Here is a 57671-nt window from a genome sequence, read left to right as displayed (position 1 = left end):
TCCCTGCTAGTAACGCAGGCACAATGTGACCGTTAGGTAGGTGACCAGGGAAATTATAAGGCCCAAAGACAGCCATGACACCAAGAGGCCTGTGACGGAGGACGATTTGGTTGCCATCGGCTTCGCGTTGGGTCTCGCCGGTACGCTGATGATAAGCACGAATAGAAATCGCAATTTTGCCAGCCATCGCTCCCGCTTCAGTGCGCGTTTCCCATAACGGTTTACCCGTTTCTTTGGCGATGGCTATGGCAATATCTTCACTACGTTCTTTCACTTTCTCTGCGAAAGACAAAACGATGGCTTCACGCTCTTCAAATGGACGCTTCTTCCACTCGATAAATGCCTGACGAGCAGCAGAGACGGCGCTTTCAACCTGTTGAGCAGTGGCTGACTGACCTTCCCAAATAGTTTGATTGTTGTATGGGGATAGTGACTGAAAAGTGTCACCTTGGCCTGCAACCCAGTTACCTGCGATCCATTGAGTCATAGTGAAGTTCCTTAAATTGAATGAGCTAAGAGCAAGCAGAACTTCCGCTTCTCTTAAACCGTGGTGGTAATCGACCACCATCTTATTATTTGACTGTTATTGAGCCAGCATACGCACCATATCGCCCTCGGCGACATTCAGTGCTTGTGCTGCTTCTGCTGTGAGCAATACCTTGCCACTTTCTGGGTCGTATGCCGCTTTGGCCGCGACCGCTCGGAAGTTCTCAAACGAGGTATTTGCCACCAAATAATCTTGAGAGCTCGAATGCTCTGCAATCGCTACTTGAGCTCGGAAAGAGTCACGAACCGCTTGAATATTGCGAAGGTCACATTCAACCGTTGGGCCTGCATCGAAAATGTCGACATAGTTACGGCAAGTAAAGCCTTCGTTTTCAAGCAGCTTCAAAGCCGGACGCGTATTCTCATGCACCTGCCCAATCACCTCTTGCGCTTCTTTGCTGAGCAAGTTGATATAGATAGGAAGCTTTGGCATTAGATCTGCGATAAAGCCTTTTTTACCAATTCCGGTCAGATAATCTGCCAAGGTAAAATCGATAGAAAAGAAATGCTCTTGTAACCACTTCCAAAATGGAGAATTGCCTTCCGCATCGGACACACCACGCATTTCAGCAAAAATCGTTTTAGAGAAACGCTCTGGGTGCTCTGCCATCATCAAAAAGCGGCATTTAGACATCAATCGACCATTCAATCCGCCACGGAATTCAGGGCGTAAGAACAAGGTACAAATCTCACTGCATCCAGTGTAATTATTCCCAAAGGTCAGAAGCTTAACGACATTGTTGACGTTGAGTTTTGGCGACGAGTGCACCACCGTACTAATGTGATAAGAATAGAAAGGGACATCCCAGCCAATCGCACCTTCTATACCTGTGGTACCCGCCACTTCACCAGTTTCTGTATCAACACCCACCATCAAATAACCTTCATCGGTCGGCGTCGTCACGTCTTGCTTGGCAAAACTGTATTCAGAATGGGTAATTCGGTTAGTAAGAAGCTCTTCATTCACAGGAAGAGAAGTAAAACCGTGTCCTGATTCTACCGCGCAAGTATGCAGCGCGTCGTAATCAGACATAGAGATAGGACGAACAACAAGCATCAATAATCCCTCCTGACGCAAACTCTCCCGGCACATCCAAACATCCGAGAGAGTATTTAATTGCTAACTAAGTTTACGACGCCACTAAGGTGCTGATCGCTTTATCTAGTTTAGCTAATCCTTCTTCAACTTCTTGCTTGGTAATCACCAATGATGGGGTAAAACGAACCACATTTGCACCCGCAACCAAGACCATTAGGCCTTGTTGGCCTGCTGCTACTAGAACATCACGAGCACGACCTTGCCACTCTTCATTCAGCGCTGCACCAAGAAGTAGGCCTTTTCCACGAATTTCGCTGAAAATACCGTATTTTGCGTTTATTTTTTGTAGGCCATCGCGGAACCACGCTTCACGCTCAGCGACACCAGCCAGAACATCTGGGCTCGACACCACATCCACAACCGCTTCTGCTACCGCACACGCTAACGGGTTACCGCCATAAGTAGAACCGTGCGTCCCCACTTTCATGTGTGCAGCAAGTTTCTCAGTCGTTAGCATAGCGCCAATGGGGAAACCACCACCAAGAGATTTCGCCGTGCTCAAAATATCGGGCGTTACACCTAGACCTTGGTAGGCATAAAAGTGACCAGTACGGCCATTACCCGTTTGCACTTCATCAAAAATAAGCAGAGCATTATATTTATCACATAGCTCACGAACCGCTTGAACAAACTCAGGCTGAGGAGAAACAATACCACCCTCACCTTGTAGCGGCTCCATCATCACTGCACAGGTTTTCTCTGACATCTGAGCTTCAAGCGCAGCGATATCATTATAAGGAATATGTGATACGTCGCCCGGCTTAGGACCAAAACCGTCAGAATAAGCAGCTTGACCACCAACAGTGACCGTAAAGAAAGTACGACCGTGGAAACCTTGGTTAAAAGCAATAATTTCTGACTTTTCAGTACCATGAACATCTGCCGCCCAGCGGCGTGCTAGTTTCAGCGCCGCCTCATTGGCTTCTGCACCTGAGTTAGCGAAGAAAACTCGTTCAGCAAAGCTAACTTCCGTCAGTTTTTTCGCCAAGCGTAGTGCTGGCTCGTTGGTCATGACATTACTCAGATGCCAAATCTTGTTAGCTTGTTCAGTAACTGCATTGACCATCGCCGGATGGCAGTGGCCTAAACAACTCACGGCAATACCACCCGCGAAGTCGATATATTCATTCCCCTGCTGGTCCCAAACGCGAGCACCCTCGCCTTTTACTGGAATCATTTCCATTGGGTTGTAGCAAGGTACCATTACCTCATCAAACCACTCGCGAGTTACCGCTTTTTCCGTTGTCATAACACATTCCTTCTCATTACAGCATGTTGGAGAAAGGCGCTTCACTCTTCCGATTTTTGGTTAAGGACCAAGAGCGATCCCTCGAACTCATAAAGGAAGAAAAGATTTTCTATCGCTTTTCCACAGATGCAGCATTGTATTTACAATTATTTAACCATAGCAATAGTGAAAAATACTTTTTAAGTAGTCAAAGAACAAAATTCACCGCCGCCTCATGAGTATTTATGCATCAAAAGCGAATGGGAATGAAGCGTTTTTTCCTGCATTGACTAAGAAAGTCAGCAAATAAGGTTTTGCTCACTTTGATATCAGTAAAGACGAATAAACTTTCAATTTAATAAGTAAAACTTATGATGGATAAGAAAACAGAAAAGAGTGATCAAGATCGACTATTTTTGAGACAGGAAATTGTTAAGAAGTTCGTGACCTTGTTCCGTTTTGATAGATTCTGGGTGGAATTGAACCGCATGTAGACAAAGCAACTTGTGCTGATAACCCATAATTTCGTCGAAATCGCCATTCTCTAACTCAGTCCAAGCCGTTACTTCAAAGCAATCTGGAAGCGACTCTTTTTCGACGATTAATGAGTGATAACGGGTAACAGTTAATGGGTTATTGAGGCCAGCAAACACACTTTTGTTGTTATGACGAATTGGTGAGGTTTTACCATGCATCACTTCACGAGCACGGATCACCTTACCACCAAAGACCTGAGCAATCGCCTGGTGACCTAAACAAACACCGAGTAGTGGCAATTTACCTGCAAAGTGCTTGATCACCTCTAAGGAGATTCCTGCCTCATTAGGTGTACAAGGTCCTGGAGAGATAACCAAATGAGAGGGGTTTAACGCTTCAATACCAGCAATATCAATTTCATCATTGCGCACCACTTTTACTTCAGCACCCAGTTCAGAAAAATACTGAAACAGGTTAAAAGTAAAGGAGTCGTAATTATCAATGATGAGTAGCATAGCGCTCGCTGTGGTATTGAGTTTGCGAAAAATAAGGCGGTATTTTGCAACAAGATGGCAGAAAGGCAAGTAAAAATGGGGAGAAAAAAAGCAGCAAGGCTGTAAACACCTTGCTGCAGAGGATAATTATCCTTGTTTACGTCGACGTAGACCTAACAGCAGCATCGCTGATAAACCCACTAAGCCAACCGAACCACCACGCATATTCAGATCAATTACCGCTGGATCATGGTCAGAAGATCGGTAATGGTCTTGATACTTAGGCAAATCACCTTTGTACTCATCGTTATAGTCAAACAGCGTCGACTCCGCCGCATTGATGTGCCACTCAGTGGCATCAACGACACGCTTCGACAAGCTTGGGCTAATAAGGATATGGTCGAGCGCGCCGACTTCATCATTGTATGAGTAACTCCAACCTTGTGGATGCATCTCTCCCAGCACGTTGACGTAACCATAGCTGTGGTCAATGACCGCACCATCATCACCAAATTGCTCTTGTTCACCAATAAAGGTATTGCGAGCAGCACGAATGGTTTTGCCATACTTCTCTTGACTGTAGTCAGTCAGAATTAGCAGTGGATCTTCTTTTCCATACGCATTGAAGTCACCCAAGACAATTTTATGTCCTTTAATCGCTTCCAACGCATCACCTAACGCAACAGCCGCTGCAACACGGAAGTTTTCACATGACCCTTGCTGATCTGTATCTTTTCCTGCTTGACCACCTTCAGCAACAGGAGCTGCATCTTCCCAACATTTAGAGCCTTTTGATTTGAAGTGATTGACCGCTACCGTCAGCTTCTCCTTCGCCCCTTTCACCTTAAAGGTTGGTGCCAGAGTATTACGTTGATAGTTCTTACCGTCTTCAATTACTTTACCATCGTCATCCAGCACTTCAGGCGCAACCTGACGAGGCATTTCCAGTACATTAACTTGTTTTAGTTTCACTTGCTTAGGACGATAAATAACGCCAGTTGTAATGGCATCGGTACCCACTGCATCAAGCTTATCGATGACACCATCTTGATTGCTGTCTAGCGAAACAAAGTCGTAGTGTAATTTCTTGTTATCTATACGAGCGTTAAGCTCTCTGACTAACTGAGCAATGGCTCCATTGTCACCAAAACCGTTGTTCTCAATTTCCATCAAACCAACAATGTCGGCATCAAGCTTGATAAGCGCATTGAGTATTTTCTCTTGCTGGACTTCAAACTCAGCAAAGTTGCTAGCACCTCGATTGCTGCCGAAGCGGTTTTCATCACCACCGAATGGCGAGGTAAAGTAGTTAAGAACGTTAAAGGTCGCAACACGTAGGTCTTTCTTGTTCCATGGCTGCTCAGCAAGCTCAGGAACTTCAGTGCGCGGTGTATTACGAACGAAGTTATCAGCAGAAATAGTATTCGTCACAAACAGGCGGTAATCACCGTAGCTGTACCCAATGACCCCTTCAATATCGAACAAGGTATCGTTGATACGAATGTAATCTTCCGTGCTGCCATCTTGGTCCACATCGGTACGACCAAATTCTGGGTAGTACGGCACTTTGCCATTTGGTGCTGCCGTTGGTGACTCAACAAATAGTCGACGTAAGCCGTTATCTTCGCTTTGCGCTTTGGCTTCATCAGAACCTGCGGCAAACTGCTGATTTGGATGTAGATTCACGCGTTCATGCGCCAACACCATATTGTTGCGACGTGCGCCATAGTCATAGCCAAAGGTGCGACTAATACGCATATCAAGCGCTTTTGGTAGGCGTACTAGCATGCCTTCGTAACGCTCTAATGTCTGCTCAAAGTTCTCATCGGACTCAAGCACTTCAATTGCTGTCGCTTGTGGGGCGGCTTGTTCTCCTTGCTTAAACCAATCTTGTTCATTGAGCTTAAGCTGAGTCTGTCCATAGAACTCTTGGATTTGACCACGAACACAAACCACATCGCCAGCTGCTAGGCTTGGATTTGCTTGAGTGTAAACATACAAACCATTAGACGTTAACGGGTTATGATCATCCTGCAATGCCTCTAAATAGAAGCCTTGATTAATGCCCGTGCTTACCGCCGAGACCACGCCTTGAACAAAATACTGTTCACTAGTGATGTATGGGTAGCCATTGATATAAGGAGAACTGCTGCCTTCACCCTGAATCGCTTGAATGTCAGTAAAGGTTGGCGAAGAACCGTTGTCGAGACATTGGAAAGGTGCTGGTGGTGTTAGGTCCTCCAACTGACCTAAACCGGTAACATCGTTCTTACTCAGTGTTGCCCATTGATCTGGTTGGTAAGTCACTGATGGTTGATGATAAGGCGTGTAGCGTACTAAGGTTTTATCTGCACCAAAGTTGTCGCCCATAGTGCCAATCATATCGATGATTTGGCCATTGCTATCCATCAACGCAATCGGGTCGTCACCATTAAAATTCAATACTTGATCAGAGGTTGAAAGCGTTGCGACACCCAGAATGGCATCGTCTGCGCGAGAGTTTGCGAACACAAGTACTGACTTAGCTGGAATGACATAACTAGAGAGATCTAGTGTGCTCCAACTGCCGTTCCCATTTGGCGATTTAGCCAGTTGGTAACCCACCAACTGAACTTCTGAGTCACCAGAGTTGGCTATCTCAACTGCCTTGTTATAACCGCTTCCCTCCACATATTGCGAAAGAAAGACCTCAGCGTTGGCACCTCCGGCTAATGCGGACGCTATCGCTAACGCTAACCACTGCTTTTTATTTGTGCGTGTCATCATTCACCTCGAATTAACTGGCAATGTTATCCCTTGCCTTTATTGCACTTTGTTGAATATAAAAATGATTATTTTCGAGACGAGTGTTGTCATTTAGAGTGCAAATGAACAATGAATATTCAGTTAACTGAGATACAGCTCTCATTCAAAGTTTGAACAATTTAGCCTGTGCCAAAAATTCAACAGGAAACGTTAGTAAGAGAATGCAGTGCGATAACACAAAAAAAAGCCCTTTGGCGAACCAAAGGGCTTTTCAATATCTGGAGTATAACTTGTGCTATGGGCGAGTCACAAAACCTACCGCTTTGTAGGCTTCAGCCAGTGTCACTGCTGCACGAGCAGAGGCCTTTTCAGCGCCTTGGCGCATGACTTCATCCATATAAGCACGGTCGGCACGAATACGGTGGTATTCCGCTTGAATTGGCTCAAGCATAGCAACCAGCGCTTCACCTACATCTTTCTTAAACGGACCGTACATCTCCACACCAGCATATTGCGCTTCAATTTCTTCAAACGTTTTGCCCGTTGCTGCAGAGTAAAGGCCCATTAGGTTAGAGATGCCCGCTTTGTTTTCCCAATCGTTGGCAATGCGTGGCGGTGTCTCGGCATCGGTTTGCGCTTTATTGATCTTCTTGATGATCGACTTAGGCTCCTCGAGCAGAGTAATCACGTTCTTACGGTTATCATCCGACTTAGACATCTTCTTAGTCGCATCTTGTAAGCTCATAACACGAGCGTTCACCGTTGGGATATAAGGCTCGGGAATAGTGAAAATCGGTGCTTCAGGGCTGTAGATATTGTTGAAACGAGTCGCGATATCACGCGCTAACTCTAAGTGCTGCTTCTGGTCACTACCCACTGGTACTTGGTGTGCACCGTAAAGCAGAATATCTGCAGCCATTAGCACTGGATAATCATAAAGACCAACGTTAACGTCATTAGCGTAACGCTGTGATTTGTCTTTAAACTGAGTCATGCGATTCAGTTCACCCATCTGGGTATAACAGTTAAGAAGCCAACCAAGTTGAGCATGCTCAGGTACGTGTGACTGTACAAATAACGTGCTCTTCTTCGGATCAACACCAACTGCAAGGCAGATTGCGAGAGCGTCTAGTGTCGCTTCATGCAGTGCTTTCGGATCTTGACGAACCGTAATCGCATGAAGGTCAACAACGCAGTACTGGCAATCGTAATCATCTTGCATCTGTTGCCATTGACGTAGAGCACCCAAGTAGTTTCCGATACTTAGTTCACCTGACGGCTGAACACCACTCAATACGATGGGTTTGCTCATGATAATGATTCCTTCGACTTCTTAACGAGATAATTAGGATAATGAAAAACCGCGTAATTCCTTACGCGGTTCTAGCAGTGTACTCATTGGCGAGTATATTTCTAGTACTTTACTTGGCTTTTCACTCAGCAATGCACTTTTTGTCGCGATTTAGCCGTCAATTCCTACGGCTTCAAGCACGTTCGACACGATATCAGCAACAAAGTCAGGGTTCGCATTGGCAATAGGTTCACCGTGGTTGTAACCATAAGTGAGTCCGAACGCTTGGCAACCTGCGTTACGCGCCGCCAAGATATCGTTTTTAGAATCCCCGACCATCAACACTTGTTCGGCAGATAACTGCTCTTGCTCCATCAACCAATGTAATGCAATTGGATCCGGTTTGCGTTTCGGGAACGCATCGCCACCCAGTACATGCTTAAAGTACTTATCAAGCTTGTGTTGCTCTAGCAATTCTGGAACAAACTTCGATGGTTTGTTGGTGAGCAGAGCTAAAGTAAAGCCATTCGCCACCAAGGTATCCAAGGTTTGATGTACAGCTGGATACAAGTGACTTAGCTTATGCCCACTGGCCTTATAAAAGTCATCAAACAAAGTACGAGCCTTCGCAAGCAACTCCGGCGACAACTCAGGGTCAACAGTGATACTTTGGCTTAATGAGCGACCAATTAAAATATCGGCACCGTTACCTACATAGTCACGAACTTGTTCTTCGGTGACACTCGGATAACCTAACTCTTGAACCGCCTGATCAGCCGCTAATGCCAAATCAGGTACGCTGTCGAGTAACGTCCCATCTAAATCAAAAACAACGAGTTTAATTGCGCTCATGTCTACTAATTCCAAATCTATTTGCTGTTTACTTTTGCCAGTTCAGCACGCATCTCGTCGATAACTTCTTTGTAGTCTGGACGATTAAAGATAGCGCTACCGGCAACAAACATGTCTGCGCCCGCTTCGGCAATTTCTCGAATATTATCGACTTTCACGCCACCATCAATTTCTAAGCGAATGTTACGACCAGAAGCATCAATGCGTTTACGAACTTCACGTAACTTGTCTAGCGTCGACGGAATGAAAGATTGACCACCAAAGCCTGGGTTCACTGACATCAGTAGAATCAAGTCCACTTTGTCCATGATGTAATCAAGGCAAGAAAGAGGGGTTGCTGGGTTGAGTACTACACCTGCCTGACAGCCGTGTTCTTTGATAAGTTGCAGTGTACGATCTACGTGCTCAGACGCTTCAACGTGGAAAGTAATCATACTCGCACCGGCTTTAGCAAAATCAGGAACAATGCTATCGACAGGTTTAACCATTAAGTGAACATCGATTGGAGCGGTAATGCCGTAGTCGCGTAGTGCTTTACAGATTGGTGCACCAAACGTCAGGTTAGGAACATAGTGATTGTCCATCACATCAAAGTGAACCACGTCAGCACCCGCAGCGAGTACTTTTTCAACGTCCTCACCTAGGCGAGCAAAATCTGCAGAGAGAATGGATGGAGCAATTAAAAAGTCTTTCATACCTAACCTCAGTTGAATTCAAAGCAAGCGAGTATCGCCAAGTTCGCGCAATTCTACCGAAGCGGTTGATTAAATCCTAGCCCTTACCAAGCAGTTATTGATCTTGCGGCTCAAATAACGCCAATAATTCGTCAACCTTATTACGACCTGCACCATTACGGCTGATGGTTCGCTTAACCTTGACCACATTCAGTTGCGCACCGTGATATAGACGACGTGTCAAAGTGGTGTCGTGGTTAGAAATCAGCACCGGAATACCACGATCAAACGCAGCGTGCTCAGCAACGTCAGCAAGTGCAGCTTGGTCATCAAGACTAAACCCATTACCCGCATAAGAGGTAAAGTTGGCCGTGTTCGATAGTGGTGCGTATGGCGGGTCGCAATATATAACGCTGCCTTTGCGCGCTCGTTTAAAAGTGTCGTGATATCCCTCGCAAACAAACGTGGCTTTCTTCGCTTTCTCAGCAAAGAAAATCAGCTCATTTTCTGGGAAATACGGTTTTTTATAAGAGCCGAAGGGCACGTTAAAGCCACCTTTTTTGTTGTAACGGCACAAGCCGTTAAAACCAAAACGGTTCATATAAAGAAAGGCGACGGAGCGAAACAAGACGTCGTCAGTCTGATTAAACTGGGCGCGAATATCCAAATACACTTCTTTGCGATTGTGTTCAGCAGTGAATAGGCGCTTTGCTTCAGCGACGTAGGTCTCGGGATCTGTTTTTAACAGATTATAGAGGTTAATTAAATCGGGATTGATATCGGCAAGTAAATACTGATCGTAGTCCGTATTTAGGAAGATAGACCCTGCACCAACGAAAGGCTCTACCAGCTTTCTTGCGTCTGGCAAATGCTTTTGAATGTCTTCAACCAAGCCATATTTTCCACCAGCCCACTTAAGAAAGGCGCGTTGCTTTTTCATTACTTGCTCTATCTACTGCCACCCCAAAAATTAAGGCTGGGGAATATATCATAATTCAATTTGTTATGTTGACCTTTCTAGCAGAAAGGTCAGCGAAAATCACCCACAGTGTTCACTGGAAGGTTACTCTTTCCAACGAGTAATTTCTCGCTGTACTTGGCTAAGAGATTTTGGCCAAGGTCCAAGAGACTGGATTTCTTCCGGTAACGCTTCCGCTGCATCACGTGCCGTTTGAATACTTGGATACACATCGTAAGTCACGATGTACCACTTCTCATCTCCACGCAACGTTGGATAAACACGGACTGGTTTGTCAAACGAGTGTTGGTTCAAGAACAGCTGAACGTCTTTTAGCTCAGTCATCGCGGCGATTTGTAACGTGTAGTTGTTTGCAGGTAGGGCATTGAGTTCTTCACGAGCGAAGGAAAACGTAATTGGAGTCTGCAGTTTCTGCGCACTATCCACATCAACTACTTCCACTTTTGGTGTGACCACATTTTGAACCTCAGCCGCTTTTGCCACTGCGACAGCAGTATTGTCATCTAATAAGGCATCTACAACGTCCGAGGTAATTACTACGCGCTCACCAGATTCTGCTACACCGACACTCGCGGTTTCTGATGTTACCGAAGGCGGTAGCGAAGCGGTATCATCCGTAGGCTCTAACTGGGACGGCATTTCTTTGTTAGCCCCTTCCGCTTGTTCTTCAGTAGCGGCATCGACTGGCCCATCTAAGGTAGGAATCACCGTTTGCTCAATCGGTACTTCGCTAGGCTCTGTGCTCTGCGGCGTTGGCGATTTTAGTAGCCAGCTGTAACCTAAAAATAGCAGCAAAACGATAACTGCCACTGTTGCTGCAATCTTGGCAGGTGAACCAACCAATGAACGAATAATCACCTTCTTTTCCATTTTTTGCTCTCCTAACGCCAAAATTTCACCCGGAAGCGGTTTAATGCTAGTAAACGCGCTTTTGACTCTTTTTTCAACGCTTTCATCAATATAGCGCAGCACAAGAGTATCAAAAAAACGCTCAGCCTCCGCGTCGGTCAGTTCATCAGCATCCAGCTCTACCGGTTTACTATCAAGGCCATGACTCAATCGCGCTAGTCGAGAACTGAGCGAATCGCTAGCACTGAATAATACGATACTGATGTTCTGTTTAGTGACATGCAAAGAGGCGGTATACAACAGCCATAGCTCGGAGAGTAAGGCTTGTGAGATGTACTGAGCATCATCGACAACAATCACAATATTGCTCGCCTCACCCTCCAGAATACGCTCAACACTGTCATGCAGTGAGTCGGTAGCGCTGTACATTGAATGAGGAAAGAGTTGACGAAGAATATTACTGCGGTTCACTTCATCATCTTGATTCGCGAAACAGGTAATCAGTGATTGGTTTTTGCCATGTGCCCAGGCTTCGAGATAGCGGTGTGCAAGCCAAGTTTTTCCGGCGCCAGACTCACCTTTGATAACGACAAAACTCGACGCAAATTGAGTCAGTAGCTGCACACGCTCTAGTAGTTGGGTCTGCGAATCTAATTCCAATACTCGCAGCTCATACGACAAACTCATTCTGATCCTATCTACCTAGTCATTAAACCTAAAAAAGGCCCCATTACGGAGCCTCACATCTAACTTACCTTCAATAGCATCGACAATATCGAACTACTGTCGGCACAAGTCGATAGCTTGTTTGATGATGTCACTCGGAACGTCAGAAACCACCTGAGCAGTACCAACAGACGTTGGTAGCACAAGGCGTAACTTACCCGATAAGACTTTTTTATCACGCATCATATGCTTGATAAAGTCTTCAAAACTCATTGATTCTGGAGTGTGTACAGGCAATTTAGCGCGCTCTAGCAAAGTGATAATACGGGTCACTTGCTCTGCGGTTATATCACCAAGCAAATGCGCGGTATGGGCGGCCATAGCTGTACCGGAAGAGACTGCCTCTCCATGTAACCATTTACCATACCCTAGTTCTGCTTCAATCGCATGACCAAATGTATGACCTAGATTCAATAACGCGCGAATACCCGACTCTTTCTCATCTTGAGCCACAACCTCAGCTTTAATCTGACAGCAGCGAGCAATAGCATAAGTCAGAGCTTGTTGATCCAATGCATAAAGCTTATCGAGGTTTTGCTCTAGCCATTCAAAGAAGGCTTCATCATAGATGATGCCGTACTTAATCACCTCAGCAACACCCGCGGCGAATTCACGCGCAGGTAAGGTCTTAAGACAGTTGGTATCAATGATGACAGATTGAGGCTGATAGAAAGCACCAATCATATTTTTGCCAAGCTCGTGGTTAACGGCGGTTTTGCCGCCCACAGATGAGTCGACTTGGGATAATAGCGTGGTTGGGATTTGAACAAAATCCACGCCACGTTGATAGCAAGCGGCAGAAAAACCGACAAGATCGCCAATCACACCACCACCAAGGGCAACAACTACTACATCACGACCATAGTTACCTGACAGTAAATGAGTCATGACTGTATTGAAAGTGTCTAGTGTCTTGTATTGCTCACCATCAGGCAGTTCGAGTAATGAGGTTTTGCAACCTTTGTTATCAAGCTGCTTTAGAATAGCATCAGCGTAGAGGGGGGAAACGGTGGTGTTAGTGATAACAACCACTGATTTTCCATCTGGAATTTGGGCAAATTGAGCCGAGTCATTAAATAACCCGGCACCAATTGAAATTGGGTAGCTACGCTCACCAAGTTCGACCGTAATCCGTTCCATGGGTTGCTCTCCTATTGAAGAAAGAAAGTTAGACTTGACCTTCTTCTAGCATTTTTACGATCTGGTTGGCTACCACTTTTGCACTTTGATCATCAGTACGAACCACATAGTCCGCCACATCTTTGTAAAGATCATTGCGCTCGTCCGCTAAAGACTCAAGTACTTCGCGCGGGTTGTCCGTTTGAAGCAGCGGGCGTTTTTTGTCGCGATTTGTGCGAGCAAGCTGTTTTTCGATGGTTGTTTCAAGATAGACAACAATACCACGCGCAGAAAGGCGATTACGGTTGTCTTTACTTTTAACTGAACCACCACCTGTAGCAAGTACAATACCTTGCTGTTCGGTTAGATCGTTAATAACGGTTTCTTCGCGTTTGCGGAAACCTTCTTCACCTTCAACGTCAAACACCCATGCGATGTCTGCGCCTGTACGCTCTTCAATTACTGTATCAGAGTCAACAAACTCCATGTGTAGTTGTTGAGCTAGGTGTCTACCGATTGTACTTTTGCCGGCACCCATAGGGCCAACAAGAAAAATATTACGTTTCTCAGCCATGTTTAGCATTAATTTACAACGTTAATTCAATGACATCGCCACAAGAAAAGACCGAAAAGGAGCCTCGGAAAAAGGGCTTGTGGCACCAATTCCTCACAGATAAGTCGTGATAAGACCCGAAATTATCAAGGTAAGGTGCCTTGAATGCAACTTTATTTTTAGTCCTTTTGAATTATTTGATACTTTACAGATAGTTACTGAGTAATAATCTTAGGAGTTACGAAGATCAGTAACTCATTCTTACCGATGTTTTCATAGGTTCGTCTAAATAATGCCCCCAACCCCGGAATATCACCAAGAAGTGGCACTTTATCTACCTTGCTGGTCATGGCATGTTGAAAAATACCGCCTAACACTACAGTTTCACCATCGTTAACCAGAACTTGAGTTCCTATCCTTTGAGTATCAATCGCCACTGTTTCACCCTCTAAAGTTTTCAACACTTCTCCAACCCTGTCTTGAGTCACATCTAAGTCGAGAATAAGGCGATTGTCGGGTGTGATCTGCGGAGTCACCGTCAAAGAAAGCACCGCTTTTTTAAACTCAACCGCTGTCGCTCCACTCGATGTCGATTTCAAATAAGGAATCTCTGTTCCCTGCTCTATATAAGCAGACTTTTTATTGGTAGTGATAAGACGTGGACTGGATATGATTTCGGCTTTCGATTCACTTTGTAATGCGGACAACTCTAGATCAAGTAATGTATTTGACCCGAGGCTTGCTACTTGAAATGCGATACTGGCGGCATTGTCAGACAGCGCCCCCAAGTTAACATTAAGGAAGTCCTCAATGTCCACCTCTCCTCCACCGATGCCAGACGAAGCAAGGTTACCTTCTATCGTACTGCCGATCGTGGTGTCACCATTTATCGATGTATAACCCCATCGTATCCCCAACTCTTCAATATTACCCTCTTTGATAGTGACCACTCGCGCTTCAATTTGTACCTGTTTCACGGGTATATCGAGTGAGGCAATAATCTCTTTAATCACGCGAAGATTTTCAGGCAGTTCTCGCACCAATAAGGCGTTGGTGCGCTCATCGATAGCAACCGAACCTCGTTCAGATAACATACTGACATCACTATCTCCACCAATCATGGCCGCTACATCCGCCGCTTTAGCATAGTTAATGTTAATGATTTCCGATTTAAGTTGACCAATTTGCTCGGCCAAGCGACTCTTTTCTAACGCTTGCTTCTCTTGCAAATCCAGCTCTGCTTTAGGAGCCACTAAGATGATGTTGCCCTTTACCCGTTTATCTAACCCTTTTACTCGCAGGATAATGTCGAGGACTTCCGTCCATGGCACACCATCTAAACGTAGGGTTAAGTTGCCTTGGACACTATCGGATGCCACTAAATTAAAGTGGTTATAGTCAGCCAGAAGCTGCAATACACTGCGCACAGGAATGTCTTGGAAATTGATTGAAGTAAGCTTGCCACTATGACTACCAAACAGTTTTTGTTCATCACTTTGTTGCTGAGGCAGAGGTAAAATTGTCACTTTCAGTTGTTTACCATGCATCGTATATTGATATTGAACTGCCGTGGCCGCCTCGACAAAGATCCGAACATCGGGGCTGTCATCAAATAGTTCTATCTGATTCACTGCGGTAGAAAAATCCGTTACATCCAAAATCGCTAGCTTGTCTGACGCGATTTGGGTTTGCTTTACCACAATATTTATTCCTTGCGACTCGGCGCTAATATCCACAACACTGCCAGCATGAGAAAGCTCAATAACGACTACTGCACGCTTCTGTTTATCCAGTTCAAATGAGACATCAACAAGTTGATTAGTTTGGGGAATGGCAATCAAATCAGTACTGATGAACAACGCCCACAAATAGAATGCCCACCTCCAAATGGACAACATTTTTCTCGTCACTATTTGTATCTCCATTACTTCAGTACCAATGTGATTTGCCGTTGACGCCAACACCCTAATCCATCGGGAAGCGTCTCATGAATAATTAGCTTATCTGCTGTTATCTGTTTAATTAGGCCGCTGTTTTCACCTATGTATTGTCCCGCGCTCACTGTCACTATTCGTTTTATAGGTAAAGCCACAACTCCTCTGCGCTGCTCCCCTTTCCCCATCACTCCTTTCAATTGCATATCATTAAGCGAGTAACGCTCTAAAGGCACTTTGCTACGGCTCTTAGGCTGCCAGCAAGATAAGTTGGCCACAGATTGAGAGTGATTCTGAATCATTGCAGGCAAGTCAAAAGGCGAGTTCCGATTTGTGGGCGTAAACTTAATGACCTCGATAGTAGAGAAAAGCGGCATATCTGCTTGTGTTGTTTTCGCCTCTCGCAACACCTGAGTGACGAACTCGTTCAATGGGTCCTGTTTTGCTCGACAACCCATTAACACTGAGGTGCTGATAAGCATCAAACTAATTCTTACCAGCATCACCTTTCTCCCCAAAATCCTCATGCAGTTGATAGGTTGCAGCTTGAACTCGGAAATGTAATACACTGCTTTCCTGACTCACTCGCTGCCACTCAGCATCTTCGATAAGCACCATTCGAGACAACTCGGCAATGGCCTGACTAAAGTGACCAATGTCGTTGTAATTCCCGGTGAGTTCTATATTTATTGGCAGCTTATAGAGAAAGTGCTCCGAAGCGCGCTTGCCCCAGTCAATTCGAGTGAAAGTGAGTTGGTTGTGCAGCCCTTCTTGGTTGACACCGGCAAGTAGTGTCGCGAGTTCTTGTTGAACTGGTAGTAAATGAAGTAACCGTTGATAGCGACTTCTCACCAGCTCAAGTTGCTGCTTTTTATTAGGTAGGTTCGCCGTTTGCGCAACTACTGTTTTTAGCTCTAGTTTTAACCGTTGTTCCAACTGCACAGCTCGTTCTAACTCATCAGAATTAGACTTTGTTGAAAACCAAAACCATGCATAACTCGATGACATGAAAACCAATAGGCCGATAATAAGCTGGTAGTTAAATGGCCAATCTTTTATGTCATCCAGTTCAAAGTCCAACACTTGTCGTTACCCCACTTCTTTCGACTGAAATATCTTTAGTGCTGGCGGCAACAAAGTACTCAGAGATACTTGAAACGAAAGTTCAAATGCTTGGTAGCTTTTATCAAACCGCTGACGCCCATGAACAATAGAGTGAATTTCGACATAACTAACGGTGGGTTCCTGTTCAAATCGTTCCAACATTTCGGCCAGCAGCGCTGTATTTTCACTGATTCCAAACAATTTAAAGCGCTGTCCTCGCATACGAATCTTATCGATGTACACACCTTGAGGAATCAGGGCTGGAATCAGATTCATTACTGCTGTTGTTTTTCCCCGCTCCGCTTGCAGTGTTTGCACCAACTCTAGACGCTGCAGAAGATTTTCGTATTGAGTGGTTACATCCGATAGCTGATTCATCCGCAGCCTTTGCTCAGTGATAGCCTTTTGAAGATAGACAACACGCTGATTCTGAATCGCCACCTCCGACTCGAAATGGTGCAGCGCCAATGTAGAAATAAAGTAGCCACCTAATACAGCAGTGATGATCAATATTACAAAGCGCTGTCGGTGATGACGACGCTGCTGCTCACGCCAAGGCAGTAAATTAATCACTGACATTTAGTGCTCCTGAGTCCAGTGAATCGCGTTAAGCGCGATGCCCAACGCCGTAGCATAAGCACAGCCTAATTTATATTGGTTATCACTCAGCGAGGTGAGATAGTCACTGATGCACTCAACGCTCATATTGGTGCGGGTGGTAATCAAGTCCACCACATCGCTGTCTTGAATATGACCTCCGGTAAGGATCAGCCCTCCAACTTGATGTTCTTCAAGCATGGAACGGAATAATTGTAATTGCGCACTCACTTTATGCAGTACGGACCCAAACTGCGTTGAAATAGCGGAGTTATAAGGCGCTTGAATAGTGAGATGAGCATCTTGATCGCACGTTATGCTCCAAGCTTTGTGCAGCTCTAAAGGCAGTTGAAGCGGCGGCAGTAATGACACATTGGTCTGTCCTACATCTAGTAACACCCAATTACTGAACTGTGGGTAGGTCGTCAACACTAGCTTCTGAACACTGCGCAACGCATGAATATTAGTGCTAATCAGTTGTGGTTTAAAACCAAGTGCTTTGACTACTTGAGTCCAATTATCAATGATATTGTGACGCGCTACATGAACTTGATAGGCTGCTGTCTCTTGATTGGGATGTGGCTCGTTTTGGGGTGGCACAGCGACATAGTCAATCGCTAAAGCCTCTGAATCATACGGCGTTTGATAGCTCATTGCTTGGTGAACGGCGTACTCAAGTTCATCATTAACAAGTCTAGCGTCCAAGTTAATCACTTTACTCACCACAGTACTTTCTGGAATCGCTATGGCTGCCTGTTTACGGAAAATGGGCACGATCTTTCGGAGAATTTTAAGTTTCTTAACAGTTTCTTGATGTTTGAGCGTATAGGGATCAGCGAAAATGGCGGCGCAACCATTAAGCTCTAGTTGGTTTACAATTTTGATGTCAGAACCTTCATACGTCAGCACGACTGCTTTCGTACTGTGATGACCGATATCGATACCTGTAATCCATTTTCTTGCCATTTAAATAACCTCAACGAATGCATTAACAACGTGAAAAGGTTGAGATCGACGCTCAAATAAGCGTTAATTAACCCTAATAGGTAAATTTTTGGTCTAGAGTACAAGTAATTGCCTACCCATAACCTTAATTAATCAGGGAATCTCCGGTGAAGTTCATAAAGAGACTGTTGGTTTTTGCATTGATTTGCATGCTGCTTGGAGTCGGTACCATCTTCGGGTTTTACTACTACGTAAAACCTGAGTTACCCGACGTTGCAACGTTAAAAGATGTACAGCTACAAACTCCAATGCAGGTGTTTAGCCAAGATGGGAAGTTGATCGCACAGTTTGGCGAAAAGCGTCGTATTCCAATATCTTACGATGAGATCCCTCAAGAGCTTATCGATGCGCTGATTGCGACGGAAGACAGTCGCTACTACGACCACTATGGTTTTGACCCAATTGGTATTACACGTGCTGCAGTAGCCGTCATTGCTTCTGGTAGCGCGTCTCAAGGTGCGAGTACCATTACCCAACAGTTAGCTCGTAACTTCTTCTTATCTAACGAGAAGAAGGTCATGCGTAAAATTAAAGAAATCTTTATTGCGGTACACATTGAGCAATTGCTAAGCAAGCAAGAGATCATGGAGTTGTACGTCAATAAAATCTTCCTAGGTTATCGCTCATACGGCTTTGGTGCAGCAGCACAAGCTTATTTTGGACGCGACCTTAAAGATCTAACGCTAAGTGAAATTGCCGTGCTGGCTGGTTTGCCTAAAGCGCCATCAACAATGAACCCGATCTATTCGGTCGAGCGTGCAACGCAGCGCCGCAACGTGGTGCTCTCTCGTATGTTGTCAGAGAAGTACATCACTCAAGCGCAATTTGATGAAGCTCGTGCCGAACCTATTATTTCTCAATATCATGGTGCAGAGATCGAACTCAGCGCACCTTATGTAGCAGAAATCGCTCGCGCTTGGATGGTAAGTCGCTATGGTGAAGCCGCGTATGAATCTGGTATGCGCATCACCACAACCGTTGACTCTAAGCTGCAAAAAGCGGCTCATATTGCTGCCATCAAAAACTTACTTAGCTACGATGAACGTCACGGCTATCGCGGTGCTGAAAAAGTACTTTGGAAACCAGACCAAACAGCGATGAGCCAAGAAGAGATCGCCAAACATCTTCGCAGCCAGCCAACATATGGCGAGCTACGCCCAGCCGTTGTTGAGAAGGTCGAAGGTAAAACAGCTACGGTATACGTTAAGAGCTACGGCGAGCAAACCATTGATTGGGACAACATGAAATGGGCACGTAAGTTTAGAACCGATGACCGTCAAGGCGATGCACCTAAAACAGCGTCAGATATCGTAGCGGTTGGTCAGCAAATTTGGGTACGCGCTGCCGATTTAGACGGTACACCAGATGTGGCTCCTGAAGATAAAGAAGTACAAACCGAGGAAGGCGAGATACCAGAACCCGTAGCGATTACGTGGCGTTTAAGCCAGGTTCCGAATGCAAATACTGCTTTCGTCGCTATCAACCCTGAAAATGGTGCTGTGCTTTCTCTAGTTGGTGGTTTTAACTTTGTTCACAGCAAGTTTAACCGCGCTACTCAGTCAGTAAGACAAGTAGGTTCTAGTATCAAACCATTTATCTATGCCGCTGCATTGGATAAAGGGATGACACTGGCAAGCCTAGTCAATGATGCCCCAATCAACAAATGGGACAAGAGTGCAGGTACCGCATGGCGCCCGAAAAACTCACCACCGACCTATACTGGCCCTACTCGTCTAAGAATTGGTCTAGCACAATCTAAGAACGTCATGGCTGTACGAGTGCTACGTGAAGTTGGTTTAGATGAAACTCGTGATTACCTGACTCGTTTTGGCTTTGATAAATCGAAGCTACCACGTTCAGAAACGATTGCTTTAGGTGCAGGTAGTTTGACACCTGTCCAGATGGCACAAGGTTTCTCAGTATTTGCCAATGGTGGTTACTATGTAGAGCCTTATTACATCAGTAAGGTTGAGGACCCATTTGGTAAGGTAGAGTTCGAAGCGAATCCAAAAGTAGTGTGCCACCAAGACTGTCCACAAATGCAAGCACCTGAAATGAACAGTGCAAGCAATGATGACAGTGCAGCACCAAGCATTGAAGAAGCGACAAACGCGACAGAGCTTACACCAGTCGACATTGCTCAGTTCAATGAGGAGGACATGAACTCGGACGAACCACGCTATGCGCCAAAAGTTCTGTCAGAACAAACTGCGTTCTTAACTCGAGAAATGCTCTACAGCAACGTCTGGGGTGGCGGTAACTGGCGAGAAGGCACTGGCTGGAACGGCACTGGTTGGCGAGCTCAGAAACTCAAGCGTCGTGATATCGGTGGTAAAACCGGTACGACTAATGACTCGAAAGATGCATGGTACAACGGTTATGGTCCAGGTATTGTTGCCACTGCGTGGGTTGGCTTTGATGACCACCAGCGTAAGCTAGGTCGCACCACAGCAAACCCGAACTTAGGTAAAAACCAAATTACTGGCGCAGAAGCTGGTGCTAAGACTGCGCAACCAGCTTGGGTTGATTTTATGCATGTTGCTTTAGAAGGTCACCCTCAACAAGCGAAGCAAATCCCGAATGACATTACTCGTGTTCGTATTGATCGTGATTCAGGAATGCTAACCAATAAGACCGATGGTTCTACCATGTTTGAATACTTCAAAATTGGTACCGAACCAAAAGAGTATGTCCAAGACAGCCTCACTGACACCTTATATTCAAGCGATGAATCGGGTGGCGATAGTCTGTTCTAAGTTTGAACGATGAATAAGAAAAAAGGGGCGTTTACGCCCCTTTATAATATCTGAGAGTTGCCATTTTTAGCAGTATCAACACAGCTAGCCTGATCGTTAGCTTAAATACTCGGTAATCGCCTTAGCCAACTTTTCAAACCTTGCGCGAAGCGGCGAACCTGGTCGATAAGCAAGGACAATACTTCGAGAAGGCGTTGGATTAATGGCAGTCACATAACAAACACCATCTTTCACTTTTTCTGTCGGTAAGGAGAGCTCTGGCAATAAAGTAATACCTGCGCCCGCTGCCACCATATTTCGTAGAGTCTCAAGGCTCGTCGCCTTAAAACGCTCGTCATCCCGAGCGCCGGCAGCAAAACAGAAGCCTAATGCCTGGTCGCGTAAACAGTGTCCATCGCCTAATGAGAGTACGGTCTGGCCATTCAACTCTGCCATTTCGATCTGGTCCTTGTTGGCCCATTCGTGATCACAAGGTACAGCCACACTCATTGGCTCGTTATACACTTCAATTTCTTTAAAAGGTGCTGTTTCTGGTACCGAAGCCAGAACTAAACAATCCAATTTACCTTCTTCCAACTGTCTTACTAACTGATGAGTTTGCGCTTCATGCAAATAAAGCTCTAGCTCCGGAAATGCATCTTTCAGCTTAGGGATGATTTTAGGAAGTAAATAAGGTCCAACTGTGGGAATGAAACCAATGTGCATAGGCCCAGTCATTTCACCGCTCTGCCCTGCCGCCATCTCACGAAACGTTTTCACTTCTTTTAACACACGCTTAGCCTGCTCCACCAACTGCAGACCTGCATCAGTGAATAACACTCTTCGACTGCTGCGTTCGAGCAGTGAGGTGCCAATTTCATCTTCGAGTTTACGAATTTGACCACTTAAGGTCGGCTGACTGACAAAACATGCCTCAGCAGCCTTACGAAAATGCTTGTGTTCCGCTAGAGCGACGAGGTACTCAAAATCGCGAATGTTCATTGCTGACTCCGATAGAATATAGCTATCGATACCATAACAATAAACGATTAGAACTATCAATCCATTTTTTTGATAATGGTCTCAACGAAGCACAGCAGTAAGCGCTAAGCTCACAGAGATTTTCAAGTTAATCGAATTTAAGATTCCATAAGGACAAGATTATGTTTGCATCTAAAGAAGGCCAAGCCGTTCCTCAAGTGACATTTCCAACTCGTCAAGGTGACGCATGGGTTAATGTAACCACTGATGAACTTTTTAAAGGTAAAACGGTTATCGTATTCAGCTTGCCGGGTGCTTTCACACCAACCTGTTCTTCTAGCCACTTGCCACGTTACAATGAACTGTTCCCAGTCTTCAAAGAACATGGCGTAGATGAAATTCTTTGTGTGTCTGTAAATGATACATTTGTAATGAACGCTTGGAAGAACGACCAAGAAGCTGAGAACATCACCTTCATCCCAGATGGCAATGGTGACTTCACTGAAGGCATGGGTATGCTGGTTGAGAAAAACGATCTTGGCTTTGGTAAGCGCTCATGGCGCTACAGCATGTTGGTGAAAGATGGCATCGTAGAAAAAATGTTTATCGAACCAAACGAGCCAGGTGACCCGTTCAAAGTCTCTGATGCAGATACTATGTTGGGCTACATTGCTCCTGATTACCGAACTCAAGAATCAATCACAGTATTCAGTAAACCTGGTTGTCCGTTCTGCATGAAAGCAAAACAGAACCTGATTGACCACGGCTTGCAATATGAAGAGGTCATTCTGGGTAAGGATGCAACAACGGTAACACTGCGCGCTATCTCTGGCCGTACTACAGTTCCACAAGTCTTTATCGGTGGTAAACACATTGGTGGTAGCGAAGAACTAGAAGCTTATCTAGGCTAAAGTTTCTTATACTCAAATAGACACTAAAAAAGCGAGTCCCATATGGGCTCGCTTTTTGGTTTCATCTTAGGGTAGCTTTTGGCTTACTTTGTCTCAATTTCAGCGGCAATAACAGAAATCTCCACCAACAACGCTTCACGCGCCATATCACCAGTCACACAAGCACGAGCTGGAGCAAAACCAGCGGGGACCCAAGCATCCCATACCGCGTTCATTGCTTGGAAATCTTGCATGTCTTTTAGGTAGATAGTTGCCGACAGCATGTGTTCTTTGTCACTACCTGCTTCCAAGAGCAACGCTTCAACCTTATCGAGCATGGTTTGTGTCTGCTCTGTAATATCTTTCGTCGCGTCTGCACAAACTTGACCACATAGGTAAATAGTACCGTTGTGCTTAACAATGCGGCTCATGCGCTCTTTCGTATGGATGCGTTCAATCATTCTTATCTTCTTAGTCTCAGAGGACGGCTTATAGTGAAACAGGAAAGCGTATTCTAACGGATTCGATAGAAGTTCAACACGGCTACACTGTGACATGCTTGGCGATAACAGAATTCAATCAAAGATTTGCCGAACGGCAGAAAGAAAAAAGCCCCGTAGTCAACCTTGACTCGGGGCCTTCTTAGATTCTTCTAAGAAAAAGCAGTGGTACTTTAATAGACCGCGCCTTTTCTTAATTGTTCCCAGAAAAATGATCTTTTTTTAAAGTTTTTTCGATCTTTTTCTTACTCACTTATTTTTCAATGAGTTAGGCAACATTCATCTTAGTAATTATTTGCTCTACTAAGTTAACTTCCAACGCTACCTCATCGCAAGCATGCTGTCTTGGACACTGATCACAGTCTTTCAGAACTTTCTCAGGCAATAGCGTCTTCGACGTTGGAATGAAATCATGCTTCATAAAGAACTCTGGCGTACGGGTCAGTACAAAGACCTTCTTAATCGCCATCTTACGCGCTTTCTCAACCAGGTGTTGCACAATAGCAGTACCTTGCCCTTGACCTTGCCAACCTGCTTCGACACCTAGTGAGCGAATTTCAGCCAGTCCTGAGTCATACACATACAAGGATGCACAACCTGTTACTTCCCCATGATGCTCTGCTACCGCAAATGAACCAATGTCACGCACTAGTTCATTACGACTGCGCGGTAAGTTCTCTCCAAGGTTAGCCCAATAAGCCACCATGCTTTCCAACGCATCGATATCAGTGAGTCTTGCAGAACGGACTTTCACTGCCGAGTTATCACGAGCACTTAGACGCTTCTCGGCCTGGTCAACTGCATAAGCCACTTGCTGAGGCGCAACACCACCTAAGGCACTACGTTTCTCAAGACAGCTTTCAATAGTAAGAATATCATACACGTCTTGTTCAATGACTGGAGAGAACTCTTGCAGCTCAGCAATAGATAATTCTTCTAGAGCACAGCCCTTAGCAATTGCACTCACCACCGCAACGCCAACAATATGGTGCGCCTCACGGAACGGAATACCTTTAGCAACCAGGTAATCAGCAAGCTCGGTCGAGTTTGCGTAACCTTGCTTCGCCGCTTCAAGAGTACGTTCACCATTTACCTTGATACCATCAAAACACAGTGCTGCCATTTCCATGCAGTCGTTCCAGGTATCTAGTGCATCGAATAGACCTTCTTTGTCTTCCTGCATATCTTTGTTGTAAGCAAGTGGCAACGCCTTTACTGTCATCATCATGCCAGCCAATGAACCATAGACACGGCCCGTTTTACCACGAATTAACTCAAGCGCATCCGGGTTCTTTTTCTGTGGCATTAGAGAAGAGCCAGACGTCACTGTATCTGCGAGCTCAATGAAATTAGATTCACCAGAGTTGTAGAAGATCATGTCTTCAGCGAGACGAGATAGATGCAACATCGAGATAGATGCGATAGACATCAGCTCCATAACATGGTCACGGTCTGATACGGAATCCAGACTATTACGTGTTGCTCTTCTGAAACCAAGGTTATGAGCTAGCTGCTCACGATCCATCGGATAAGCCGTCCCAGCAAGTGCTCCTGAGCCTAATGGGCATGTATCCAGACGCTTGATAGCATCTTCCAAACGCGAATAATCACGCTCAAACATCTCTACGTAAGCCAAACACCAATGGGCAAATGTCACCGGTTGAGCACGCTGCAAGTGAGTGTAGCCAGGAAGCACAGTATCTTGATGGACTCTCGCCACCTCAACCATTTGCGATTGCAGTCTATCTAAACCGAGTAATAGCTGTTGACCTTGCTGACGACACCATAACTTTAGATCGGTCGCTACTTGGTCATTACGAGAACGTCCAGTATGCAGTTTTTTTCCGAGGTCGCCGACTTTGCTAATAAGCTGTTGTTCAACCCAGCTATGAATATCTTCCGCATCAGAGCGTAAGATTTGCTTAGGGTTTTCCATGACCTCAAGCTTAAGTTCGTTTAATGCCAACTCAAGCTTTTGCTGTTCTTCCTCAGTTAATACATCCACCGATACCAGCGCTTTTGACCAAGCAATTGAGCCAACAATGTCTTGCTCAGCAAGTCGGTAATCAAAGCGCAATGAATCATTAAAGTCTTTGAATCTCGTATCTGCTGCTTGGGTAAATCTTCCGCCCCATAATGCCATCGTGTCTCTCCTAACTGCTCAATCTTCACTGCTTTGTTCGGCTTGAATCTGATGCAACTCAGTTTCTTTATTGTTAGGGTTCAACTTACGGCAAATTGAATTAAAAATAAAGTAAAAATTCATTTATTTCACATAAATATTCAAAATAAATCAATTTAGTGACTGACGTTGCGGCAAAAAACAAGAAACCCATTTGATATCAAATGGGTTTCGTTATTTCAATCAGTATAGCGAAGCATGCGATCTCATGCAGGGTGATATGAGATTACTTTCTCTTCACTTCGTTAAGAGCACGGATACGGCTTGAAAGTGAGTACAGGCGGATAAAGCCTTCTGCATGACTTTGGTCATACACTTCATCTTCACCAAACGTAGCAAACTCTTCGCAGTACAGGCTGTTCACACTGCGTTTTTGCGTCACAATAGCTTGACCTTTGTATAGTTTAATAACGACTTCACCGTTAACGTCTTGAGCAAGCTCTTCTGACGCCGCAAGAATTGACTTACATAATGGCGTAAACCAACGACCGTCATAAACAAGGTGCGACGCTTTAATACCTAGCTCTTCACGGAACTCAAACGACGTTTTATCCAAAACAAGTTGCTCAACCGCACGCAGCGCTTCCATCATAATAGTGCCCCCCGGAGTTTCATAACAACCACGAGACTTCATACCAACCAAACGGTTTTCAACGATATCAATACGACCAACACCGTGCTTCGCGCCTTTCTCATTTAGGTACACTAGCGCATTGTATGGCGTCATTTGCTCGCCATCGACAGCAACGACTTCACCTTGTTTTACTTCTAAAGTCACATACTCCGCTTCGTTTGGCGCTTGCTCTGGGTCAACAGTCCATACCCAGCAATCTTCATTTGGTGCATTCCAAGTATCTTCTAGAACACCACCTTCTGTAGAGATATGCCATGCGTTCGCATCACGTGAGTAAATCTTGGTCAGAGAAGCAGTACATGGAATATTACGCTCAGCCAGATAGTCTAAGCACTCCTCACGACTAACGAGATCCCATTCACGCCAAGGTGCTATCACTTTTAGGTCAGGAGCAAGCGCTGCAAATGCACCTTCAAAACGAACTTGGTCATTACCCTTACCTGTACAGCCATGACACAGCGCGTCCGCGCCTACTTTACGTGCCACTTCAACCTGAGCCTTCGCAATGATAGGACGTGCCATTGACGTGCCTAGTAGATATTTGCCTTCGTAATACGCACCCGTTTTTAACGTAGGGAAGATATAATCTGCGACCATTTCTTCTTTAAGGTCAGCGATGTAACACTCTGATGCACCCGATGCTTTGGCTTTTTCTTCAATGCCGATAAGCTCTTCTTCGCCCTGACCAACATCCGCCACGAATGCTACAACTTCACAGTCATAGTTTTCTTTTAGCCATGGAATGATTACAGACGTATCCAGACCGCCGGAATAGGCTACAACAACTTTTTTTACAGATGGTTTGCTCATGTTTCTCTCCTTGTCCGAGCCTGATTTTGGCGGTCAGTGCCTCGGGTTACTCAACTATTCAGATAACTGTTTTAACAAAAATTAATTGGGTACGAACTGGGTGCCGATGCTTTTACCAGCAAACAATTCGACTAACTTATTCGGATAACGCCACGTGGCGACTTCAATTGGACGGCCAAGATCGTTCGCCGCTTCCAGAGCAGCTTTAACTTTAACGATCATGCCGTCGGTAATCACTTTGCCTTCAATTAAGGCATCCGCCTCTTGCTGAGTTAAGCTCGGCAACAAATGACCTTTGCCATCTAGTACTCCACTCACATCAGAGAGCAGGACTAATTCCGCATCTAATGCACCTGCTACAGCAACAGCCGCTTGGTCCGCATTAATATTCATTAGCTGACCTTGATTATCAAGACCGATGGAGCTAATGATAGGCAGAGCACCGGTTTTGAGGACAGCTTGTAATACCGCAGGGTTACCTGGTTTCGCACTACCAACAGCACCCAGTTCAGGATCCAACTCGCTCACTTTACACAAGCCGCCATCAGCAAGGCTCAAACCCACCGCATTAATACCCGCTTTGATGGCATCACCTTGAAGCAACTTGTTGGCCGTACCAGCCAGTGCACCAGCAATCAATGGAATTTGGTCATAAGGAGTAACACGTAGCCCTTGCTTTTTTACTGTTGGAAGATTCAATTGCTTCATTAAATCATCCACCAGGTAGCCACCACCATGAACAATCACAATCTCGCGTTGAGCTTGTTTCTGATAGTCGGAGATTGCTGCAAACAGTTGCCCCAGTGTCTTTGAACAAGACAGCGCAGCACCACCTAATTTGATAACTAATGGTGTATTTTGATTACTCATTCCGCGTTCCTCGCTCTAGATAAGTGCCGTTAACTGGGCAAACTGGTTTTTAATGTTTAGGCACTGCATTGCTTGGCTCGATGCCCCTTTTAGCAAGTTATCAATGGCTGAAACAACAATGATATGTTGACCCTGTAGCTTCCAACCTAAGTCGCAGAAAGGGGTGTTCTCAACATCTTGAATTCTTGGAATCACATTCCCTTTAACGCGTACACCAGGCTGTCCTTGATACGCTGACGCGAATGCAGCTTCCACTTGTTCCTCAGTCACACCCTCATTGAGCTTCATGGTAATCGTTGCAAGGATGCCACGTTTAAAGTTGCCTAAATGAGGCGTAAAGATCACATCACAACCTAAGTGCGTAGCAATCTCTGGCTGATGTCTGTGATTGAACAACCCGTATGGTTGCAGGCTCACTTCACAAAAACTATTGGTCATGGTCGCTTTGCGGCCCGCACCTGTCACTCCACTAGTGGCGTTAATCACTGGCCACATTTGGGTATCGATAATGCCAGCTTCCAGCAAAGGCTTAATCGCCAGTTGCGAAGCGGTTGGATAACATCCCGGAACAGCAACTAATTGAGCCTGCTCGATATCTTGTGCATTCCATTCAGCTAAGCCATACGCCGCCTTGTCCAACCAGCTTTCATTTTGATGCTCAAAGCCGTAGAACGTGGTATAAAAATCGTCGGCTTTAACCCTATAAGCACCTGATAAGTCAAACACTTGGCAACCATGTTCTAAAAATTCTGGTGCCAAGTCATGACTGACTTCATGCGCTGTGGCAAGAAAAACAATATCGCATTCACTTGCCGCCTTTTTGACGTCGTTTAATGGTTGAACCGACATATCGACTAAGCCTGCAAGTTTGCCATGCAGTTGTGAAATCGGCTTACCTGCATCCACACTATTGGCGGACACGTATAAACCTGATAGCGTGAGTTCAGGGTGTTTTGTGACCATAAGAGCGAGCTCCGCTCCTGTGTATCCTGTTGCGCCAATAATGGTGGTTTTCAGCATTTCTCTACATCCGTTAATGAGTCTGTTGAACTAGGCTTGTTATATCGGTCTATGAACATGGCAATTAATGACTATAAATATAAAAAAAAGCTCTTTAATTGATTTTTTATTCATTAATTTTGATTTAATATGTGTTTTACCGTCTTAAGATTAATCTGTCAACAGTAGAAGCGAAGATAATATGCAATTACCCAGTTTTTTAGAGGTCTACAAAGGCCTAATTAGCACTCCTTCGATCAGCTCCACCGATCCGAGTTGGGACCATGGCAATGCAAAAGTCATCGAAAAGCTGGCGACTTGGATGAAGGATCTTGGCTTTGACGTTGAAGTTATCGAGGTAGAGCCAAACAAATTCAATATGATTGCGAAGAAGGGCCAAGGTGAAGGTGGCTTACTCTTAGCTGGCCATAGCGATACCGTACCTTTTGATGAAGGCCGTTGGAGCTTTAACCCTCATGACCTTACCGAAGCCAACGATCGTTTCTATGGTCTAGGAACGGCAGATATGAAGGGCTTCTTCGCCTTCATTTACGAGGCAGTGAAGAAAATTGATTGGAGCAAACAGACCAAACCTCTTTATGTCTTGGCCACGTGCGATGAAGAAACCACAATGCTTGGCGCACGACACTTTACGGATAATGCACCTTTCAAACCTGATTATTGCATTATTGGCGAACCAACCAGCTTGGTGCCTATCCGCGGTCATAAGGGGCATGTGGCTAACGCCATTCGTGTAACAGGAAAGTCCGGTCACTCGTCAGATCCTGCGCTTGGTGTCAATGCGATTGAGATTATGCACGAAGTGTTGTTTGCCATGATGAAGCTGCGTGATCGCTTAATCAAAGAATACCATCACCCTGGATTTGCAATACCTAGCCCAACCTTGAACCTTGGACATATTCACGGTGGTGACAGTGCCAATCGCATTTGTGGCTGCTGTGAGCTGCATTATGACGTCAGACCGCTACCGGGAATTAGCTTAGATGGACTGGATAATTTGTTACGAGATGCATTAAAAGAAGTCGAAGCTAAATGGCCAGGCAGGTTATCCATCACTGCGTTGCATGAACCTATTCCCGGATACGAGTGCGATCACCATCATCCGTTTGTTGGTGGCATGGAGGCACTATGCGAAATTCCGTCAGAAACGGTTAACTACTGTACTGAAGCACCATTCTTACAGCAATTGTGCCCTACTTTGGTGCTTGGACCAGGCTCTATTGACCAAGCACACCAACCTGATGAGTTCTTGAGTTTCGATTTTATCGATCCAACCATCAATATTTTGGCTAAATCTATACGCCAATATTGTTTCGAGTAACTTACAAGCTGTAATAAAATTTCAACAATTCAATGAATAAAGTTCACTAAGTGTGCGGATTTCGTGCCAACACGATAAACGCAAACTTGGTTTACTTTATTTGACTCGCACTAGCATTTTTAGCTAGATTGTGAGGCTGAGAAGGAATAATGGATGTAGTTAAATTACAAGGCAGGACGACTATGAACGAAAAATATGCCCCATTGAAGAGCAATGTTAGGATGCTAGGGCACTTGTTGGGTAACACCATCAAGGAAGCGCATGGAGACGAGATTCTCGAGAAAGTAGAGAAAATTCGTAAGCTTTCCAAATCCGTTGTGCGTGCAGGCAATGAAGCCGATCGTGAATTACTAATTGAAGAGATTACCAACCTGCCGAATGAGCAACTCACACCTGTCGCTCGTGCATTCAACCAATTTCTAAATTTGACCAACATTGCCGATCAATACCACACCATTTCACGTAGCTGTGAAGCAGATGTGTGTGAACCGGATCCAATTTCGTCATTATTTTCAAAACTAAGCCAAGAAAACATCAGCAAGCTCGATAGCGCTCAAGCGGTTCGTGATCTTAATATCGAACTTGTGCTAACGGCTCACCCAACCGAAATCACTCGTCGCACTATGATTAACAAGCTGGTGAAAATCAATGAGTGCTTATCTAAATTAGAGCTAAACGAACTTTCGGTTAAAGAACGTAAAAGAACCGAGCGTCGTCTGGAACAATTGATTGCCCAAAGCTGGCACTCAGATGTAATTCGTCAGCAACGCCCAACGCCACTTGATGAAGCAAAATGGGGCTTTGCGGTTGTTGAAAACTCGCTTTGGGAAGCAGTACCAGAATTCTTACGTGAATTTGATGAGAAGCTGAAAGGCTTCCTTGATGAAGGTCTGCCTATTGATGCGCGTCCAGTACATTTCTCATCTTGGATGGGGGGTGATCGCGACGGTAACCCATTTGTGACTCACAAGATCACGCGTGAAGTCATGCTTCTCTCTCGCTGGAAAGCAGCAGAACTTTACCTGAAAGATTTCCAAGAGCTGATCACTGAGCTCTCGATGGTCAAATGCAACGACCAAGTTCGTGAGCTTGCTGGCGAACAGCACGAACCATACCGTGCAATTCTAAAACCAGTACGTACGTTGTTAATGAATACCCTTGAAGTAATTGAAGCGCAAATCAATCGTCAAGAGGTGCCAAACAAACCGATTCTCGAAGATGCCGACCAACTTTGGCAACCGCTAATGGAGTGTTACAAGTCACTGCGTGAAAGCGGTATGGCTATCGTTGCCGACGGTTCACTGCTGGATACCCTACGCCGTGTTAAAGCGTTTGGTGTACACCTAGTACGTCTCGATATTCGTCAAGAAAGCACTCGTCACTCAGACGTTATCTCTGAGCTTACTCGCTACCTAGGTCTAGGCGACTACGACCAGTGGAGCGAGCAAGACAAAGTATCTTTCCTTATTAATGAGTTGAGCTCTAAGCGTCCATTGCTTCCTCGCGATTGGGAGCCATCGGAAGACGTTCAAGAAGTATTGGATACTTGCCGTGTTATCGCTTCACAATCTCGCGAAGCCTTCGGAGCCTATGTCATTTCTATGGCACGTACTGCCTCCGATGTACTGGCTGTCCACCTAATTCTTCAAGAGTGTGGTTGTAAGTTCCGTATGGACGTGTGTCCGCTCTTTGAAACGCTAGACGACCTGAATAATTCTGAAGCTGTTATGAAGCAGCTGTTCGATATCGACTGGTATCGCGGCTACATTCAAAACCATCAAATGGTAATGATTGGTTACTCAGACTCCGCTAAAGATGCCGGTGTTATGTCGGCAGGCTGGGCACAGTACAGCGCTATGGAATCCTTGGTCGAAGTTGGCGAACAGGCCGGTATCGATATTACACTCTTCCATGGTCGTGGCGGTACCATCGGTCGTGGTGGTGCGCCTGCACACGCAGCACTGCTGTCTCAGCCACCTAAGAGTCTGAAAGGCGGCTTACGCGTAACTGAGCAAGGCGAGATGATCCGCTTTAAGCTTGGTTTACCAGAGATTGCCGTAAACAGCTTTAACTTATACGCCAGTGCGATTCTAGAAGCTAACCTTCTGCCACCACCAGAACCAAAACAGGCATGGCGTGACCTAATGGAAGTGCTCTCTGAAGTGTCTTGCGAAGCTTATCGTAAAGTAGTTCGTGGTGAACCTGACTTTGTTCCGTACTTCCGTCAAGCTACCCCTGAACTTGAGCTGGGCAAACTACCACTAGGTTCTCGTCCTGCGAAACGTAACCCTAATGGCGGTGTAGAAAGCTTACGTGCGATTCCTTGGATTTTCTCATGGAGTCAAAACCGCTTAGTTCTGCCTGCTTGGTTAGGGGCCGGAGAAGCGATTCAATACTCCATTGATAAAGGTCACCAAGCTCTGCTGGAAGAAATGTGTCGTGAATGGCCATTCTTCTCAACTCGTCTTGGTATGTTAGAGATGGTGTACACCAAGTGTAATATGGAAATCTCACGCTATTATGACCAACGCTTGGCTGCACCAGAGCTATTACCATTGGGTGATAAGCTGCGAGCCCAACTGCAGCAAGACATTAAAGCAGTACTTAATGTAGAGAACCATAACCACCTAATGCAGAGTGATCCTTGGGGTCAAGAATCGATTCGCTTGCGTAACACCTATGTCGAACCACTCAATATGCTTCAAGCTGAGCTGTTGTATCGAACTCGTCAAAGCGAAGACACTGAAGCTGAACTAGAAGAAGCGCTCATGGTAACTATCGCTGGCATCGCAGCAGGCATGCGAAACACCGGTTAGACGATATATTGTTTTACAAAAAAGACAAAAGGTCGCACATTGCGGCCTTTTATTTTTAGTGGCATACTTATTGAGAGTTTTGTTAGTTTTTTGAAGTGGTATCACGTTCTATTCCACTTCTTGCTTATAGAATTCGATATACTTACTTACCACTGTTCGATAAAACAAAAATACTATTATATCGACAGTACGGGTCACGTGATCACGTGACTTCCTAGGTGACAAAGGCTTAAAACAAGGTTACACGTGCCAACAAGATTGGCATTGCTCTTTTGCGCGAGTTTCCTGGAATCATTTTTGAATTCCAAGGCGTTTTCGCAGTCGTATATCTGCGAAGTGGAGCAACATAATTATTATTACGTTATTGACCATTTGGACTTAAGACATGTCACTACCACACGTAATCCTTACTGTTCTTAGCACTCGCGATGCGACGGGCTATGACATCACTAAGGAATTTTCTGCGAGCATCGGTTACTTCTGGAAAGCAAGCCACCAGCAAGTTTATCGTGAGCTAAACAAAATGGCCGACAAAGAACTGGTTACTTGCAAACTTGAACCCCAAGAAGGTAAACCAGATCGTAAAGTTTACTCAATCACTGACTCAGGCCGTAGCGCGTTAGGCGAATGGTTTGAACAACCAACGGTACACCCTACCGTACGTGATGAATTCTCAGCGAAGCTAGCGGCCTGTGCGGTACAACCATCAGCTGCATTCCGCATTCAACTTGAAGAGTTGATCGAAGAGTCGAAAAAGCTTGTTGCGCACTACCGTGAAATTGAAGCGGCCTACTACGCAACACCAAACACATTAGACAAACACGCTCGCCTTGAGCGTCTAACACTGCGCCGTAACCTACTTGCTCGTCAAGCTTGGTTAGAATGGGCAGAAGAAGCGCTGTCTGAATTAGAAGCGTTAGCGTAAACAAGTAGACAAGCTAGGGTCGTTAGCGACCTAGTTTGGTTCTTGAGTTCAAAAAAGCGTCAGGTGTATCGTAATACACCTGACGCTTTTTTGTTGGAATAGAGGGAGTCTTAAGAAATCACTATACCTGTGGACGTACACCTAATGTATGGCACAATGCGTAAGTCATTTCAGCACGATTTAGTGTGTAGAAATGGAAGTCCTTTACTCCTTCACGACTCAATACGCGAACCATATCAATCGCTTGACTCGCACCGACTAACTGACGAGTCACTGGGTCGTCATCTAAACCTTCAAACTGCTTCTGCATCCAACCTGGTACTTTTACCTTGTTCATGCCAGCAAAGCGTGACGCCTGTTTAAAGTTTGAAACAGGTAGGATACCCGGAACAATTTCCACGTCGATACCAGCGGCCACACAACGGTCGCGGAAACGCAGGTAACTTTCTACATCAAAGAAGAACTGAGTAATCGCTCGGTTTGCACCTGCATCCACTTTGCGCTTTAGGTTTAGTAGATCCGCTTGAGCACTCTTCGCTTCCGGATGCACTTCTGGGAAAGCCGCTACCGAAATATCGAAATCATGACGCGACTTTAGCAATTCGACCAGATCAGAGGCATACATATCCGGTTGGCCACCACCCGCTGGGATATCACCACGTAGCGCAACGATGTTCTTGATACCGTTGCTCCAATAATCCTCAGCAATATCAATAAGCTCATCACGAGACGCATCAATACAGGTCAGGTGCGGCGCCGCGACAAGTCCAGTCTCTGATTTAATTTCTTTGATAATTGAGTGAGTACGATCGCGCTCGCCAGAGTTCGCTCCATAGGTCACAGAAACAAACTTAGGTTGCAGCGTTTTTAGACGGTGAACAGATTTCCAAAGGGTTTCTTCCATTGTTGGCGTGCTCGGTGGAAAGAACTCAAATGAAACGTTGATATTGTCAGAAAGCTCAGCAATATTCTGGTTCAAAGCATCGATGTGTCCAGCGTGTGTGTATCCCATGGTTCTCTCCCTAAATACCAAGGTTAGTTATCCCATCCAACCTTAGATAAAACCTGTCTGTCTATAGCTAAATTTTATGTTTTGACGTTTAGACGTCTATATGTCTACAGAATGAAATGAATGGCATTTAAAGTCAATAGAGTCATTATGAATTTTTTTCATGTGCTTAGTTAAGGAAACTAAAGCAGAGTCACGCCCCTTAACTACACAACCATCTTCACCTCCTTGAAAAAGGAGATCTCCCACCGCGACTGGCTACCTTACCGTGAACGCAATACTCGCCTAAATAGCCGGGTAAACCTTACAGTTCTCAAACCACTAAAACAGAGCCATGCGCTTCAGAAGATCTTCACTTTCGTGAAGATGACGTATGCTGGGGCAAAAAGGAACATAAAGAAAAAGCAAAAAATAAAAAGACCCCTAATAATTGGTGTCCAATTATTAGGGGTCAGTTCAGTACCGCTAACCTAGAGATAGAGATAAAACGAACTCAAAACCAACAATTTGTTGTGCGTTAGAAGAAACTCGACATTAGGTTTAAATCTGACTGAATCGCACCGGCAGTTACTTCACGTCCCGCTCCCGGGCCACGAATTACTAAGGGGTTATCTTTATACCACTTACTTTCGATAGCAAAGATATTGTCACACGGCAGCAGATTGGCAAGTGCATGCTCTTTAGACAAAGCTTCAATACCGACACGAGCTTTACCTTGGCGATCAAGACGCGCCACATAACGCAGCACTTTGTCTTCACGCTGCGCCTTCTCTAGACGCTCTTGTAGGATTTCACTCAGTAGCTCTGCCTTTTCAAAAAAGCCATCCAGAGACAACTCCTTAAGCTCTTCCGGAACCAGTGACTCCACCGCTACTGCATCAGGCTCGATATCTAAACCAGATTCACGAGCAAGAATAACCAACTTACGCATCACATCTGAGCCATCCAGATCAGCGCGAGGGTCCGGTTCGGTCAAACCTTGTTGCCAAGCCAAATCCACCAGCTCACTGAAAGGCACGCTGCCATCAAATTGTTGGAACAACCAAGATAACGTCCCAGAAAAAATACCGGACAACGCCACAATATCGTCACCGCTTTCACGCAAATCGCGTACTGTATGGTTAATTGGTAACCCTGCGCCTACCGTCGCGTTATACAGCCAGTGACGACCCGTTTTCGAGAATGCATCTTGCACTGCGTGATAACTAACACTTGGTGCAGAACCCGCTACTTTGTTGGCAGAGATTAGATGCATACCATTTTCCGCAATGCTCTGATACTGCTCTGCTAGTGCAGGACTCGCCGTCACATCAAGAACAACAACTTCATCGTAACCTTGAAGATTAGCAAGCTGCTGTAACCAAACATCGCCTTGGTACGCCACAGCTTCATCCTCGTAGCGCTCCAGCACGGTTTGTTCATTAATGCCTTGATCATCAAGCCAATACGTTTGGCTATCCACCACGGCAACTAAGTTGAAACTCATTCCACGGCGCTTTTCTAGCTCGCTTTTCTGCTCTTTAAACAGCGCCAGCCAACTAGAGCCAATATTACCCTTGCCACATAAGGCGACAGCAACACGTTTTTGAGCTTGGAACAGCTGGGTGTGCACGGACTTAAGTAGAGGTTGAATGTCAGACTTTCTCAACACAGCAGCAAGACTTAACTTAGATTCTGCTTCCGAGAAAAACTCTACTGGCGCATGTTTAAGCTGCTGATAAAAACCGAAACAGTGGTTGGCATTCTTAGTCACACCAGCCCCTACAGCGGCCAACATGGAATACCCTTCTCTTAGCTTAATCTCCGCTTCAATGGCTAGGTCTTGCAACTCATTGAGTGCCCCGGATGCAATTTCTGCCGTATAAGCAAGGCGCAAACGTGCTTGGTCAGACTGTGCTTCATACGCTAGCGGCTCAAGCTGCGCTCGCTTCAAACCATTCAGCACTTCGTTTTGCGCGCGAGCAAAATCATGACCACTGGCGAATGCGAGGTCAATCAACAGTACTTCATCTAACGAGGTAATGATCTTAGCACCGCGCCCAGACGCCAGCACTCGTTCTATACGCGTAGAGCCTGACTCAGGTTGATAACTGCAACGTAAGTTCAAATCCATAACACTTTGCGCCACAGGTTGAAGCGTACGGCTATGTAGCACAGGGGCGGCCAAGCGAGCCAACTCACTAGCTTCATCCAGCCTTAATAATGGTAGAAGACAGGCATCGCTCACCACACGAGGGTCAGCACTATAAACCCCTGCAACATCACTCCAAATTGTCACGCAAGAGACTTCGGCAAGTGCTCCAATCACAGTCGCCGAATAGTCAGAACCATTTCGCCCTAACAAAACCGTCTCACCTTCATCGCTTTGCGCCATAAAACCGGTAATCACAATACGATGATGAGCATGCTGAGCCAACACATCTTTAATCAAAGCATAAGACTTCGCACGATCGACTTCCGGCTGTGTGCCAAATTCTGCTCGTAAGAAAGCGCGAGCGTCTTGCGCCACCGCAGGCAAATCAGATTGACGTAAAAGCGCAGCCAGTAATCTAGAGGACCATACTTCACCGTGACCAAGCACGGCCGCACGCTGCGCCTCACTCAAGGGATAGCTCAGTTCACCTAAAGTACTGAACTCATCACTAAGCTGCGATTTAAGCTGTTCAGCTTCATCACCTTGCAACAGTTCATCAATGAGCTCGATTTGGAACTGCCTTAAAGACTGAAGGTGTTCGTGAGCAATACGACCATCTTTATTGAGTGCATCGAGAAACTCAATTAAACGGTTTGTGGTTTTGCCTGCAGCAGACACCACAATTAGATCTTCATTGTGTGAGTAATCTTTAAGAATGGAAACGACACGACGATAACACTCAGGATCCGCCAAGCTACTGCCGCCAAATTTATGTAGTTGCTTCTTCGCCGGAGCGGGTGTGGTACTCATAACTCAACTTATCCTTGGAACGTTTTCGCTTTATCAAATGCTTGCTGTAAATCGTCAATCAGATCGGAGGCATCTTCCAGCCCGACAGACAGACGCAGTAGTTGCTGAGAAACGCCCGCCTCTTCTAAGGCTGCTTCTCCCATAGCTCGGTGTGTCATAGAAGCGGGGTGACAAATCAAACTCTCGACACCACCTAGTGATTCAGCCAGTGAGAACAACTTGAGTTCACCCACAAAGTACTTCAACTGTTCAAAGCTTCCTGCAAACTCAAAGCTCAACATAGAGCCAAAACCTGACTGCTGTTTCTTGGCAATCTCATGTCCAGGATGTTCAGGCAAGCTTGGGTGATAAATCACTTTAACCAGTGACTGCTGTTTTAAGAACTCGAGAATATGTTGAGAGCTCTCTTCATGCACACGCATGCGAGCACCTAACGTACGAATACCACGTAGTGTCATATAACTATCAAACGGAGTCCCCGTTGCACCAATACAGTTGCCCCACCACGCAAGCTCTTCCGCGTGCTCTTCTGTTTTGGTGATCACAACGCCACCGATCACATCAGAGTGACCATTGATGTATTTGGTGGTTGAATGGATGACAAAGTCAGCGCCAAGCTCTAAAGGCTTTTGGTACACAGGTGTCAGAAAGGTATTATCAACCGCCACTAGCGCGCCGACTTGTTTGGCTTTCTCGCAAACAGCAGCGATATCGACGACACGAACCAACGGGTTGGACGGCGTCTCAAGTAAAATGAGTTTTGGTTTCGCTTCAAGTGCTGCATCTAACGCCGCCTCGTCGCTTTGGTCGACAAACTGAACTTTAAAATCGCCCTTTTGCGCACGAGTATTGAATAGTCGGTAACTACCGCCATAGCAGTCATGCGGAGCCACGATAGTGTCTTCAGGCCCTAAAAAAGCCGACGCCCACAGGTTTAGCGCAGACGTACCACAGTTAGTGACAACAGCTCCTTTACCAGATTCGAGTTCATACAATGCTTGCTCCAGCAAACCACGGTTTGGGTTTCCAGAGCGGGTATAGTCGTAAGTAGGCACTTCTCCAAACGCAGGGAAGCCATAGTTAGTAGAAAGGTAAATTGGCGGTACCACAGCATGGTGCTGGGTATCTGATTCGATACCAGTACGTACGGCTATTGTCGCTGGCTTCCGATTGCTCATAGAAACTTCCTTTATCAAATCGCATTGGGCTGATGGGCTGTTATTCAGTGTCTACTTTTGTCAGTGAATATGGAACCAACAAAAGTGGCAAACATTAAAAAATTAACATTGCGTTAAAATGAATGTCCACTTTACTTTCCATTTTGTGAGACGTCAACACTTCTAGACGTCTATATGTCTTTGCTTATGGCAGTAAATCCCGCTAAAATTGCAGCATTCTTATTACTACTACTTATGATTAACAGAGCGAAGGTGTGCAATGGCAGATTGGAACGGCGAATACATTAGCCCATACGCGGAGCACGGTAAAAAAAGCGAACAAGTAAAAAAGATCACGGTGTCTATTCCGTTGAAGGTGCTAAAGGTATTGACTGATGAACGTACTCGTCGCCAAATCAATAACTTACGCCACGCAACCAATAGTGAACTATTGTGCGAAGCCTTCCTACACGCCTACACTGGTCAACCGCTTCCAACCGACGAAGACTTGAGAAAAGACCGTCCAGACGACATCCCGACAGAAGCTAAAGAGCTGATGACAGCAATGGGAATTGAGTTTGAAGCGTTCGATGAAGAGTAAATTCTGACAAGAATGAAAAAAGACGGCATAAATGCCGTCTTTTTTTTTTGCTCATGTATGAGAAATTAAGCCATATAATTTTCTGGCATCTCAATTCGCGCAACACCGGAATCGACTGCAGCTTGAGCAACCGCTTTGGCTACACGTGGCAGCAAACGTGGATCCATTGGTTTTGGAATGATGTACTCCTTGCCAAAAGTAAGTGACTCTACACCAGCCGCTTTAAGCACCTCTTGTGGTACTTCTTCTTTGGCAAGCTCACGAATCGCCTCAACCGCAGCTAGCTTCATTTCGTCATTAATTTCACTTGCACGTACATCAAGCGCACCGCGGAAGATAAATGGGAAACACAGAACATTGTTTACTTGGTTAGGGTAGTCAGAACGCCCTGTGCCCATAATCAGGTCATCACGTACGTCATGAGCAAGCTCAGGTTTGATTTCTGGATCTGGGTTTGAGCAGGCAAACACAATTGGCTTATCCGCCATCAGTTTCAAAGCTTCTGGTTCAAGTAAGTCAGGGCCCGATACACCTAGGAACAGATCCGCACCTTCAATGACGTCTTCCAAGGTACGCATATCGGTGTTGTTAGCAAATAACTCTTTATACTCGTTCAAATCGTCGCGGCGAGTATGAATCACACCTTTACGGTCAAGCATGTAGATCTTCTCACGCATCGCGCCACATTTAATCAATAACTCCATACACGCGATAGCTGCGGCACCAGCACCAAGACATACAATGCGCGCTTCTTTCAGATCTTTACCTTGCAGTTCAATCGCGTTCAGCATACCTGCTGCCGTTACAATCGCAGTGCCGTGCTGGTCATCGTGAAACACCGGCACATCACAGCGTTCAATCAGACGACGTTCAATCTCAAAACAGTCTGGGGCTTTAATATCTTCTAGGTTGATACCACCGAAGGTATCAGAGATGTTTGCTACCGTATCAACAAACTCATCAATCGTGCGATGTTTCACTTCGATATCAATAGAGTCTAGACCAGCAAAACGCTTGAACAGTAGCGCTTTACCTTCCATAACAGGTTTCGACGCCAGTGGGCCTAAGTTACCTAGCCCCAAAATCGCAGTACCGTTAGAGATGACCGCAACCATGTTGCCTTTGGCTGTGTACTTATAAACATTTTCAGAGTTTTGTGCGATTTCACGCACTGGCTCAGCCACACCAGGGCTGTATGCAAGGGCGAGGTCAGCCGCTGAGTCAGCAGACTTAGTCAGAGCAATTTCAATTTTTCCAGGGACGGGGTTGGCATGATAATCAAGCGCTTGTTGGCGAAATTCGTCGATTTGTTGGTCATCGGACATGGTGGCAATCCTGCTTATTCTACGAGTATTAAAGACTGAATGTGTGAGTATAAACCGCTTTGTAATTATTAGCTTTGCTTCTAAAGGGTTACAGACTCAACAGAGTGAACAACACGAACGGGGATACTTACGCATGGTCTGTGTGACAGCGGTTCGTCACTCTGATTTATTAATACTACGCTAGATAGTTAGAATTTTGAATGGATTGTATACAGAATTGTTTTATTTTTGCCTCAAAACAAAAAGGACGCCGAAGCGTCCTTTTCTAGAATCTGCAAAAGTAAGATTACTTCTTGCTAGATAGAGCACCGAAACGCTTGTTGAAGCGATCAACACGGCCGCCTGTATCAACGATACGTTGCTTACCAGTGTAGAATGGGTGGCACTTGTCACATACGTCTAGGTGGATAGAATCTTTACCTAGAGTAGAGTTGAATTCGAATGTGTTGCCGCAAGAGCAAGTTGCTGTTACTGCTTTGTATTCTGGGTGGATACCAGCTTTCATGGGGAAACCTCAAAGTTTAGGCCGTGTCGCCATCCGATTCTAAGCCGGACACCACACGTAGTTTAATAAAAGACTTATGATATCGCTGTTACTGCAATAAATGTAGAACAAGCCATACCATCAAGGCGCAGTATAGTAATGAATAGTGCCTTTAGGATCAACTAAAATTGCCACTTTTTTCGCCACCTTTAGGTGGATTGACTCAGTTTATTCAATTAACGGTTTCTCCTAATGGACATAGCTAGGTAGAATGGCGCTCTCTTTGAACAATATCGATTCCACTATGCGCCCAAACGTAGCTCGTGTTGCACTGCCAGTGCCACTGGATAAACAGTTCGATTATCTAGTCCCAACGCACCTTTTCCCTGTGGTGGGCGGCCGAGTATCTGTGCCTTTTGGACGCCAGACCTTAGTTGGTATTGTCACTCAATTCAGCCACCAATCAGACTTCCCTATTGATCAGCTCAAGCCCATCAAAGCGGCACTTGATACCAGCCCAGTCTGGCCAAAGCCACTGTTCGAGCTGATCTCTTGGTGTAGCCAATACTATCAACACCCATTGGGCGACACGTTAAACAACGCTCTACCCTCGTCATTGCGCAAAGGAAAGCCTGCAGAGTTTGCTGCTACCGTTGAGTGGCGTATTACAGAAGCAGGCAAGAATCAGCTCATGGCTGGGTTTGGACGAGCTGTGCAACAAGCAAAAGTCATGCATATGCTGGAGTCTGGCCCTTGTGCTCATCAGGCGTTCATTGATAATGAAGTCAGCTCTAGTGTCTTAAAAACACTGACTGAGAAAGGCTGGATTGAATCGCATGAGAAGCTAGCCCCTACTCCACGTTGGCCAGAAACGATGACCAACCCACCGACAGAGCTGAGGCTGAATGCTGAACAAGCTGTAGCGATCGCGTCAGTGAATAGCCAAACCGAATTCGGCTGCTACTTGCTAGAAGGGGTGACAGGTTCGGGAAAAACCGAAGTTTATCTGCAAATGATCGCACCAGTACTTGAGCGCGGGCAGCAAGCGCTTGTCTTAGTGCCAGAGATTGGTTTAACACCACAAACCATTAACCGCTTTAAAAAGCGTTTCAACGTGCCTATTGAAGTTATTCACTCTGGGCTCAACGATACCGAACGGTTGAATGCGTGGTTGAGCGCTCGTGATAAAGTTGCGGGGATTGTTATAGGCACACGCTCGGCATTACTCACACCATTTGCTGATCTCGGCATTATTATCGTCGATGAAGAACACGACACTTCATATAAACAGCAAGATAGCCTGCGTTACCACGCTCGTGACGTAGCCGTCATGCGTGCCAATAAAGAACAGATTCCAATTGTACTTGGTTCTGCAACACCATCGATAGAAACTCTGCAAAACGCGCTGAGTGGTAAGTATCACCATTTGATTTTGAGCCAACGCGCAGGTCTTGCAGTGCCAACGACCAACAAGGTTATCGATGTCAAAGGGCAATACTTAGAAGCGGGGTTGTCCGCTCCCCTTATTGCTGAGATACGTCGCCACTTAGAACTGGGCAATCAGGTAATGCTGTTTCTTAACCGTCGAGGTTTCAGCCCAGCGTTGATGTGTCATGAATGCGGATGGACCGCTGAATGCCGTCGCTGCGACGCCTACTACACCTACCATCAATCTAGTAATGAGATTCGCTGCCACCACTGTGGTTCACAGCGACCCACGATTCATCAGTGCGAAAGCTGTGGCTCCAATCAGCTTGTTACAGTTGGTGTGGGTACCGAGCAGCTTGAAGCACAGCTTGAAAGTCTGTTCCCTGATTTTAATACCATTCGAATTGATAGAGACAGCACTCGTCGTAAAGGCAGCCTTGAGAGTGCGCTTGAGGCGATTAAAAAGAATGAATACCAAATACTGATTGGTACGCAAATGCTCGCCAAGGGTCACCACTTCCCGAACGTGACCTTGGTGGCATTATTAGATGTCGACGGCTCGCTATACAGCAGCGATTTCAGAGCGTCAGAAAGACTGGCACAGCTCTTCATCCAAGTGGCTGGCCGCGCGGGCCGAGCAAGTAAACCCGGTGAAGTGCTACTGCAAACGCACCACCCCGACCACCCTCTGCTGCAATCACTACTGCATAAAGACTATCGTCATTTTGCAGAAACCGTGATTGAAGAGCGCAAATTGGCTATGCTGCCACCGTTTAGCTTCCTCACTTTGATTCGTGCCGAAGCTAACAACAGCAATGACGTTGAGGCGTTTTTGCGTCAAGTGAGACATTCACTTGAGGCGCATCCGTTATTTGATCATCATTCGATGGTGTTAGGTCCTACACCAGCACCTATTGCTAAGCGAGCAGGGAAAGCAAGATGGCAGCTAATGCTTCAAGTACCCACGCGTCCATTGATGCAGAAAATCGTCACCAGCGCGAAGCCCGTCATCGCGCAACTGCCACTCGCAAAGAAAGTTCGCTGGTCGATGGATATCGAGCCACAAGATCTCAGCTAAACGGTAAGAATTGATTAATTTCAAAACTATAACTAGCTCTAGTTGTGATAAGCTTCACAATTGCAATGCAAAATATGTTAATCAGCCCGTAACTTTCCGTAGATAAATGAATAATATTTATTAATAGTTCATCATTAAAGCAAACGTTTCATTCGCGCTATTTATTAGATAAATGAAACATTTAACCAAGTTATAACCCGTTAGATTGCATAATAAAACATAATAAGTCGCAGTCTAATTAGTCACACTGAAAATAAGAGGACTCACGTTTATGGCGACAATGAAGGATGTTGCCCAGCTTGCAGGCGTCTCAACGGCTACGGTATCAAGAGCATTGATGAATCCCGAGAAGGTCTCATCATCTACTCGAAAGCGAGTCGAAGATGCCGTTCTCGAAGCTGGCTATTCTCCTAATTCTCTGGCGCGTAACTTACGTAGGAATGAATCCAAGACGATCGTTACCATAGTGCCAGACATCTGTGACCCGTACTTTTCGGAGATCATTCGTGGTATCGAAGATGCGGCAATGGAACATGGGTATTTGGTTCTACTAGGAGATAGCGGACAATCGAAAAAGCGTGAAACCTCGTTTGTGAACTTGGTCTTCACTAAGCAAGCGGATGGCATGCTTTTACTCGGCACCGACTTGCCTTTTGATATCAGTAAGCCAGAACAGAAAAACTTACCTCCCATCGTTATGGCCTGTGAGTTTGCTCCTGAACTTGAGCTCCCTACCGTTCATATCGACAACCTGACCTCAGCCTTTGAAGCAGTAAACTATTTGTCGCAATTGGGCCATAAGCGTATCGCCCAGATTTCAGGACCTGACACCGCATTTTTATGCCGCTTTAGACAGCAAGGTTACCAGCAAGCGTTGCGAAGAGCCGGACTGCAAATGAATCCTGCGTACACGGTGAAAGGTGACTTTACCTTTGAAGCGGGTGCACGTTTGATTCGCAGCCTACTTGCCCTGCCGGAGCCTCCAACAGCCATTTTCTGTCATAACGACATCATGGCCATTGGCGCGATGCAAGAAGCGAAGAAACTGGGGCTGCGAGTTCCTCAAGATCTTTCCGTAGTTGGTTTCGATGACATTCAGTTCGCTCAGTATTGCGATCCTCCGCTTACCACAGTCTCACAACCTCGTTATGAGATTGGCCGCCAAGCCATGTACATGATGTTAGAAGTACTGAAAGGCGCCGATGTTCGAGCGGGATCGAGGTTACTTGATACTGAACTTGTGATCCGTGACAGTGCTGCTCCTCCAAGAATCCTATAGTTAGCACGATACTGACTTGCAACTTGACCTTGTGGTATTTACCATGAGGTCAGTTATTTAATTCAATTTAGAACCTATCTTCGTGGCAAACCGAGACTATGTAAGGCGTGGCAAAGGCACCAGTCGCCGACCAGCAAAAAAGAAACCTTCCGGCAAAAAACCATGGCGCAGTGGGCTATTGGCGATCGTGCTCGCGGGCGTTTTTGGCTATGGTCTTTACACATTAAGTAATGACCCAGAGCCACCAAAGCCGACACCAGCAGCGACAAAGCCAGTCACCAAGCCAAAGCCTAAACCGGCTAAGCCAATTCCACCTCCGCCAGAAGAGAAGTGGGACTATGTCGATACCCTGCCGCAACGTGAAGTTGAAGTAAAAGCCAAAGAGCAAGTGGTTTCAAAGATTCCGTACATCATGCAGTGTGGCGCCTACAAAACCATGGCTCAAGCCGAAGCACGTAAGCTTGATATTGCCTTCCAAGGACTCTCAAGTACGATTCGTAAGAAAGAAGGCAGCAGTTGGTTCCGAGTGGTTCTAGGCCCTTACTCACTCAAACGTGACGCTGAGCGAGATAAACACAAACTGCAACGCGCCAAAATAGAGCCGTGTGCGATTTGGAAGGATTCGCAGTAGCTTACTCCTAAACGCGACATTTTCTGCCCCCTGTATAAGCAGGGGGCTACTTACCCACATTACCAAGCCTCTAGAAGATTCCTGCCTTTCGCAGGAATGACGAGTACTTTAGATTCAGCACACAAGGCTACTCCAACTTTTTCGTCTCCCCTGCGAAGGCAGGTGCCTACTTCCCGCACATACCAAGCCTCTAGAAGATTCCTGCCTATCGCAGGAATGACGAATGCTTTGGATTCAGCACACAAGGCTACTCCAACTTTTTCGTCTCCCCTGCGAAGGCAGGTGCCTACTTCCCGCACATACCAAGCCTCTAGAAGATTCCTGTCTTCCGCAGGAATGACGAGTGCTTTAGATTCCGCGTACAAGACTACTCCAACTTATTCGTCTCCCCTGCGAAGGCAGGGGTCTACTTCCCGCACATACCAAGCCTCTAGAAGATTCCTGCCTATCGCAGGAATGACGAATGCTTTGGATTCAGCACACAAGGCTACTCTAACTTTTTCGTCTCCCCTGCGAAGGCAGGGGTCTACTTCCCGCACATACCAAGCCTCTAGAAGATTCCTGCCTATCGCAGGAATGACGAATGCTTTGGATTCAGCACACAAGGCTACTCCAACTTTTTCGTCTCCCCTGCGAAGGCAGGTGCCTACTTCCCGCACATACCAAGCCTCTAGAAGATTCCTGTCTTCCGCAGGAATGACGAGTGCTTTAGATTCCGCGTACAAGACTACTCCAACTTATTCGTCTCCCCTGCGAAGGCAGGGGTCTACTTCCCGCACATACCAAGCCTCTAGAAGATTCCTGCCTATCGCAGGAATGACGAATGCTTTGGATTCAGCACACAAGGCTACTCTAACTTTTTCGTCTCCCCTGCGAAGGCAGGGGTCTACTTCCCGCACATACCAAGCCTCTAGAAGATTCCTGCCTATCGCAGGAATGACGAATGCTTTGGATTCAGCACACAAGGCTACTCCAACTTTTTCGTCTCCCCTGCGAAGGCAGGTGCCTACTTCCCGCACATACCAAGCCTCTAGAAGATTCCTGTCTTCCGCAGGAATGACGAGTGCTTTAGATTCCGCGTACAAGACTACTCCAACTTTTTCGTCTCCCCTGCGAAGGCAGGGGCCTACTCCCCACACATACCAAGCCTCTAGAAGATTCCTGCCTTTCGCAGGAATGACGAATGCTCTGGATTTAGAACACAAGGCTACTCCAAATTTTCGTCTCCCCTGCGAAGGCAGGGGCCTACTCCCCACACGTACCAAAGCTCTATAAGATTCCTGCCTTTCGCAGGAATGACGAATGCTCTGGATTTAGAACACAAGGCTACTCCAAATTTTCGTCTCCCCTGCGAAGACAGGGGCCTACTCCCCACACGTACCAAACCTCTATAAGATTCTTACCTCCCGCAGGAATGACGAGTGCTTTAGATTCCGCGTACAAGACTACTCCAACTTATTCGTCTCCCCTGCGAAGGCAGGGGCCTACTCCCCCACTCATACCAAGCCTCTAGAAGATTCCTGTATGCGTAGGTGAACAACCAGCGGAATAACAAAACCTATAAAAATAATTCTCCCTCAGGATAACCCTACTTCCCCTTGAAATCCCTTTTCTTCGTCCACATATCCCTTTCATAACCGAATTGAAACCAATATGAGGCAAACGTCGTGACTACTATTGTATCTGTACGCCGAAATAACAAAGTCGTGATCGCTGGTGATGGACAAGTATCCCTAGGCAACACTGTAATGAAAGGGAACGCTCGCAAGGTTCGTAGACTTTATAATAACCAAGTATTGGCAGGCTTCGCTGGCGGTACGGCTGACGCGTTTACTCTTTTTGAGCGCTTTGAAAGCAAGCTGCAAATGCACCAAGGCCACCTAACTAAGGCCGCAGTCGAACTGGCGAAAGATTGGCGTAGTGATCGTGCGCTGCGTAAACTGGAAGCGTTATTGGCCGTCGCTGATGAAACCGCATCACTGATCATCACTGGTAACGGCGATGTTGTTCAGCCAGAAAACGACCTTATCGCTATTGGCTCAGGCGGCAACTTTGCTCAAGCAGCAGCAACAGCATTACTTGAAAATACCGATTTAGATGCACGTGAAATCGCAGAGAAATCCCTGAAAATCGCTGGCGATATCTGTGTCTTCACCAACCATTATCACACTGTTGAAGAACTAGAAAGTGACGCGAAATAACGTCCAAAAAACAAAATAGTGTCTGAATTTTTGTAAGGAATTAATTATGTCTGAGATGACTCCACGCGAGATTGTTCACGAACTAAACCGCCATATTATCGGTCAAGATAAAGCAAAGCGCTCAGTGGCGATTGCACTACGTAACCGCTGGCGTCGTATGCAGCTTGAAGAGAGCTTGCGTGCGGAAGTATCACCTAAAAACATTCTAATGATTGGCCCAACGGGCGTCGGTAAAACCGAAATCGCTCGCCGCCTAGCTAAACTTGCTAACGCACCGTTTATCAAAGTAGAAGCAACTAAGTTCACCGAAGTGGGCTATGTGGGCAAAGAAGTTGAAACCATCATTCGCGACCTTACTGACGTCGCGATTAAGATGACACATCAACAAGCGATGGAAAAAGTCACCTTCCGCGCTGAAGAGCAAGCCGAAGAGCGCATTCTTGATGCCCTACTTCCACCGGCTCGCGACGCTTGGGGTCAAAACGAACAGCAAGATGAGAGCTCTTCTAACACTCGTCAGATTTTCCGCAAGAAACTGCGCGAAGGTAAGCTAGACGACAAAGAGATCGACATCGAAACAGCAGCTCCACAAATGGGCGTTGAAATCATGGCGCCTCCTGGTATGGAAGAAATGACCAACCAGCTGCAAAGCATGTTCCAAAACCTAGGTGGCGATACCAAGAAAAAGCGCAAGCTGAAAATTAAAGATGCCTTCAAAGCACTCACTGAAGAAGAAGCCGCTAAACTGGTAAACCAAGAAGAGCTTAAAGAACAAGCAATCTATAACGTTGAGAACAACGGTATCGTGTTTATCGATGAGATCGACAAAATCTGTAAGCGTGGCGAAGCCTCAGGCCCTGATGTATCTCGTGAAGGTGTACAGCGTGATCTACTGCCTCTGATAGAAGGCAGCACAGTATCAACTAAACACGGCATGGTTAAGACTGACCATATCCTGTTTATCACATCTGGTGCATTCCAAGTAGCCAAGCCATCGGATTTGATCCCTGAGCTGCAAGGTCGTCTGCCAATTCGCGTAGAGCTGGAAGCACTGAGCAGCGATGACTTCAAACGCATCCTAACCGAGCCAAAAGCATCACTAACCGAACAATACATTGCTCTAATGAAGACTGAAGAAGTTGATGTCGAGTTCACTGAAGACGGCATTCAACAAATCGCCGATGCAGCATGGACAGTCAACGAAACGACCGAAAATATCGGTGCTCGTCGTCTACATACTGTTATGGAGCGTTTGATGGATGAGATTTCATTTGATGCAACAGATAAACCTGGTTCAAAGCTGACAATTGATTCAGGCTACGTAAGATCGAAGCTTGGTGAGTTTGTAGAAGACGAAGATTTAAGTCGCTTTATTCTTTAATGACTTGATGTTTATGTGATTAAACGGTGCTTTTGAAGCACCGTTTTTTATTGTCGGTCATATACGATTGAGCAAAGCGTCATTTCCTTGAAAAAGGAAATCTCGCTCAACAAGTGACGTCATTGCAGCAAACATCGATAGTCAACGCATCACCATTTAAGCACTTCCACGCCTGTGACTATTCAGCAGTGTCACTGGCTTCAGAAGATCTTCACTTTCGTGAAGATGACGATTTTCCCACTTTCACCACAAATCTGGTGTCAAGTCTCGCCAATAGGGGTTGTGACTAGTCACAAGATCATTCTTCCAAGAACAATTCCAGTGCTTAATCTGCTTCTCACGAGCAATAGCGTCTTCCATACAATCAAACAACTCATAATGCACAAGATGATAGACATTATATTTTTTCACAAATCCACCAGTCACACCATGCCGGTGCTTCCAAATGCGCTGTTGTAGATTTGACGTTACCCCAATATAGATAACTCCACTCCCCTTAGAAGCAGTAATGTAAACACATGGTTGTTTCGTCATCAGATATTCCCTTATCAAATTGACATCATTCAATCTCCCCCCATGCTAGACATTTATCCAATACCTATTTTCAGCACACTTCACGTATTTCGATTTATCATACTAAGCTCATACTATAGCCTTATAGATAATGCGTATTTAGCCATGCACACTTTTCCCGTATACTAAAATCAAATTGTAAAATCATAAGTCCACGATGAATCAATCAGTCCACATATGGCTCGATGCAGCCAGACCTAAAACACTACCACTCGCTTTAGTCTCCATTATCACAGGCAGTGCACTCGCTTTCTCTACTGGCAACATGTCTTGGAGTATCGCTTTACTTGCTCTGCTTACCGCGACCCTGCTGCAGATTCTCTCTAACCTAGCCAATGATTACGGTGATGCCGTCAAAGGCACCGACAACGACAACCGTTTAGGTCCAATGCGTGCAATACAGTCAGGCGAAGTGTCTCAGCAAGAGATGAAGAAAGCCATCGTGCTGAATATCATTCTGACTGTGATTGCAGGACTAGGTTTAGTCTTTCATGCGCTGGATTCAATGCAAAACATTTTGGCGTTTATCGGACTCGGCGTATTAGCTATCATCGCTGCCATTGCCTATACCGTCGGTAATAAGCCCTACGGCTACGCAGGACTAGGCGACATTTCAGTATTTATCTTCTTTGGCCTGCTTGGTGTCTCAGGTACCTACTTTTTACACACTGGCCATATCGACTCTCTACTCTTCTTACCGGCTGTCGGCTGTGGATTACTCGCGGTTGCCGTACTTAACGTCAACAACATGCGTGACATTGAAAATGATAGCGCCTGCGGTAAGCGTACTGTCGCGGTGAGACTGGGTGAGCACAACGCTAAGGTTTACCACTTCACACTGTTATTATGCGCAGTCATCGCCTTTGCGGCTTATCTCGTTCTACAACAATCACCGTTGTGGATCAGCCTGCCTTTTGTCATCAGTCTTATCGTTGTCATCAAACATGGTAGAGCGGTTTGGCACGCAACACAGCCTGCGCAAATTGCCCCTATGATGCCGATTGTGGTGAAGTGTTCATTAGTCACTAATATCCTGTTTTCAGGAGTGGTTATAGCTCAAACTCTGATGACTTAATTGAGCCTTGTCATTGCATTGACCTATTCACCCGATATACTCGATTTATACCTTTTGTAAACTGCAAAGAAGAGTCGCCATGGAATACAGTACTTCAGCCCTATGTGATATCTACCTAGACCAAGTAGACGTTGTTGAGCCAATGTTTAGTAACTTTGGTGGCCGAGCCTCATTTGCAGGTCAAATCACTTCGGTAAAGTGTTTTGAAGACAACGGTGTTATCCGTGAAATTTTGGAGCAAGATGGTGTAGGTCGAATTCTACTTATCGATGGTGGTGGTTCACTGCGTAAAGCTCTTATCGATGCAGAGATCGCTCAGCTGGCAGAAGATAACGAATGGGAAGGCATCATCGTTTACGGCTGCGTGCGCGAAGTTGATGAACTGGAAGATATGAACCTTGGTATCCAAGCCCTTGCTTCTATTCCTGTGGGCGCAGCTCAATCCAATGTTGGTGAAGTAGATGTGCCAGTTAACTTTGGCGGTGTGACCTTCTTACCGGAAGATTATGTGTATGCCGATAATACTGGGGTGATTCTTTCTCAAGAGCCGCTTGATGTGAGTTTTGAGGATGAAGAGGCGGTTGAATAACTGTCATAGTACTTATCAGAATTGCGCTCGCTGAGGCAAGGTCCCTGCCTGCGCAGGGATGACGACAGGGTTTCTTTACGCCCAACAGTGGTAAATAACAGACATAAAAAAACGAGAACTCTAGGTTCTCGTTTTTTTATTCAAAGCAGTTACAATTAGTCATTACCAAATAAGTCGCGCGTATACACTTTGTCAGCAACATCAGCTAACTCAGGCAACATACGATTCGAGATAATCAAATCGGCTTCTTGCTTAAACGCATCGACATCTTGAATCACGCGAGAGTGGAAGAAGTGCTCTTCTTTCAGCACAGGCTCATAAACAATGACTTCAATACCTTTCGCCTTCAGACGCTTCATAATGCCTTGGATACTTGATGCACGGAAGTTATCTGAACCAGATTTCATGATTAGACGATACACACCAACTACCTTCGGCTCACGCTTAACGATAGAGTCTGCTATGAAGTCTTTACGAGTGCGGTTAGCATCAACGATAGCACCAATGATGTTATTTGGTACTTCTTGGTAGTTAGCAAGCAGCTGCTTGGTATCTTTTGGTAAACAGTAACCGCCATAACCAAAAGATGGGTTGCAGTAGTGGCCACCTATACGTGGATCTAACGCCACACCTTCGATGATTTGGCGAGTATCCAATCCAAGCGCTTCAGCATAAGAATCTAACTCATTGAAGTATGCAACGCGCATTGCAAGATAGGTGTTTGAGAACAGTTTCACCGCTTCAGCTTCAGTTGAATCGGTAAATAATACATCAATGTTCTCTTTTTGAGCCCCTTCCACCAATAGATCAGCGAACACTTTTGCCCGTTCACTGCGCTCACCGATAATAATGCGAGACGGATTTAGGTTGTCATAAAGGGCGCTACCTTCACGTAAAAACTCTGGAGAGAAGAACACGTTCTCAGTACCCAACTCTTCACGAACACGCGCACTGTAACCAACAGGTACTGTGGACTTGATAACAATGACCGCATCAGGGTTAATCGCCATCACATCTTTAATCACCGCTTCAACAGAGCTGGTATTAAAGTAGTTGGTTTGTGGGTCATAATCTGTCGGAGTAGAAACAATCACATAGTCCGCACCAGAATACGCTAACTCTTTGTCCAGAGTAGCCGTAAAGTTTAAGTCATCACGCTTCAAAAACGCTTCAATCTCACTATCTACAATCGGCGATTGCCCATTGCACAGCATGTCCACTTTTTCCGCATTAATATCAACCGCTACTACCTCATGGTTTTGAGCCAGCAACATCGCATTTGATAGGCCTACATAGCCTGTTCCAGCAATTGCTATTTTCATAGTTTCTTCTTACTAAATTTTACTAATAATTCTTTTCGTGAGATTGAAGCCATACAAGGTCACGAATTCCATCCGTTGGTACAAAGCCAGTCGGAGCTTCAAGCATCAATTTGCGTAATCTCGGTTGATCATAATCTTGTGCTGCTTGATGTAAATCGTCAAGTAACTCATTGTATGTGAGTTGATCTATTGAGACCTCCTGAGCCGTCATGATGCGGTCGTGAGATGTTTCAGAGACATTATCTCCAATGAGCAACTCTTCAAACAACTTCTCACCAGGTCTTAATCCTGTATAGAGGATTTCAATATCACCATCTGGATTATTGCTATCTTTCACTTCCAAACCTGATAAGTGGATAAGGTTTTTAGCAAGCTCAGCGATACGGACAGGCTCACCCATATCTAGCACAAACACATCCCCTCCCTTACCCATTGCTCCTGCTTGGATAACTAGCTGAGCAGCTTCTGGGATAGTCATAAAGTAACGAATGATATCCTTGTGAGTCACTGTCACCGGACCGCCTTTAGCGATTTGTGCCTTAAATAAGGGGATCACAGAACCCGAGGAGCCAAGCACATTGCCAAAACGTACCATAGAGAACAAAGTACTGTGTTCTACTTGATACCCCTTCGCCAGCGCTTGCAAACCAAGCTCAGCCAAGCGCTTTGTCGTCCCCATAACATTTGTTGGACGAACTGCTTTATCTGTTGAGATAAGCACAAAAGAGGACACGTTGGCTTCAATTGCAGCACATGCAGCACGGTACGTGCCTAACACGTTATTTTTCATGCCTTCAGCGACATTGAATTCAACCATAGGAACATGTTTATAAGCGGCAGCATGGTAAACCGTATCAACATGATAGGCTTGCATGGTCTGCTGAAGTCGTTCTTGATTCTGGACATTACCTAGAATAGGTATCAAGGCGAGCTCTGGCGCAATTTGCCGTAGCTCCCTGTCGATTCGATACAAAGAGTACTCTGACGCTTCAAACAATATCAAAACTGTTGGTTGATGCTTAATGATTTGACGACATAATTCGGAGCCAATAGAACCTCCAGCTCCGGTAACCATAACCGCCTTACTTTTGATATTTTTTTCTAGCAAGCTCTGATTCGGTGCGACCTGATCACGACCAAGCAAGTCCTCAATGGCCACCTCTTTAAGTTGATCGATCTGCAATTCACCACTGACGATATCGCTTAAATTAGGGATCGTCATCACTTCAACAGGATAGTCAGAGAGTACCTCAATGACTGACTTACGCTCACTGCGTGTCGCCGATGGCATTGCCAATAGCACCTTTTCCACCTTGTGCTTATCGATCAGACGGGCTAGATACTTACGGCGAAAGACTGTCACGCCTTGGATCGTCGTTTTATGCATTTTACGGTTATCATCGATAAATGCCGCCACACGATACTCATCGCTTTGAGATACGACATTATAGAGCTGACGCCCCGCTTTACCTGCTCCATAAATGAGCACAGGGATGCGACCCTTCACCAATAAATCTGCCACTAAAAAGCGCACCAATAATCGTGCTCCACCACACATCGAAACCAAAAACGTGGCATAAATTACAGGAACTGAGCGCGGCAGAAATATTTGAAAATAGTAGGAGAACAAGACGATAGATAGCCCCGACAAGGCGGCTCCGAATGCTACCGTAACAACTGCTTGTAGGCTCAAATAACGAAGTACCGCTCGATATAGACCAGTATTCGTAAAGATGACCAAGGTAACCAATGCTACTGCTGCAAAGACATACCAATAGTCTGGATCACCCCAGTATTTCGCAATGGACCCCATACGCGAATAGAAGGCGCCCCAGAACGCTATAAAGATGAAAATAATATCGACAACAACGCTAACCAGTCGTTTAGCAGGTCTTGGCATTGTCCAGATAGGATTCAAAGAGAGCACAAACTAACCCCTACAAAAATAAGAGGAAACTTAAGATTTAGACACGCGATCACCTGCACCTTTGCCAGTTGCAGTCGCAATGATATAACGGAAGTAGAGAGCAATACTCAATGAGTCTAGCATTTGCCTATCTGTTTTTGCGAGCAGCTCAGGTGTCGACATATCAATGTTACTGACTTGAGCCAGCCCAGTAATACCAGGTAAAACATCGTACACACCAAGTTTGTCACGCTCAGCGATTAACTCGGTTTGATTAAACAAATTAGGGCGAGGACCCACAATGCTCATTTCACCTTTTACAACATTGATCAACTGAGGAAGTTCATCAATTTTGGTCTTACGCAAGAAAGCGCCCATTTTTGTAATGGAAGCTCGGCTCGCTAAATGGCTAGCTACAGACTGAGTGTCGACACTCATGGTTCGGAACTTCACTAACTTAAATGGCTTTTTGTTTCGACCGACTCTTTCTTGAATAAAAATCGGTGAGCCTGTATCGAAATAGCCAATAACGGTCACGATTATCAAAATAGGAAAGGTTACAATCAGCCCTATGGCTGCGAGCAGGAAATCTAAAATTCGTAACATAACAATCTCGTTCTAACTAGACTTAAGCTCATCCATCATGCGCTCTAAGCTTTGTTGCATAGTGTAGGGTGGCGTCCAGTTTAACACGCGCTGGTTTTTTTGAATATCAACCTGTAGCGATCCTGCTAGCCTATCTATCGCTGCAGATTTGCCCGTTACCTTACCTAAAAGTTTAAACAGACTTAAAGGTATGGGTATCATCCAAGGTGATCTACCTTGTACAGACGCAAGTTTCTCAACTAAATCACGAGTAGATACATCTTCTCCATCAGAGACAAGAAACGTTTGATTCGCGGCATTAGGATCACAAGAACACGTTTCAATGAAGTCCACGAGGTTGTAGATAGAAACTAAGCTTCGCGCATTTGTGTTAATACAACCCAGCGGAAGCGGAATTCCCTTACCAGCAAGCTTAAACAACGATGCAAAGTTAGCTTTAACACCAGGACCGTAAACCAAAGGTGGACGAATGATAACAGTATCCATTGAGCTCGATTCTGACAATAACGCTAATTGCTGCTCCGCTTCAGCTTTAGATACCCCGTAATCGTCGCTCGGATTAGTACTATCATCGGCAGAAAACGCAACATCGAGAGTGCTTTCTCCATTTACCTTTACAGAGCTAATAAAGACAAACCGAGCTACTCCTTGAGCTGCAGCCTGCTTAGCAAGTGATAATGTGCCCTGCGTATTTACTTTCCGATACTCTTCTAGAGGGTTCGTTGATTCATCGCGCATCACATGAGCTCGAGCAGCGCTGTGTATCACTACATCAAAACCTGACAAATCCAGCGCTGTCGTTTCGAGCCTCTCAAGTTCACCCTCAATAAAACCACCCTCCCAGCCTATTGGTTTACGACGACCGAAGCAGGTGATTTCATGGCGATTGGAAAGTTGGTTTATTAGCGCAAGACCAACGAAACCAGTACCGCCAGTAACAAGGATTTTCATATATATTCCTAACTATTGGTCGTAAAGCGCATCAAAAGATGCAAGGACGCTAGCGTAATCGTATTTTTCTAAGGCAAGTACACGGCTACGTTTCCCAAAAGCCTCTCGTAGTGCAGAGTCATCAATAAGTCGCTCAATGGTATCGGCAAGAGCCTCAGCATTTTTTACTGGCACCAGAAAACCATTCGGTTCTTTGGTATCAACCAGCTGTCGACATCCTGGAGTATCACTTGTTACGATCGCTAATCCACACGACGACGCCTCTATCAGCGATTTCGGTAGCCCCTCGCGATAGGATGGCAAACACGCAATGTCGGCCTGTTGGTATACATCTTTGACATCACTACGGTGACCAAGGTACTCAATGACACCTTCATCATGGGGGGCTTGAAGTTCTGACTCATTGAGAGACGAAATATTGGCATCGTCCACCCCACCAATCATTCTCATCGTGACCCTAGAGCCACGCGCTTTCAATAGACGCGCAGCCTCGATAAACTCATACGCCCCTTTGTCTTTGAGCATACGAGCTAAAAACACAACGACTGGTGGTTGATTATCAGTTTGAAGCGGTACAAAGAACTGCGTGTCAATACCAGCACCATTAACCAAAGCCGTTCTACGTTCAGGCACAATACCATCAGCGACAAACAGAGCTCTGTCGTCATCGTTCTCAAAAATCACAGTCGCTTGGGGCTGACTTAAGGCAAACTTATAGACAGACTCTACCATCCTCCAGAGAAAACGACCTTTGGAGCTCTCAGATAGGGACAGCGAGCCCAACCCGGTAATAGAGAAAAGAGATCGCCTTGGACGCAAGTCACGAAAAAGCTTGGTAATCAGACCACTATACAGAACAGGTTTTATAGTGAAGGCATGAATGAGATCAGGCTTGATCTGTTTTATCAATCGAAACAGCCCAATCACCACCTTCAATTCATTTAAGGGATTGGTCCCATCACGGGTTACACCATAATTATGATAATGGAAACCCGCGGACTCATACTCTGCACGCTTTTCCTCATCCCCAGTGATAATGTGAACGACATGTCCTTTGTTTCGGTTATGGAGTGCAAGCTTCAAAAAATGAGAGTGAAAAAACCAAGATACATTTACAACGTATACGTATACCAAACTCTTGCCTTCAACCATCTAATTTTTGCCTTCAAAAATAA

The 57671-nt window shown here is 45.6% G+C and carries 48 protein-coding genes (2 of these 48 running past the window's edge); 13 read left to right on the top strand and 35 right to left on the bottom strand.

Annotated features, from left to right (window positions below; translation table 11 throughout):
• The 17 genes from astD to pilM form a co-directional block, all read right to left on the bottom strand.
• Positions 1-487, bottom strand: the 5' end (the start) of a protein-coding gene (gene astD, locus VME0621_RS21740; protein WP_062463026.1) for a succinylglutamate-semialdehyde dehydrogenase. It extends 971 nt beyond the left edge of the window; only the first 487 of its 1458 coding nucleotides appear in the window; its start codon is at positions 485-487; its stop codon lies off the left edge, out of view.
• 96 nt (positions 488-583) lie between these two features.
• On the bottom strand, positions 584-1603 hold the full coding sequence (gene astA, locus VME0621_RS21735) for an arginine N-succinyltransferase (protein ID WP_062463028.1): 1020 nt from the start codon (positions 1601-1603) through the stop codon (positions 584-586).
• A 73-nt stretch (positions 1604-1676) separates the two neighbouring features.
• On the bottom strand, positions 1677-2894 hold the full coding sequence (locus tag VME0621_RS21730; protein WP_006074821.1) for an aspartate aminotransferase family protein: 1218 nt from the start codon (positions 2892-2894) through the stop codon (positions 1677-1679).
• Between the two features lie 389 nt (positions 2895-3283).
• A complete protein-coding gene (locus tag VME0621_RS21725) occupies positions 3284-3865 on the bottom strand; it encodes an aminodeoxychorismate/anthranilate synthase component II (protein WP_062463031.1) in 582 nt (193 codons plus the stop codon).
• A 126-nt stretch (positions 3866-3991) separates the two neighbouring features.
• Positions 3992-6607, bottom strand: a complete 2616-nt coding sequence (locus tag VME0621_RS21720) for an ExeM/NucH family extracellular endonuclease (RefSeq protein ID WP_062463033.1) — start codon at positions 6605-6607, stop codon at positions 3992-3994.
• Positions 6608-6884: 277 nt separating this feature from the next.
• Positions 6885-7901: a tryptophan--tRNA ligase gene (trpS, locus tag VME0621_RS21715; RefSeq protein WP_038230950.1), complete on the bottom strand. Its 1017-nt coding sequence runs from the start codon at positions 7899-7901 to the stop codon at positions 6885-6887.
• Between the two features lie 150 nt (positions 7902-8051).
• Positions 8052-8732, bottom strand: coding sequence for a phosphoglycolate phosphatase (locus VME0621_RS21710; protein ID WP_062463036.1), 681 nt, complete (start codon positions 8730-8732; stop codon positions 8052-8054).
• 17 nt (positions 8733-8749) lie between these two features.
• Positions 8750-9427 (bottom strand): ribulose-phosphate 3-epimerase, encoded by a 678-nt coding sequence (rpe, locus tag VME0621_RS21705; protein WP_006074826.1) that lies wholly within the window; start codon positions 9425-9427, stop codon positions 8750-8752.
• Between the two features lie 94 nt (positions 9428-9521).
• On the bottom strand, positions 9522-10346 hold the full coding sequence (locus VME0621_RS21700) for a Dam family site-specific DNA-(adenine-N6)-methyltransferase (RefSeq protein ID WP_006074827.1): 825 nt from the start codon (positions 10344-10346) through the stop codon (positions 9522-9524).
• A 123-nt stretch (positions 10347-10469) separates the two neighbouring features.
• Positions 10470-11921 (bottom strand): SPOR domain-containing protein, encoded by a 1452-nt coding sequence (locus tag VME0621_RS21695; RefSeq protein ID WP_062463040.1) that lies wholly within the window; start codon positions 11919-11921, stop codon positions 10470-10472.
• Positions 11922-12014: 93 nt separating this feature from the next.
• Complete coding sequence (gene aroB / locus VME0621_RS21690) at positions 12015-13100, bottom strand: 3-dehydroquinate synthase (RefSeq protein ID WP_006074829.1); 1086 nt, start codon at positions 13098-13100, stop codon at positions 12015-12017.
• A 28-nt stretch (positions 13101-13128) separates the two neighbouring features.
• Positions 13129-13653 carry a shikimate kinase AroK gene (gene aroK, locus VME0621_RS21685; protein ID WP_038231065.1) on the bottom strand — a complete coding sequence of 175 codons (525 nt, stop codon included), beginning with the start codon at positions 13651-13653 and terminating at the stop codon, positions 13129-13131.
• A 194-nt stretch (positions 13654-13847) separates the two neighbouring features.
• Entirely contained in the window at positions 13848-15530 is a 1683-nt protein-coding gene (locus tag VME0621_RS21680) for a type IV pilus secretin PilQ (protein WP_370736790.1), read from the bottom strand.
• Between the two features lie 26 nt (positions 15531-15556).
• The gene (locus VME0621_RS21675) at positions 15557-16069 is read right to left on the bottom strand and encodes a pilus assembly protein PilP (RefSeq protein WP_062463046.1); all 513 of its coding nucleotides are present in this window, start codon (positions 16067-16069) and stop codon (positions 15557-15559) included.
• On the bottom strand, positions 16053-16649 hold the full coding sequence (locus VME0621_RS21670; RefSeq protein WP_062463048.1) for a type IV pilus inner membrane component PilO: 597 nt from the start codon (positions 16647-16649) through the stop codon (positions 16053-16055). The genes VME0621_RS21675 and VME0621_RS21670 overlap by 17 nt, the downstream gene beginning before the upstream one ends.
• Before the next feature lie 6 nt (positions 16650-16655).
• Complete coding sequence (locus tag VME0621_RS21665; RefSeq protein ID WP_006071134.1) at positions 16656-17249, bottom strand: PilN domain-containing protein; 594 nt, start codon at positions 17247-17249, stop codon at positions 16656-16658.
• Positions 17250-18233 carry a pilus assembly protein PilM gene (pilM, locus tag VME0621_RS21660; RefSeq protein ID WP_062463051.1) on the bottom strand — a complete coding sequence of 328 codons (984 nt, stop codon included), beginning with the start codon at positions 18231-18233 and terminating at the stop codon, positions 17250-17252.
• Between the two features lie 146 nt (positions 18234-18379).
• On the opposite strand from pilM, the gene VME0621_RS21655 reads away from it, so the two are divergent.
• Positions 18380-21028, top strand: coding sequence for a penicillin-binding protein 1A (locus VME0621_RS21655; RefSeq protein WP_062463054.1), 2649 nt, complete (start codon positions 18380-18382; stop codon positions 21026-21028).
• A gap of 96 nt (positions 21029-21124) precedes the next feature.
• Here VME0621_RS21655 and oxyR read toward each other — a convergent pair whose 3' ends face one another.
• On the bottom strand, positions 21125-22009 hold the full coding sequence (gene oxyR / locus VME0621_RS21650; RefSeq protein WP_006071140.1) for a DNA-binding transcriptional regulator OxyR: 885 nt from the start codon (positions 22007-22009) through the stop codon (positions 21125-21127).
• Between the two features lie 161 nt (positions 22010-22170).
• Here oxyR and VME0621_RS21645 point away from each other — a divergent pair, with 161 nt between their 5' ends.
• On the top strand, positions 22171-22899 hold the full coding sequence (locus VME0621_RS21645; RefSeq protein WP_006071142.1) for a redoxin family protein: 729 nt from the start codon (positions 22171-22173) through the stop codon (positions 22897-22899).
• 83 nt (positions 22900-22982) lie between these two features.
• On the opposite strand, the gene VME0621_RS21640 is transcribed toward VME0621_RS21645, so the two are convergent.
• From VME0621_RS21640 to argC, 5 genes are all read right to left on the bottom strand, one after another.
• The gene (locus VME0621_RS21640; RefSeq protein ID WP_006071144.1) at positions 22983-23339 is read right to left on the bottom strand and encodes a RidA family protein; all 357 of its coding nucleotides are present in this window, start codon (positions 23337-23339) and stop codon (positions 22983-22985) included.
• Between the two features lie 307 nt (positions 23340-23646).
• Positions 23647-25521, bottom strand: a complete 1875-nt coding sequence (gene argH, locus VME0621_RS21635) for an argininosuccinate lyase (RefSeq protein WP_062463057.1) — start codon at positions 25519-25521, stop codon at positions 23647-23649.
• Between the two features lie 265 nt (positions 25522-25786).
• On the bottom strand, positions 25787-27004 hold the full coding sequence (locus VME0621_RS21630; protein WP_006071150.1) for an argininosuccinate synthase: 1218 nt from the start codon (positions 27002-27004) through the stop codon (positions 25787-25789).
• 81 nt (positions 27005-27085) lie between these two features.
• On the bottom strand, positions 27086-27874 hold the full coding sequence (gene argB / locus VME0621_RS21625) for an acetylglutamate kinase (protein WP_062463060.1): 789 nt from the start codon (positions 27872-27874) through the stop codon (positions 27086-27088).
• Between the two features lie 15 nt (positions 27875-27889).
• A complete protein-coding gene (argC, locus tag VME0621_RS21620) occupies positions 27890-28894 on the bottom strand; it encodes an N-acetyl-gamma-glutamyl-phosphate reductase (protein ID WP_062463063.1) in 1005 nt (334 codons plus the stop codon).
• Between the two features lie 181 nt (positions 28895-29075).
• Here argC and argE point away from each other — a divergent pair, with 181 nt between their 5' ends.
• From argE to VME0621_RS21605, 3 genes are all read left to right on the top strand, one after another.
• Positions 29076-30215 (top strand): acetylornithine deacetylase, encoded by a 1140-nt coding sequence (gene argE, locus VME0621_RS21615; RefSeq protein ID WP_062463066.1) that lies wholly within the window; start codon positions 29076-29078, stop codon positions 30213-30215.
• A gap of 182 nt (positions 30216-30397) precedes the next feature.
• Positions 30398-33031 (top strand): phosphoenolpyruvate carboxylase, encoded by a 2634-nt coding sequence (ppc, locus tag VME0621_RS21610; protein WP_062463074.1) that lies wholly within the window; start codon positions 30398-30400, stop codon positions 33029-33031.
• 385 nt (positions 33032-33416) lie between these two features.
• Positions 33417-33956, top strand: a complete 540-nt coding sequence (locus tag VME0621_RS21605) for a PadR family transcriptional regulator (RefSeq protein ID WP_006071159.1) — start codon at positions 33417-33419, stop codon at positions 33954-33956.
• A 121-nt stretch (positions 33957-34077) separates the two neighbouring features.
• Here VME0621_RS21605 and metF read toward each other — a convergent pair whose 3' ends face one another.
• From metF to VME0621_RS21590, 3 genes are all read right to left on the bottom strand, one after another.
• Positions 34078-34968: a methylenetetrahydrofolate reductase gene (metF, locus tag VME0621_RS21600; RefSeq protein ID WP_006071160.1), complete on the bottom strand. Its 891-nt coding sequence runs from the start codon at positions 34966-34968 to the stop codon at positions 34078-34080.
• A 514-nt stretch (positions 34969-35482) separates the two neighbouring features.
• Positions 35483-37909, bottom strand: a complete 2427-nt coding sequence (locus tag VME0621_RS21595) for a bifunctional aspartate kinase/homoserine dehydrogenase II (protein WP_062463068.1) — start codon at positions 37907-37909, stop codon at positions 35483-35485.
• An 8-nt stretch (positions 37910-37917) separates the two neighbouring features.
• Complete coding sequence (locus tag VME0621_RS21590) at positions 37918-39087, bottom strand: O-succinylhomoserine (thiol)-lyase (RefSeq protein ID WP_038230975.1); 1170 nt, start codon at positions 39085-39087, stop codon at positions 37918-37920.
• Between the two features lie 259 nt (positions 39088-39346).
• Between VME0621_RS21590 and metJ the strand changes: the two genes are divergently transcribed.
• Positions 39347-39667, top strand: coding sequence for a met regulon transcriptional regulator MetJ (gene metJ, locus VME0621_RS21585; protein WP_006071165.1), 321 nt, complete (start codon positions 39347-39349; stop codon positions 39665-39667).
• Between the two features lie 65 nt (positions 39668-39732).
• On the opposite strand, the gene VME0621_RS21580 is transcribed toward metJ, so the two are convergent.
• Both VME0621_RS21580 and rpmE read right to left on the bottom strand, forming a co-directional pair.
• The gene (locus VME0621_RS21580) at positions 39733-40992 is read right to left on the bottom strand and encodes a malic enzyme-like NAD(P)-binding protein (RefSeq protein WP_006071167.1); all 1260 of its coding nucleotides are present in this window, start codon (positions 40990-40992) and stop codon (positions 39733-39735) included.
• A gap of 286 nt (positions 40993-41278) precedes the next feature.
• Positions 41279-41497, bottom strand: a complete 219-nt coding sequence (rpmE, locus tag VME0621_RS21575; RefSeq protein WP_006071169.1) for a 50S ribosomal protein L31 — start codon at positions 41495-41497, stop codon at positions 41279-41281.
• Between the two features lie 283 nt (positions 41498-41780).
• On the opposite strand from rpmE, the gene priA reads away from it, so the two are divergent.
• The 5 genes from priA to hslU all read left to right on the top strand — a co-directional run bounded on the left by priA (position 41781) and on the right by hslU (position 49474).
• Positions 41781-43982, top strand: coding sequence for a primosomal protein N' (priA, locus tag VME0621_RS21570; protein WP_062463077.1), 2202 nt, complete (start codon positions 41781-41783; stop codon positions 43980-43982).
• 271 nt (positions 43983-44253) lie between these two features.
• The gene (gene cytR, locus VME0621_RS21565) at positions 44254-45261 is read left to right on the top strand and encodes a DNA-binding transcriptional regulator CytR (protein WP_006071173.1); all 1008 of its coding nucleotides are present in this window, start codon (positions 44254-44256) and stop codon (positions 45259-45261) included.
• A gap of 82 nt (positions 45262-45343) precedes the next feature.
• A complete protein-coding gene (locus tag VME0621_RS21560) occupies positions 45344-45892 on the top strand; it encodes an SPOR domain-containing protein (protein WP_062463071.1) in 549 nt (182 codons plus the stop codon).
• A gap of 1667 nt (positions 45893-47559) precedes the next feature.
• Positions 47560-48093, top strand: a complete 534-nt coding sequence (hslV, locus tag VME0621_RS21540) for an ATP-dependent protease subunit HslV (RefSeq protein ID WP_006071177.1) — start codon at positions 47560-47562, stop codon at positions 48091-48093.
• Positions 48094-48139: 46 nt separating this feature from the next.
• Positions 48140-49474: an ATP-dependent protease ATPase subunit HslU gene (gene hslU / locus VME0621_RS21535; protein WP_038230985.1), complete on the top strand. Its 1335-nt coding sequence runs from the start codon at positions 48140-48142 to the stop codon at positions 49472-49474.
• A gap of 243 nt (positions 49475-49717) precedes the next feature.
• Here the strand turns inward: hslU and VME0621_RS21530 are convergent, their stop codons facing one another.
• Positions 49718-50008 carry a GIY-YIG nuclease family protein gene (locus tag VME0621_RS21530; protein WP_062462560.1) on the bottom strand — a complete coding sequence of 97 codons (291 nt, stop codon included), beginning with the start codon at positions 50006-50008 and terminating at the stop codon, positions 49718-49720.
• Between the two features lie 196 nt (positions 50009-50204).
• On the opposite strand from VME0621_RS21530, the gene VME0621_RS21525 reads away from it, so the two are divergent.
• Both VME0621_RS21525 and rraA read left to right on the top strand, forming a co-directional pair.
• Positions 50205-51122 carry a 1,4-dihydroxy-2-naphthoate polyprenyltransferase gene (locus VME0621_RS21525; RefSeq protein WP_062462556.1) on the top strand — a complete coding sequence of 306 codons (918 nt, stop codon included), beginning with the start codon at positions 50205-50207 and terminating at the stop codon, positions 51120-51122.
• Between the two features lie 79 nt (positions 51123-51201).
• Positions 51202-51711 carry a ribonuclease E activity regulator RraA gene (gene rraA, locus VME0621_RS21520; RefSeq protein ID WP_062462553.1) on the top strand — a complete coding sequence of 170 codons (510 nt, stop codon included), beginning with the start codon at positions 51202-51204 and terminating at the stop codon, positions 51709-51711.
• A gap of 155 nt (positions 51712-51866) precedes the next feature.
• Here rraA and VME0621_RS21515 read toward each other — a convergent pair whose 3' ends face one another.
• The 6 genes in view from VME0621_RS21515 to VME0621_RS21490 are tightly spaced (at most 30 nt apart) and all read right to left on the bottom strand, a layout consistent with a single transcriptional unit that may run on beyond the window.
• The gene (locus VME0621_RS21515; protein WP_062462551.1) at positions 51867-53033 is read right to left on the bottom strand and encodes a nucleotide sugar dehydrogenase; all 1167 of its coding nucleotides are present in this window, start codon (positions 53031-53033) and stop codon (positions 51867-51869) included.
• Between the two features lie 22 nt (positions 53034-53055).
• On the bottom strand, positions 53056-54960 hold the full coding sequence (locus VME0621_RS21510; protein WP_099046332.1) for a polysaccharide biosynthesis protein: 1905 nt from the start codon (positions 54958-54960) through the stop codon (positions 53056-53058).
• Positions 54961-54990: 30 nt separating this feature from the next.
• On the bottom strand, positions 54991-55545 hold the full coding sequence (locus VME0621_RS21505; protein ID WP_062462545.1) for a sugar transferase: 555 nt from the start codon (positions 55543-55545) through the stop codon (positions 54991-54993).
• Between the two features lie 12 nt (positions 55546-55557).
• Positions 55558-56496, bottom strand: a complete 939-nt coding sequence (locus VME0621_RS21500) for a UDP-glucose 4-epimerase family protein (protein WP_062462542.1) — start codon at positions 56494-56496, stop codon at positions 55558-55560.
• A 12-nt stretch (positions 56497-56508) separates the two neighbouring features.
• Complete coding sequence (locus VME0621_RS21495) at positions 56509-57648, bottom strand: glycosyltransferase family 4 protein (RefSeq protein ID WP_062462539.1); 1140 nt, start codon at positions 57646-57648, stop codon at positions 56509-56511.
• Positions 57649-57671, bottom strand: partial view of a glycosyltransferase gene (locus VME0621_RS21490; RefSeq protein WP_062462537.1) — the 3' portion only. Its footprint extends 1126 nt past the window's final position; 23 of the gene's 1149 nt are visible here — the last part of the coding sequence; the start codon falls outside the window, past its right edge; it ends in the stop codon at positions 57649-57651.

It is taken from the genome of Vibrio mediterranei, assembly GCF_900088415.1.
In the GTDB taxonomy this organism is placed as follows: domain Bacteria; phylum Pseudomonadota; class Gammaproteobacteria; order Enterobacterales; family Vibrionaceae; genus Vibrio; species Vibrio mediterranei.
This window is presented reverse-complemented; position numbering and strand designations above follow the sequence as displayed.

Bases quoted from the DNA above. Each gene is read 5' to 3' on its own strand.
- astA (WP_062463028.1), bottom strand. From the start codon at position 1,603: ATGCTTGTTGTTCGTCCTATCTCTATGTCTGATTACGACGCGCTGCAT.
- VME0621_RS21730 (WP_006074821.1), bottom strand. From the start codon at position 2,894: ATGACAACGGAAAAAGCGGTAACTCGCGAGTGGTTTGATGAGGTAATG.
- VME0621_RS21725 (WP_062463031.1), bottom strand. From the start codon at position 3,865: ATGCTACTCATCATTGATAATTACGACTCCTTTACTTTTAACCTGTTT.
- VME0621_RS21720 (WP_062463033.1), bottom strand. From the start codon at position 6,607: ATGACACGCACAAATAAAAAGCAGTGGTTAGCGTTAGCGATAGCGTCC.
- trpS (WP_038230950.1), bottom strand. From the start codon at position 7,901: ATGAGCAAACCCATCGTATTGAGTGGTGTTCAGCCGTCAGGTGAACTA.
- VME0621_RS21710 (WP_062463036.1), bottom strand. From the start codon at position 8,732: ATGAGCGCAATTAAACTCGTTGTTTTTGATTTAGATGGGACGTTACTC.
- rpe (WP_006074826.1), bottom strand. From the start codon at position 9,427: ATGAAAGACTTTTTAATTGCTCCATCCATTCTCTCTGCAGATTTTGCT.
- VME0621_RS21700 (WP_006074827.1), bottom strand. From the start codon at position 10,346: ATGAAAAAGCAACGCGCCTTTCTTAAGTGGGCTGGTGGAAAATATGGC.
- VME0621_RS21695 (WP_062463040.1), bottom strand. From the start codon at position 11,921: ATGAGTTTGTCGTATGAGCTGCGAGTATTGGAATTAGATTCGCAGACC.
- aroB (WP_006074829.1), bottom strand. From the start codon at position 13,100: ATGGAACGGATTACGGTCGAACTTGGTGAGCGTAGCTACCCAATTTCA.
- aroK (WP_038231065.1), bottom strand. From the start codon at position 13,653: ATGGCTGAGAAACGTAATATTTTTCTTGTTGGCCCTATGGGTGCCGGC.
- VME0621_RS21680 (WP_370736790.1), bottom strand. From the start codon at position 15,530: ATGTTGTCCATTTGGAGGTGGGCATTCTATTTGTGGGCGTTGTTCATC.
- VME0621_RS21675 (WP_062463046.1), bottom strand. From the start codon at position 16,069: ATGCTGGTAAGAATTAGTTTGATGCTTATCAGCACCTCAGTGTTAATG.
- VME0621_RS21665 (WP_006071134.1), bottom strand. From the start codon at position 17,249: ATGTCAGTGATTAATTTACTGCCTTGGCGTGAGCAGCAGCGTCGTCAT.
- pilM (WP_062463051.1), bottom strand. From the start codon at position 18,233: ATGGCAAGAAAATGGATTACAGGTATCGATATCGGTCATCACAGTACG.
- oxyR (WP_006071140.1), bottom strand. From the start codon at position 22,009: ATGAACATTCGCGATTTTGAGTACCTCGTCGCTCTAGCGGAACACAAG.
- VME0621_RS21645 (WP_006071142.1), top strand. From the start codon at position 22,171: ATGTTTGCATCTAAAGAAGGCCAAGCCGTTCCTCAAGTGACATTTCCA.
- VME0621_RS21640 (WP_006071144.1), bottom strand. From the start codon at position 23,339: ATGATTGAACGCATCCATACGAAAGAGCGCATGAGCCGCATTGTTAAG.
- argH (WP_062463057.1), bottom strand. From the start codon at position 25,521: ATGGCATTATGGGGCGGAAGATTTACCCAAGCAGCAGATACGAGATTC.
- VME0621_RS21630 (WP_006071150.1), bottom strand. From the start codon at position 27,004: ATGAGCAAACCATCTGTAAAAAAAGTTGTTGTAGCCTATTCCGGCGGT.
- argB (WP_062463060.1), bottom strand. From the start codon at position 27,874: ATGAGTAATCAAAATACACCATTAGTTATCAAATTAGGTGGTGCTGCG.
- argC (WP_062463063.1), bottom strand. From the start codon at position 28,894: ATGCTGAAAACCACCATTATTGGCGCAACAGGATACACAGGAGCGGAG.
- argE (WP_062463066.1), top strand. From the start codon at position 29,076: ATGCAATTACCCAGTTTTTTAGAGGTCTACAAAGGCCTAATTAGCACT.
- ppc (WP_062463074.1), top strand. From the start codon at position 30,398: ATGAACGAAAAATATGCCCCATTGAAGAGCAATGTTAGGATGCTAGGG.
- VME0621_RS21605 (WP_006071159.1), top strand. From the start codon at position 33,417: ATGTCACTACCACACGTAATCCTTACTGTTCTTAGCACTCGCGATGCG.
- metF (WP_006071160.1), bottom strand. From the start codon at position 34,968: ATGGGATACACACACGCTGGACACATCGATGCTTTGAACCAGAATATT.
- VME0621_RS21595 (WP_062463068.1), bottom strand. From the start codon at position 37,909: ATGAGTACCACACCCGCTCCGGCGAAGAAGCAACTACATAAATTTGGC.
- VME0621_RS21590 (WP_038230975.1), bottom strand. From the start codon at position 39,087: ATGAGCAATCGGAAGCCAGCGACAATAGCCGTACGTACTGGTATCGAA.
- metJ (WP_006071165.1), top strand. From the start codon at position 39,347: ATGGCAGATTGGAACGGCGAATACATTAGCCCATACGCGGAGCACGGT.
- VME0621_RS21580 (WP_006071167.1), bottom strand. From the start codon at position 40,992: ATGTCCGATGACCAACAAATCGACGAATTTCGCCAACAAGCGCTTGAT.
- rpmE (WP_006071169.1), bottom strand. From the start codon at position 41,497: ATGAAAGCTGGTATCCACCCAGAATACAAAGCAGTAACAGCAACTTGC.
- priA (WP_062463077.1), top strand. From the start codon at position 41,781: ATGCGCCCAAACGTAGCTCGTGTTGCACTGCCAGTGCCACTGGATAAA.
- cytR (WP_006071173.1), top strand. From the start codon at position 44,254: ATGGCGACAATGAAGGATGTTGCCCAGCTTGCAGGCGTCTCAACGGCT.
- hslU (WP_038230985.1), top strand. From the start codon at position 48,140: ATGTCTGAGATGACTCCACGCGAGATTGTTCACGAACTAAACCGCCAT.
- VME0621_RS21530 (WP_062462560.1), bottom strand. From the start codon at position 50,008: ATGACGAAACAACCATGTGTTTACATTACTGCTTCTAAGGGGAGTGGA.
- VME0621_RS21525 (WP_062462556.1), top strand. From the start codon at position 50,205: ATGAATCAATCAGTCCACATATGGCTCGATGCAGCCAGACCTAAAACA.
- rraA (WP_062462553.1), top strand. From the start codon at position 51,202: ATGGAATACAGTACTTCAGCCCTATGTGATATCTACCTAGACCAAGTA.
- VME0621_RS21515 (WP_062462551.1), bottom strand. From the start codon at position 53,033: ATGAAAATAGCAATTGCTGGAACAGGCTATGTAGGCCTATCAAATGCG.
- VME0621_RS21505 (WP_062462545.1), bottom strand. From the start codon at position 55,545: ATGTTACGAATTTTAGATTTCCTGCTCGCAGCCATAGGGCTGATTGTA.
- VME0621_RS21500 (WP_062462542.1), bottom strand. From the start codon at position 56,496: ATGAAAATCCTTGTTACTGGCGGTACTGGTTTCGTTGGTCTTGCGCTA.
- VME0621_RS21495 (WP_062462539.1), bottom strand. From the start codon at position 57,648: ATGGTTGAAGGCAAGAGTTTGGTATACGTATACGTTGTAAATGTATCT.